Annotated in this window: 66 protein-coding genes and 1 pseudogene; 35 read left to right on the top strand and 32 right to left on the bottom strand. The window is 61.1% G+C overall.

Annotation, left to right across the window (positions count from 1 at the left end):
• The first annotated feature begins 71 nt into the window (after positions 1-71).
• The 16 genes from D8670_RS20500 (at position 72) to D8670_RS20420 (ending at position 15,116) form a co-directional block, all read left to right on the top strand.
• Positions 72-1,556 (top strand): hypothetical protein, encoded by a 1,485-nt coding sequence (locus D8670_RS20500; RefSeq protein WP_121819982.1) that lies wholly within the window; start codon positions 72-74, stop codon positions 1,554-1,556.
• Between the two features lie 210 nt (positions 1,557-1,766).
• Complete coding sequence (locus D8670_RS20495) at positions 1,767-2,822, top strand: hypothetical protein (protein WP_162994408.1); 1,056 nt, start codon at positions 1,767-1,769, stop codon at positions 2,820-2,822.
• A gap of 4 nt (positions 2,823-2,826) precedes the next feature.
• Positions 2,827-3,159 carry a hypothetical protein gene (locus tag D8670_RS20490; RefSeq protein ID WP_121819980.1) on the top strand — a complete coding sequence of 111 codons (333 nt, stop codon included), beginning with the start codon at positions 2,827-2,829 and terminating at the stop codon, positions 3,157-3,159.
• A 132-nt stretch (positions 3,160-3,291) separates the two neighbouring features.
• Positions 3,292-4,053: a hypothetical protein gene (locus D8670_RS20485; protein WP_162994407.1), complete on the top strand. Its 762-nt coding sequence runs from the start codon at positions 3,292-3,294 to the stop codon at positions 4,051-4,053.
• The gene (locus D8670_RS20480) at positions 4,037-4,219 is read left to right on the top strand and encodes a hypothetical protein (RefSeq protein WP_121819978.1); all 183 of its coding nucleotides are present in this window, start codon (positions 4,037-4,039) and stop codon (positions 4,217-4,219) included. The genes D8670_RS20485 and D8670_RS20480 overlap by 17 nt, the downstream gene beginning before the upstream one ends.
• A gap of 2 nt (positions 4,220-4,221) precedes the next feature.
• On the top strand, positions 4,222-4,686 hold the full coding sequence (locus D8670_RS20475; RefSeq protein WP_162994406.1) for a hypothetical protein: 465 nt from the start codon (positions 4,222-4,224) through the stop codon (positions 4,684-4,686).
• Positions 4,683-5,984 carry a hypothetical protein gene (locus tag D8670_RS20470; protein ID WP_121819976.1) on the top strand — a complete coding sequence of 434 codons (1,302 nt, stop codon included), beginning with the start codon at positions 4,683-4,685 and terminating at the stop codon, positions 5,982-5,984. The genes D8670_RS20475 and D8670_RS20470 overlap by 4 nt, the downstream gene beginning before the upstream one ends.
• Positions 5,984-6,202: a hypothetical protein gene (locus D8670_RS20465; protein WP_121819975.1), complete on the top strand. Its 219-nt coding sequence runs from the start codon at positions 5,984-5,986 to the stop codon at positions 6,200-6,202. Before D8670_RS20470 ends, D8670_RS20465 begins: the two co-directional genes overlap by 1 nt.
• Positions 6,202-6,516, top strand: coding sequence for a hypothetical protein (locus D8670_RS20460; RefSeq protein WP_162994405.1), 315 nt, complete (start codon positions 6,202-6,204; stop codon positions 6,514-6,516). Before D8670_RS20465 ends, D8670_RS20460 begins: the two co-directional genes overlap by 1 nt.
• A gap of 119 nt (positions 6,517-6,635) precedes the next feature.
• Entirely contained in the window at positions 6,636-6,908 is a 273-nt protein-coding gene (locus D8670_RS20455) for a hypothetical protein (RefSeq protein ID WP_121819973.1), read from the top strand.
• A complete protein-coding gene (locus D8670_RS20450) occupies positions 6,905-7,645 on the top strand; it encodes a hypothetical protein (protein WP_121819972.1) in 741 nt (246 codons plus the stop codon). The genes D8670_RS20455 and D8670_RS20450 overlap by 4 nt, the downstream gene beginning before the upstream one ends.
• Positions 7,645-8,778 (top strand): hypothetical protein, encoded by a 1,134-nt coding sequence (locus tag D8670_RS20445; RefSeq protein WP_121819971.1) that lies wholly within the window; start codon positions 7,645-7,647, stop codon positions 8,776-8,778. Before D8670_RS20450 ends, D8670_RS20445 begins: the two co-directional genes overlap by 1 nt.
• Before the next feature lie 198 nt (positions 8,779-8,976).
• On the top strand, positions 8,977-10,209 hold the full coding sequence (locus tag D8670_RS20435; RefSeq protein WP_162994404.1) for a hypothetical protein: 1,233 nt from the start codon (positions 8,977-8,979) through the stop codon (positions 10,207-10,209).
• Between the two features lie 2 nt (positions 10,210-10,211).
• Positions 10,212-11,930 (top strand): hypothetical protein, encoded by a 1,719-nt coding sequence (locus D8670_RS20430; protein ID WP_121819968.1) that lies wholly within the window; start codon positions 10,212-10,214, stop codon positions 11,928-11,930.
• Positions 11,931-12,236: 306 nt separating this feature from the next.
• Positions 12,237-14,423 carry a hypothetical protein gene (locus tag D8670_RS20425; protein ID WP_162994403.1) on the top strand — a complete coding sequence of 729 codons (2,187 nt, stop codon included), beginning with the start codon at positions 12,237-12,239 and terminating at the stop codon, positions 14,421-14,423.
• A 255-nt stretch (positions 14,424-14,678) separates the two neighbouring features.
• Entirely contained in the window at positions 14,679-15,116 is a 438-nt protein-coding gene (locus D8670_RS20420; RefSeq protein ID WP_121819966.1) for a hypothetical protein, read from the top strand.
• 169 nt (positions 15,117-15,285) lie between these two features.
• Here D8670_RS20420 and D8670_RS20415 read toward each other — a convergent pair whose 3' ends face one another.
• Positions 15,286-16,362, bottom strand: coding sequence for a tyrosine-type recombinase/integrase (locus D8670_RS20415; protein ID WP_162994402.1), 1,077 nt, complete (start codon positions 16,360-16,362; stop codon positions 15,286-15,288).
• Positions 16,363-16,563: 201 nt separating this feature from the next.
• Here D8670_RS20415 and D8670_RS20410 point away from each other — a divergent pair, with 201 nt between their 5' ends.
• The 4 genes from D8670_RS20410 to D8670_RS20395 all read left to right on the top strand — a co-directional run bounded on the left by D8670_RS20410 (position 16,564) and on the right by D8670_RS20395 (position 18,652).
• On the top strand, positions 16,564-16,881 hold the full coding sequence (locus tag D8670_RS20410; RefSeq protein WP_121819964.1) for a hypothetical protein: 318 nt from the start codon (positions 16,564-16,566) through the stop codon (positions 16,879-16,881).
• Positions 16,882-16,995: 114 nt separating this feature from the next.
• Complete coding sequence (locus tag D8670_RS20405) at positions 16,996-17,394, top strand: sigma factor-like helix-turn-helix DNA-binding protein (protein ID WP_121819963.1); 399 nt, start codon at positions 16,996-16,998, stop codon at positions 17,392-17,394.
• A 62-nt stretch (positions 17,395-17,456) separates the two neighbouring features.
• Positions 17,457-18,266, top strand: coding sequence for a ParA family protein (locus tag D8670_RS20400; protein WP_121819962.1), 810 nt, complete (start codon positions 17,457-17,459; stop codon positions 18,264-18,266).
• Entirely contained in the window at positions 18,263-18,652 is a 390-nt protein-coding gene (locus D8670_RS20395) for a DUF8160 family protein (RefSeq protein WP_121819961.1), read from the top strand. The genes D8670_RS20400 and D8670_RS20395 overlap by 4 nt, the downstream gene beginning before the upstream one ends.
• Positions 18,653-18,814: 162 nt before the next feature.
• Here the strand turns inward: D8670_RS20395 and D8670_RS20390 are convergent, their stop codons facing one another.
• From D8670_RS20390 to D8670_RS20380, 3 genes are all read right to left on the bottom strand, one after another.
• Positions 18,815-19,120 (bottom strand): hypothetical protein, encoded by a 306-nt coding sequence (locus D8670_RS20390; protein ID WP_162994401.1) that lies wholly within the window; start codon positions 19,118-19,120, stop codon positions 18,815-18,817.
• A 4-nt stretch (positions 19,121-19,124) separates the two neighbouring features.
• Positions 19,125-19,619 carry a hypothetical protein gene (locus tag D8670_RS20385; RefSeq protein ID WP_121819959.1) on the bottom strand — a complete coding sequence of 165 codons (495 nt, stop codon included), beginning with the start codon at positions 19,617-19,619 and terminating at the stop codon, positions 19,125-19,127.
• A 97-nt stretch (positions 19,620-19,716) separates the two neighbouring features.
• On the bottom strand, positions 19,717-19,959 hold the full coding sequence (locus D8670_RS20380) for a hypothetical protein (RefSeq protein ID WP_121819958.1): 243 nt from the start codon (positions 19,957-19,959) through the stop codon (positions 19,717-19,719).
• A 119-nt stretch (positions 19,960-20,078) separates the two neighbouring features.
• On the opposite strand from D8670_RS20380, the gene D8670_RS20375 reads away from it, so the two are divergent.
• The gene (locus D8670_RS20375) at positions 20,079-20,255 is read left to right on the top strand and encodes a hypothetical protein (protein ID WP_162994400.1); all 177 of its coding nucleotides are present in this window, start codon (positions 20,079-20,081) and stop codon (positions 20,253-20,255) included.
• Between the two features lie 8 nt (positions 20,256-20,263).
• On the opposite strand, the gene D8670_RS20370 is transcribed toward D8670_RS20375, so the two are convergent.
• The 22 genes from D8670_RS20370 to D8670_RS20280 all read right to left on the bottom strand — a co-directional run bounded on the left by D8670_RS20370 (position 20,264) and on the right by D8670_RS20280 (position 28,187).
• A complete protein-coding gene (locus tag D8670_RS20370; protein WP_121819956.1) occupies positions 20,264-20,590 on the bottom strand; it encodes a DUF8108 domain-containing protein in 327 nt (108 codons plus the stop codon).
• Positions 20,591-20,799: 209 nt separating this feature from the next.
• Positions 20,800-21,183, bottom strand: a complete 384-nt coding sequence (locus tag D8670_RS20365; protein WP_162994399.1) for a hypothetical protein — start codon at positions 21,181-21,183, stop codon at positions 20,800-20,802.
• Positions 21,180-21,338: a hypothetical protein gene (locus D8670_RS21245; protein WP_162994398.1), complete on the bottom strand. Its 159-nt coding sequence runs from the start codon at positions 21,336-21,338 to the stop codon at positions 21,180-21,182. Before D8670_RS21245 ends, D8670_RS20365 begins: the two co-directional genes overlap by 4 nt.
• Before the next feature lie 10 nt (positions 21,339-21,348).
• Positions 21,349-21,579 (bottom strand): hypothetical protein, encoded by a 231-nt coding sequence (locus D8670_RS20360; RefSeq protein ID WP_121819954.1) that lies wholly within the window; start codon positions 21,577-21,579, stop codon positions 21,349-21,351.
• Between the two features lies 1 nt (position 21,580).
• Positions 21,581-21,877, bottom strand: coding sequence for a hypothetical protein (locus D8670_RS21240; RefSeq protein WP_162994397.1), 297 nt, complete (start codon positions 21,875-21,877; stop codon positions 21,581-21,583).
• 16 nt (positions 21,878-21,893) lie between these two features.
• Positions 21,894-22,424, bottom strand: coding sequence for a GNAT family N-acetyltransferase (locus D8670_RS20350; RefSeq protein WP_162994396.1), 531 nt, complete (start codon positions 22,422-22,424; stop codon positions 21,894-21,896).
• Between the two features lie 255 nt (positions 22,425-22,679).
• On the bottom strand, positions 22,680-23,402 hold the full coding sequence (locus D8670_RS20345) for a hypothetical protein (protein WP_121819951.1): 723 nt from the start codon (positions 23,400-23,402) through the stop codon (positions 22,680-22,682).
• Positions 23,403-23,427: 25 nt separating this feature from the next.
• Positions 23,428-23,922 (bottom strand): hypothetical protein, encoded by a 495-nt coding sequence (locus D8670_RS20340; RefSeq protein WP_121819950.1) that lies wholly within the window; start codon positions 23,920-23,922, stop codon positions 23,428-23,430.
• Positions 23,919-24,209 carry a hypothetical protein gene (locus D8670_RS20335; protein ID WP_121819949.1) on the bottom strand — a complete coding sequence of 97 codons (291 nt, stop codon included), beginning with the start codon at positions 24,207-24,209 and terminating at the stop codon, positions 23,919-23,921. The genes D8670_RS20340 and D8670_RS20335 overlap by 4 nt, the downstream gene beginning before the upstream one ends.
• Positions 24,206-24,502 carry a hypothetical protein gene (locus D8670_RS20330; protein ID WP_121819948.1) on the bottom strand — a complete coding sequence of 99 codons (297 nt, stop codon included), beginning with the start codon at positions 24,500-24,502 and terminating at the stop codon, positions 24,206-24,208. The genes D8670_RS20335 and D8670_RS20330 overlap by 4 nt, the downstream gene beginning before the upstream one ends.
• A complete protein-coding gene (locus D8670_RS20325; protein ID WP_121819947.1) occupies positions 24,499-24,693 on the bottom strand; it encodes a hypothetical protein in 195 nt (64 codons plus the stop codon). The genes D8670_RS20330 and D8670_RS20325 overlap by 4 nt, the downstream gene beginning before the upstream one ends.
• Positions 24,690-24,875: a hypothetical protein gene (locus D8670_RS20320; protein ID WP_121819946.1), complete on the bottom strand. Its 186-nt coding sequence runs from the start codon at positions 24,873-24,875 to the stop codon at positions 24,690-24,692. The genes D8670_RS20325 and D8670_RS20320 overlap by 4 nt, the downstream gene beginning before the upstream one ends.
• Complete coding sequence (locus D8670_RS20315; RefSeq protein ID WP_121819945.1) at positions 24,872-25,291, bottom strand: hypothetical protein; 420 nt, start codon at positions 25,289-25,291, stop codon at positions 24,872-24,874. Before D8670_RS20315 ends, D8670_RS20320 begins: the two co-directional genes overlap by 4 nt.
• A complete protein-coding gene (locus D8670_RS20310) occupies positions 25,288-25,473 on the bottom strand; it encodes a hypothetical protein (RefSeq protein ID WP_121819944.1) in 186 nt (61 codons plus the stop codon). The genes D8670_RS20315 and D8670_RS20310 overlap by 4 nt, the downstream gene beginning before the upstream one ends.
• Entirely contained in the window at positions 25,470-25,610 is a 141-nt protein-coding gene (locus D8670_RS21235) for a hypothetical protein (protein ID WP_162994395.1), read from the bottom strand. The genes D8670_RS20310 and D8670_RS21235 overlap by 4 nt, the downstream gene beginning before the upstream one ends.
• On the bottom strand, positions 25,607-26,020 hold the full coding sequence (locus D8670_RS20305; protein WP_121819943.1) for a hypothetical protein: 414 nt from the start codon (positions 26,018-26,020) through the stop codon (positions 25,607-25,609). Before D8670_RS20305 ends, D8670_RS21235 begins: the two co-directional genes overlap by 4 nt.
• 217 nt (positions 26,021-26,237) lie before the next feature.
• The gene (locus D8670_RS21595; protein ID WP_233752294.1) at positions 26,238-26,543 is read right to left on the bottom strand and encodes a ribbon-helix-helix domain-containing protein; all 306 of its coding nucleotides are present in this window, start codon (positions 26,541-26,543) and stop codon (positions 26,238-26,240) included.
• The gene (locus tag D8670_RS20295) at positions 26,540-26,755 is read right to left on the bottom strand and encodes a hypothetical protein (protein WP_121819942.1); all 216 of its coding nucleotides are present in this window, start codon (positions 26,753-26,755) and stop codon (positions 26,540-26,542) included. Before D8670_RS20295 ends, D8670_RS21595 begins: the two co-directional genes overlap by 4 nt.
• Positions 26,756-26,852: 97 nt before the next feature.
• Positions 26,853-27,038 carry a hypothetical protein gene (locus D8670_RS20290; protein ID WP_121819941.1) on the bottom strand — a complete coding sequence of 62 codons (186 nt, stop codon included), beginning with the start codon at positions 27,036-27,038 and terminating at the stop codon, positions 26,853-26,855.
• On the bottom strand, positions 27,035-27,448 hold the full coding sequence (locus tag D8670_RS20285; RefSeq protein WP_121819940.1) for a hypothetical protein: 414 nt from the start codon (positions 27,446-27,448) through the stop codon (positions 27,035-27,037). Before D8670_RS20285 ends, D8670_RS20290 begins: the two co-directional genes overlap by 4 nt.
• Positions 27,448-27,621, bottom strand: coding sequence for a DUF7563 family protein (locus D8670_RS21225; RefSeq protein ID WP_162994393.1), 174 nt, complete (start codon positions 27,619-27,621; stop codon positions 27,448-27,450). The genes D8670_RS20285 and D8670_RS21225 overlap by 1 nt, the downstream gene beginning before the upstream one ends.
• On the bottom strand, positions 27,621-28,187 hold the full coding sequence (locus D8670_RS20280) for a hypothetical protein (RefSeq protein WP_121819939.1): 567 nt from the start codon (positions 28,185-28,187) through the stop codon (positions 27,621-27,623). Before D8670_RS20280 ends, D8670_RS21225 begins: the two co-directional genes overlap by 1 nt.
• Before the next feature lie 223 nt (positions 28,188-28,410).
• Here D8670_RS20280 and D8670_RS20275 point away from each other — a divergent pair, with 223 nt between their 5' ends.
• Positions 28,411-28,647: a helix-turn-helix domain-containing protein gene (locus D8670_RS20275; RefSeq protein WP_121819938.1), complete on the top strand. Its 237-nt coding sequence runs from the start codon at positions 28,411-28,413 to the stop codon at positions 28,645-28,647.
• Here the strand turns inward: D8670_RS20275 and D8670_RS20270 are convergent.
• Positions 28,644-30,764, bottom strand: coding sequence for a minichromosome maintenance protein MCM (locus tag D8670_RS20270; RefSeq protein ID WP_121819937.1), 2,121 nt, complete (start codon positions 30,762-30,764; stop codon positions 28,644-28,646). The two genes, D8670_RS20275 and D8670_RS20270, sit on opposite strands and share 4 nt — an antisense overlap.
• 153 nt (positions 30,765-30,917) lie before the next feature.
• Positions 30,918-31,508: a 26S proteasome regulatory subunit family protein gene (locus tag D8670_RS20265; protein WP_121819936.1), complete on the bottom strand. Its 591-nt coding sequence runs from the start codon at positions 31,506-31,508 to the stop codon at positions 30,918-30,920.
• A gap of 957 nt (positions 31,509-32,465) precedes the next feature.
• Here D8670_RS20265 and D8670_RS20260 point away from each other — a divergent pair.
• The 3 genes from D8670_RS20260 to D8670_RS20250 are packed head-to-tail and all read left to right on the top strand — an operon-like array spanning position 32,466 to position 33,442.
• Positions 32,466-32,735, top strand: a complete 270-nt coding sequence (locus D8670_RS20260; protein ID WP_121819984.1) for a helix-turn-helix transcriptional regulator — start codon at positions 32,466-32,468, stop codon at positions 32,733-32,735.
• Between the two features lie 37 nt (positions 32,736-32,772).
• Positions 32,773-33,123, top strand: coding sequence for an HNH endonuclease (locus tag D8670_RS21895; RefSeq protein ID WP_121819935.1), 351 nt, complete (start codon positions 32,773-32,775; stop codon positions 33,121-33,123).
• A 34-nt stretch (positions 33,124-33,157) separates the two neighbouring features.
• A complete protein-coding gene (locus tag D8670_RS20250; protein ID WP_121819934.1) occupies positions 33,158-33,442 on the top strand; it encodes a hypothetical protein in 285 nt (94 codons plus the stop codon).
• Positions 33,443-33,538: 96 nt separating this feature from the next.
• Here the strand turns inward: D8670_RS20250 and D8670_RS20245 are convergent, their stop codons facing one another.
• Positions 33,539-33,916 carry an HVO_A0114 family putative DNA-binding protein gene (locus tag D8670_RS20245; protein ID WP_233752293.1) on the bottom strand — a complete coding sequence of 126 codons (378 nt, stop codon included), beginning with the start codon at positions 33,914-33,916 and terminating at the stop codon, positions 33,539-33,541.
• An 85-nt stretch (positions 33,917-34,001) separates the two neighbouring features.
• On the opposite strand from D8670_RS20245, the gene D8670_RS21945 reads away from it, so the two are divergent.
• Positions 34,002-34,361: a DUF7718 family protein gene (locus D8670_RS21945; RefSeq protein WP_449272256.1), complete on the top strand. Its 360-nt coding sequence runs from the start codon at positions 34,002-34,004 to the stop codon at positions 34,359-34,361.
• A gap of 4 nt (positions 34,362-34,365) precedes the next feature.
• Here the strand turns inward: D8670_RS21945 and D8670_RS20235 are convergent, their stop codons facing one another.
• Together D8670_RS20235 and D8670_RS20230 are read right to left on the bottom strand one after the other, a co-directional pair.
• The gene (locus tag D8670_RS20235; protein WP_121819932.1) at positions 34,366-34,593 is read right to left on the bottom strand and encodes a hypothetical protein; all 228 of its coding nucleotides are present in this window, start codon (positions 34,591-34,593) and stop codon (positions 34,366-34,368) included.
• Complete coding sequence (locus D8670_RS20230; protein ID WP_121819931.1) at positions 34,583-34,825, bottom strand: winged helix-turn-helix transcriptional regulator; 243 nt, start codon at positions 34,823-34,825, stop codon at positions 34,583-34,585. Before D8670_RS20230 ends, D8670_RS20235 begins: the two co-directional genes overlap by 11 nt.
• A gap of 183 nt (positions 34,826-35,008) precedes the next feature.
• On the opposite strand from D8670_RS20230, the gene D8670_RS20225 reads away from it, so the two are divergent.
• Positions 35,009-35,284, top strand: a complete 276-nt coding sequence (locus D8670_RS20225) for a hypothetical protein (RefSeq protein ID WP_121819930.1) — start codon at positions 35,009-35,011, stop codon at positions 35,282-35,284.
• A gap of 20 nt (positions 35,285-35,304) precedes the next feature.
• A complete protein-coding gene (locus D8670_RS20220) occupies positions 35,305-35,604 on the top strand; it encodes a DUF8112 family protein (RefSeq protein WP_162994390.1) in 300 nt (99 codons plus the stop codon).
• Positions 35,605-35,688: 84 nt separating this feature from the next.
• Here D8670_RS20220 and D8670_RS20215 read toward each other — a convergent pair whose 3' ends face one another.
• Entirely contained in the window at positions 35,689-35,877 is a 189-nt protein-coding gene (locus tag D8670_RS20215) for a hypothetical protein (protein WP_121819928.1), read from the bottom strand.
• A 289-nt stretch (positions 35,878-36,166) separates the two neighbouring features.
• On the opposite strand from D8670_RS20215, the gene D8670_RS20210 reads away from it, so the two are divergent.
• The 7 genes and pseudogenes from D8670_RS20210 to D8670_RS20190 all read left to right on the top strand — a co-directional run bounded on the left by D8670_RS20210 (position 36,167) and on the right by D8670_RS20190 (position 44,555).
• The gene (locus D8670_RS20210; RefSeq protein WP_121819927.1) at positions 36,167-36,919 is read left to right on the top strand and encodes a hypothetical protein; all 753 of its coding nucleotides are present in this window, start codon (positions 36,167-36,169) and stop codon (positions 36,917-36,919) included.
• A gap of 19 nt (positions 36,920-36,938) precedes the next feature.
• Positions 36,939-37,433 carry a S24/S26 family peptidase gene (locus tag D8670_RS21220; RefSeq protein ID WP_162994392.1) on the top strand — a complete coding sequence of 165 codons (495 nt, stop codon included), beginning with the start codon at positions 36,939-36,941 and terminating at the stop codon, positions 37,431-37,433.
• Positions 37,434-37,447: 14 nt separating this feature from the next.
• Positions 37,448-38,104, top strand: a pseudogene (locus D8670_RS21890) (outer membrane protein assembly factor BamB family protein); the annotation flags it as partial.
• 105 nt (positions 38,105-38,209) lie between these two features.
• A complete protein-coding gene (locus D8670_RS20205) occupies positions 38,210-41,191 on the top strand; it encodes an outer membrane protein assembly factor BamB family protein (protein WP_375137289.1) in 2,982 nt (993 codons plus the stop codon).
• A complete protein-coding gene (locus D8670_RS20200; protein ID WP_121819925.1) occupies positions 41,188-42,735 on the top strand; it encodes a S8/S53 family peptidase in 1,548 nt (515 codons plus the stop codon). The genes D8670_RS20205 and D8670_RS20200 overlap by 4 nt, the downstream gene beginning before the upstream one ends.
• 4 nt (positions 42,736-42,739) lie before the next feature.
• The gene (locus D8670_RS20195; RefSeq protein ID WP_121819924.1) at positions 42,740-43,498 is read left to right on the top strand and encodes a hypothetical protein; all 759 of its coding nucleotides are present in this window, start codon (positions 42,740-42,742) and stop codon (positions 43,496-43,498) included.
• A gap of 79 nt (positions 43,499-43,577) precedes the next feature.
• On the top strand, positions 43,578-44,555 hold the full coding sequence (locus tag D8670_RS20190) for a twin-arginine translocation signal domain-containing protein (protein ID WP_121819923.1): 978 nt from the start codon (positions 43,578-43,580) through the stop codon (positions 44,553-44,555).
• The last annotated feature ends 72 nt before the right edge of the window (positions 44,556-44,627 follow it).

Genomic DNA, 44,627 nt, shown 5'->3' with positions numbered 1-44,627 from the left:
CGTCGGGCGGGCGGCAGAGGCGATCGACGACACGCAGCGGACGACCCAGATTTAACGGAGGTTTTCAGTACATGTCCAACCGAGACCTTTCGAGAGCGGAAAAGAACGACGACGGTGAGCTCGCTGAATCAGACGAGCGGTATCAGCTCCCACCGTCCGAAACCGAATCGTTACATACAGAGCAAGCACGCACCACGCGAAGCGCACGGGCGGACCTCTCGCAAAACAACCCCCACGACGTGATGAGTGGGGAGTTCGGTGGCTCGCCAGCGTGGAAGGAACACCCGCAACTCTCGAATCCTGTTGTGTCTGCGTCGGACGTAACCGACCTCAACAACGTCAGATTCATTGCAGACCCGTTCTGGCGGGCAGTCGACGGGACGATCCATCTCCTGGCCGAAATCAAGCATGACGACGACGGCGACGGGAGCTACTCTCAGAATATCGGCTACTGGAAAGGCCCCTCTCCCGATTCCCTGTCCTATCAATCTGGGACGGTCCTCGACGGGCAAGCCGATGGGGTCAATTACTCCTACTCACTGTTTCGAAAAATCGACGACCAGTGGTATCTACTCCCGTCACACTCGGGCAATGGCGTCCAGATATACACGTTCGACGGGTTCGATTCAACGCCGTCTCCGACGCTACAAGAGACGATTCTCACAGGGGCGGCCAACAGCGACCCGACGCCTATCTGGTGGGAAGGCCGTTGGTATCTAATCACGACGACGAACGGCCAAGCAACCCTGTGGTACGCTGATGAAGGACGTAGTATCACGGGACGATCGTGGACAGAACACGCCAACAGCCCTATTGGGGCAGATTCGACGGAGGAAGGTGGCGCTGGCCGTGCTCACGTCTACCCTCACCATATCGAATTGCCAATCGAGGACCAGACGAATACGCAAGTCCGTTGGTTCCGCATTACTGACCTCTCTACGTCGTCGTTTAGTTGGTCCGAGGTGGACACGTCCCCAATTCTTCGAGGTGACAACTCACTCATTGAGAGTACGTGGCGTCGGACGGGGATGCACCATATGGACATTCTTGCGGGCGACTGGGGCGGCGAGCCGATGGCGATTGTTGACGGAAAGGACGAGAATCATGATTGGTCACTGGGGGTCGCGGTTCCAACGGCTACGAAGTCAGCATACGCTCGGATATTCAAGAGCAGTTCACTTGGAGCGCAAACGATGGACGGGAGTGAGCAGACGGTGACGTTCGACACGGTTGCTCCTGACTTCGAGCGGGCTTTCTCAGAGCCAGATAATGGCTACGTTGCCCCCACAACGGGCTGGTACGATGTCGACGCCACACTGCAATTCACAGGGCAAACATCAGACCATCAGATATACGCCACTCTCCACCGCGACGGATCCGAAGTTCGGTTCTCGGAGAATGATCTCAGTGGGAGCCAAAATCACCGACAGTCACTTACCATCAATCAATCAGTGTATCTCCTCGAAGGGCAGGTGCTTACTGTCGTTGCGAAGGCAAACAACGGCGAAGTGAACGAGGGGAGAACCGTGTTTGAGGTTCAACGAGCAAACGAGTAGGAGTGGGCAGTTCTGTGTGTAGACGTATCGGCTGATTCACTCGCGTAGAGACTGAAAGATTCTCATTACCAGACATCGAGCTCGAGGAGACCCATCCATGACCTACCAACAATCAGACCTACGGTGGAGCGGAGGAGGAGTGCCTCCGCCTCCCCTTCCCGACCCCGCGCACGTACAGCCCACTAACCAACCGCATCCTTCAACAACTCAATGAACTCTCGAAAAGCGATTAGCAGCGTGCTCGCAGTCGCACTGGCGCTGTCGGTCATCAGCGGTGGCGCGATGGCCGCCGCGCCGACCATCGACACGAGCGCGACGGACGACACAACCACGACGACCGAGCTCCAGACGGGTAGCACCATCACCAACTTCACCGCGAACGCCTCGCAGGCGACAGTCGTGCAGTACCAGGCGGACTCCAACGAGTCGAAAGTAGAGATCGCCCACAACGGCACGGGCGACCTCGTCTACGCGAACTCGACGCCCGAGACGGTGATGTGGAACAGCACCGACAACGACGGGCACTTCAACGTCTCCGTCAACCACGGTGAACTCGCCGACCTCGAACGCGGCATCAACGACAACGTCACGATCGAGGTCACGGCGTACAACAACACCAACGTCTCCAGCCCCGACAACACCTCATTCACGGCCTACGTCGAGACTGACGACTCCTACGCCGTCGAGTACGTCAGCGCCTCGGACGTCGACGCTGGCAACATCGTCGACCTGAGCGAGGGCGAGTCCTTCGGCGCATTCGGTGTCAACGTCTCGCTGCCGTACGCCCACGCTGAGGACTACACCGACCTCTCGACGACGAAGAACGTCACCGAGAACACGACGGTCGTGATGGCGCTGGGTAACGGTAGTGTCGCACAGGACTTCTCGGACTCTGTCGACGATACGAACCCGCTCCCGGTTGCTGGCTCCAGCGCCGAAGCGGGTGACCGCATCTGGACCGCGACCGCGATGGTCGACGGCGAGGCCGTCCCGGTCTACTACGAGGAAGCCCCGGACTCGGCGAACACCAGCGACACGTACGCTGTCTACACCGAGGACCTCGGTGGCTCTTCCGCGGTGCAGATCATGAACCACGGCGCGACTGACTCCGTCGACGTGGACCTCACCGGTGGCGCCAGCTTCAGCCAGGCCTTCGACGTCTACGGCATCTCGCTCATCAGCCCGATGAGCCTGATGCCCGTCGACGGCCTCTTCGACGCACTGAGCATCAACAACTTCGAGGCCACCCGCGCGGCGGGGGTGTAACGCGATGACGCTCTTCAGGCGTCTCGCGGACCTCCGGCGCGGGACCGGCGTTCCGGACCCCGACGGGCAGTGGTACAGAACCAACCGCTCCCTCCGGCTCGAACGCTGGAAGGGACGCGGCGACGGCTACGGTGGCGACGAGGTGAAACTCTGGCCGGTCGACCTTGGCTGCCGACGCTGGGCAGTCACGACGACCACGATCGACGGCGACGAGGAGTTCGTCGAGCGACCAACCTCGTACTCCGAAGCAGTTGCGGCCGCCGAGGAGTACATGACGACCGTCGCCCGGTCCACGCCAGCGGGCGATGGGGAGATCTCCCCCGCGCTGGCAGACTAACGCCACCCGACGACTTCTTTCGACGTACTCACGCAGGCATACAGCGGTTCGACTCCGCTGGTGAGCATCCGACGCCGGGATAACATCGGCGTCTGCGAAGAGCGACTGACCAACTCCGACCCCGCAGTACACATGAAACTCAAGCAATTCATCACCGTCCTGACCGCCGTCTTACTCGTCGGCGCACTCCTACCGAGCGGCGTCGGCGTCGCGGCGGCTCAGGATAGCACGAACGATTCGGACCCCATCGACGGGTTCCTGTCGAGTAGCGACTCCAACGAGACGGACAGCGGGATCATCCCGTCGTCGGTGAGCGAAAGCATCGACATCATCTACTCCAGCGTCAGAGGCCAAATCGCCCGGATACAGTCGCAGGTCGGCAACGTGCTGGGCAACGACGACACTACCAACGCGGACCGGGCGGTCGCCTTCAAGCAGGCGGTCAACGGGAACGCGTCGACTTACGAGCAGGAGATAAACGCTCGCGACTCGGTGGAAGTCACGACCGGCTACGACGTCCACGAGGTCATCATCGCGCACGATGACTCTGAACCGCAGACGGTCTACGTCGTCGGCGAGCTCAACGAGTCGACGGATCCGAACACGCTCACCTCTCTCCAGGCGCTGAACGAGAGCGAGTGGAACGAAACCAACCGCAGCATCGACCACACCTGGGTAGTCGAGGGCGAGGGGGCGAAGAATGCCGACGACCTCGTCGGAGACATCGCTGACCGCATGGCGAACGACGAGTCTCTCGACCAGTCGTATCAGGCTGAACTCATCGGGCAGTACTGCGGTGCGGAAAGCCTCGCGAACGCTGAACGGTGTGACATCCGCTCGACCATCTGGCTCGACCAAACTCAGGAGGAACTCCGCAATGACGCACAAGGATAGACGGCGCAAACGGGACCGGAACGGCCGCCTGTACGATCCACGAAAGAAACGCGACGCGGGGAAGCAGGCCCACGAGAACCGCTTCCAGACGATGCTCCGGCGCCGGAAGTGGCACGTTCAGGGATGGATGGGGCGGCTGAAAGACATGCTGATGTTCTGGAGGTAACCATGGGAGGACGCTCACCCGGCGAGAAAATCCGCCGAATGCCACGCGATATAGCAGTCTTCCCCAAGTTCATCATGGCGGCCACCAAGGCGGCTCTGAAGGATATCAAGCAGATTGCCTCTGGCGCGAAGGACTACGCCCGGGAGGGCACCCTCACGGCGGAGATCGGGAACTGGTTCTACAGTGTGACCGTCGAGGCCGCCAATAACGCCCTGTCAGCAGAGGACCCAGACGACCAGGTCACTGGCGCCATCATCATGATCCTCTGGTCGATCGGGACCTCCCTATTCACAGGGTTGGTGACTGTCGGGTTTGTCCTGTTCTGGTCGATCTTCCTGTTCATTGGGGTCTCCCGATGGTCCGACGACGGCGACCGAGCGTGGAAGTGGCTCACCCCGGACATTTCGATGCCGTCGTTCGGGATGCCGTCCGGGAAGTTCGACGTTCGGCGGAGGGATGACGAATGACCCAACGAGATAGGTTCGGACGGAAGCGAGCTGGCGCGGCGCGCCGGCGCATCTCGAACCTGAACCCGCGGGAACTGTGGCACCAGGGCGAGTACCTGCTGTTCTTCGTCCTCACGTCGGCCATATTCCTGCTGGTTGCCCTCTTCCTCATTTCCCTTGCGGCGTCGGGAGGGACGTACATCGCGCCGCTCGCTGGTGTCGTCCTGTTCGTCTGGGTCGTGTCGGTCGTCGACGTCGAGCGACTCAAACACGTCGGCCAAGCCCTTTGGGGCTCCGACAGCGCGAAGTGGCTCAAGTCGCTCTGGGACAGTTGCCTCCCGCACCGTGACCGGCGCGGATCGACTTCAATCGGGACGCTACTCGTCCTCACGCTTGTGGTGACTTCGCTCGTCGTCGGGACGATGGGCGTCGGCAACGCCGCGGCCGGTAGTTCACCCGCAGCGGCGGACTGCTCGACGGAAGTCGTCCACGACGCGTTCCGGGACAACTCGACGATCGCGGAGTTCAACGACACCGGCGAGGCCACCTCAACGGAGTCGAACACCCGCGTCATCGTCTCCGAGAGTGACGCGTTCTACCGGATCGAAGCGGAGAACCCGAACGGCTACTGCGTCAACGTGACGGTCCGCATCTCCGACGAGATGATGCCCGCGACTGAACGCGGCGACGTGGAGAGCATGAACGGCACGACGACAGCAGCGTGGCACGACGTGACCAACTTCGACACGCAGGAGACATACACGGAGATCACGTTCACGCTCCCGGCGAACTCTGAGGCCACGTTCGCCCCGAGCAAGCCGACGGTCATCGTCCCGTCGTGGCGAGACGAACAAAAGCGACAGGCCGAGGGCATCGTTGACCGTCTTAGTAGCCTCAATCCCCTCAGTGGCGACGAGGAACTCGAACAACGAGAGTACCAGTTCGCCGCGCCCGAAACTAACGGCAGCTACGTGACGATTCCGTTAGAGAACGAGTCGATGAATCGCTCTATCGACGAGTGGCGCGCGGTCTACCGAACGTCAGAGGACGGTCCCTGGCGCCCCGTTAATCAGGAAGCGGACGACGCCGTGTTCGTCCGGGAACTTGACGGGAAGGTCCAGTTCGTCTTCAACGACCGCGACGCGGAGGTCAAGTTCACGGCCAACCCCAGCCCGGTAGACAAGTTCAAGTACGACGTTCAGTCGCTCCGGAGCTCGCTGGCCGACCTGAAGAACCTCAACATCTTCGGGCAGATCGAACCCATGGGACAGCTCGCAGCACTACCAGCAACTGGCGCAGTACTCGGGAGGGATCGATAATGGCAAGCATACTACAGTGGTTCGCGTACGGTCTCGCGGGGTTCATCGTCCTCGTGAGCCTACTCAACCCTGGCGGGTTCTTCCTCGCCGCGTTCCTCGCCACCATCATCGTGTTTGTTGCACTCGCCGGCCCGTTCGTCCGCGATTACGTACTGAACGCCAGCCACGGCCGGTGGTCAGACCGAAAGCGCCGTGAGGAACAGGAGGGTAGCCGATGATGGCCTCTGATTGGGTCCTCTTCCCGGCTGCTGTTCTCCTCTCGATGGTCGGCGGTTACTGGCTGTTCACACGTCGCTCCGCCGAAGTGGGCTTCCTCGACGGCATCTGGCGGGCACTCATGGCGTTCCTCTGGTTCATCGGGGCGCTCATCACGATCGCGCAGGGCTTCTACGCGATCGGGATGGTGATGGGTGCGATATTCTTCAGCTTCGTCCTGAAGAACTCCTCGCACGCCCGCGAGAATTACGAAGGGCAAGGGTCGTCCGTCCGCCGCCGAGTCGGAGGTTGGGATCCGTGGTGGGTCCGCGACTAATCCGGCTCGTTCGTTTCTCAAACTGCGTTTAAACGGTTGAAACAGTTTCAACGAAACCAGTCACATGACCAAGCAATGTACGTTCACACCAGACAGGTACCGCACCCGGAGGGGCCACGATGGACTCCTTCGGTGAGGGCCGTGCAAACCCGGTCAGGAACACGACGCAGGTCTACTTCCCCAGCGACCTCGCCGACGATCTCCCGTTCGACCCGGGCGATACAGTCCGCCAGCGCGTCCTCGAAGACTACCCAGTAGTCGTTCTCTGGCCAGAGGGAGAACTGCCAGCGGAGACGATGGTTATCGACCCACCGGACCCGCACGACCTCCCGTGGCCGCTTGCCAGCATCGACTCGCGAACCGACCTTCTCACCAACACCGAAAACCCATGAGTACCCAATCCGACCAAAGCCCCAAACGGACCGAACTCGACGAGCTCCGCTCGGAGTTACGACGTCGACACGACCACGTCGAGGACGACTCCCAACTGTGGTGGGAGATCAGCCTCTTCCTCGAACAGACGGCGACGCACCACGACGGGAGCGTCCGGACGCTGGTCAAGCAGAGCCTCGCCGAACTCCAGAAAGACCCGAAGCACAAGATGTACCCGCACCGCGGCGTGGACACACCAGAGGAAGCGTTCCCCGACGCGTGCGAAGGCTGCCCGAACTACGGCGTTCAGTGCCCCGTACTCACGCGCAAGCCCGTCACGGACACTATCGAGCGCCTGATGGAGCAGTACGAAGGCGACCAACTCGTCTCGGAGCTGTACGACGTTGCGAACCAGCACGAGTGCCACATTCTCCGCCAGACGCTCACGGAGTACGACGAAGGTGAGCGGCAGTTCCTCGCCAAGGGGCAAGAACTCTACCGGCGTGCGGTCGCGAACACCTCGACCAGTGAAGCGACTCAACTCGACCTCGACCCCGAGACGATGGAGGAACTCGATATCGACCTCTCCGAGTTCGGGCTTACCGAGGAAGACCTCGAAGGCGACGGCATCACGACGACAGCAAGTAGCGGTGTGAGTACGACACCGCCGCCCGAACAGGCCAAGATGGTTCAGGCGGCCACTGAAGCCGTCACCAGCGACGACGAGGACGAAGACGACTCTGGAGGGAGATACTGATGAACTACACGCCACTCGCCCTCTTCTCAGGCGGCATCACACAGACACTCCTCTTCGCCGTCGCGATCATCCTCGGCGTGGTCGCCTGCATCTGGCTGGGCGGCAAGATCTTCGCATGGCGCCGCGGCGACGCGTCGAGCCAGAACGACACTGAACAACGGCTTCGGGAGGACGCCGAACCCGACATCAGGAACGAGTCTATCGGGCTTCGGAAGTGGCCGAAGCGGTGGACGCCGACCGCGAAGTTGTTCTTCCTCGCGGCGACCCTTTCGGTTGGTCTGTTCACTTACGCCGCGTGGACGTACGCGAAGACGGGGAGTCCCGGGGATACGGCGTTCCTCGAAGAACTCTCGGTCATCATGTTCGGACTCGTCCTCATGTGGGGCGGGGCGTTCGTCTACCGCCGCCAGGAGAGCAAGGCGACCGAACTCAGTGTGATCCATGAGTCCAAGAACGGGACCGAAGAGGAGACGATGTACTGCGAGAAGGCGCTGATGCGTCCGATCTACGACGACGACAAGAACGAGACGGTCGCGCTCGAAGCGCCGCTGTTCCACAAGAAGCGCGTACTCGGTATCTTCTGGCGGCGGAAGTTCAACGCTGACGAGGCGGAACTCCGCGGCCGTGACTACCGCCTCGCCACGGACCGGGCGATCGTCCGTATCCCCATCAGCGACGAGTCGACGACCGTCGAGGGCGACCGTGACAAGATCACCGTCCACACCAAACAGCGCAAGACCGTCGACGACCCGAACCAGAACTACGACTACCGGTTCGTCCCGTCCGACCGGAAGTCGACGTCGGAGATTGACCAGCTCCACAAGGACAAGGAGGAGCTGGAGTCGGACCTGAAGCACGAGCGGCGCCTGAACGCAGTCCTCAGTAATCAGGTTCGGGAGTACGAGGAGATGCTGGAGAACCAGGAGTACTTCCAGAGCCAGCGCCAGCGCTCGTGGATGGCGATGTTCCTCCCGCTCATGACCGGCATGTCGTCCCAACAGGCCGACCAGTTGATGGACATGGATCCCGAGGAAGTTGCCGAACGGAACGGCAAAGCGTCGGGTACGGGGATGCAGCCGTGGCCGAATCAGTCGCCCGACAGCAACGGGACCAGCGCGACCACCTCTGACTAACAGGAGACCACACTGATGCTACAGCAACTACGCACCGACAGCACCGCGTCCGGCAGCCGCCGGAGACTGACCTTCGCCACTATCGCGATTGTGCTCGTCCTCGCGAGCGCGCTCGTCCCTGCGTCCGCGGCCGCGGCAACGGCGCCTACACCCGAGTCCACCACTCCCAGCAGCGGAGGGTGGGCACCGGCACCGGCGGTGCAGGAAAACGAGACCGAGTCCGGGGGTGAGAGCAACCAGACCGGGCCTACAGACGCCTCGCAGGTCCGGATCACACCGGACATGCCCGACGAGGACTACGTCGACGTCCAGATAGACCAACCCGACGAGTCGTTCAACACCAGCGGCGGCTTCGCAACCTTCAGCCTGTCACACCCGGTCGAGGCAGCACGCATCCCGCAAGAGAAAGCCTCGGCTGACGTGGTGGGCGACGGGAGCGTGGTCCGGGTTTCGTACGCGGACGACGCGGCCCCGCGTAACACGACGAGCTTCTACGAGCTCGAGCTCTTCTTCCCGGACGACTCCCAGAAGACGGTCGACCTGTACGCCACCGACACGGCGGTCTCGGCGTCGACCGACATCAACCCCGCGTGGAAGCCGATTATCGACTACACGTCGTCGGCCGCGTCGGCCGCAGGATACGGCGATACCCCGGAAGACACGAAGGAGTGGATACAGGACACCGAAGAGAAAGCGCAACTGTTCGAGAACTTCTGGAGTAACCGCATCTCCCAGTACGTCGGACTGAAGATCGCGCAGGTGATGAACCCACTCCAGTGGGTGGAAGTCATCGGGATCATCGCGATCATCAGCATCTACTGGAGCCGCAAGTACGGGTGGATCCTCACGCTCCAGCAACTCTCGATGCCGATATCCAAACTCCAGCGGGAGGCAGCCCGGCAGGACTACGAGCGGTCTCGGAAGGCGGCCGCCCAGCACAAGATTTCGGATATCGCGGAGATCGGGACGAACGCCGCCCGCTACTGGCGATCGGAGATGGGCATCGAGACGGTCGACGACATGGTAGAGATAGCGTGCAAGGGCATCGTCGCGAAGGACGAAGACGGCGACATCCTGTATGACGAGGACGGCAACATCGTGTACGCACACCACGGCGTTGAGCAGCTAATGCAGGTCGACCCGGTCACGCACCGGACGCTCCGCGACGAAACGTGGCTCCGCCCACTGCTCGTCGACCCGCGGCTCAACGCCGCGACGGCACTGTCGAACATCGAACGAGCGCTCCGTGTGGCCGAGAAGGAGTACAAGCGGGGCAATGAGGTCCGCAAGACCCGGATGCGCGTCGAAGAACTGATTGAAGAACTCAACCGCACCCGAACTGGCGAAGAGGCCGCTATCCCGACGACGAGCCGGTCTGAACGCCCGTCGCCGTCGGGAACCGGTCGCGGAACGCCGACTGGAGGTGACTAACCATGTCGCTCGATAACTACGACGATACCGAGGCCGACGATCACGTGGCCGACCAGGTCGGCCGGTCGTCGAAGGTGGAGTACGTCCTCCGAAAGGTGTTCGGCGACCCGCGTTCGGCGCCGTCACGTATCGCGAAGGTGGTCCTGTTCGTCTTCATCACGGTTGTGACCTATGGAGTATGGACGGTTGCGACACAGAACGTCAGTAGCAGCGGTTCCTCGTACTGGTTCTTCAAGACGCTCGTCGGCATCCTGAAGAGTTGGTGGCTCCCGCCGGTCGTGTCGGTCGTCCTCTACCACCGGTACATCGGCCTTCGCCGGAGCTGGGCGGCCCGGCAAGCGGCGAACATGACGGGATGGCTGACCACGTCGGTGAAGCAACTCTCCGACGAGATGCGGTCGAGCGACCACATGCACCCCGTCATCGTGACGAGCGAGATGGCACAGTCGGAGATCGCGGACTATCTCGACAAAGCACTTGACGGGCAGTCACACGACGCAGAGGGTATCGACTACCGGTCGGTCTCCGAGGCTGGCGACGGTGAAGCGGACCCTGCAGCGCTTCCTGACTCCGACTTCAGCGAAGGGGCGTTCACTGCCGCCGCGACCGGCGCCGAGCGCCTTGCGGATCGGCTCGAAGATGCAGAACCGTCGTTCCAAGGCACCGAGCACTCGCCGGAAACGGCAGAGGCAGACGACGACAGCAGTGAAGAGGCTACGGAGAACGTCCCGTGGAAGGTCGCTCTCGCTGAAGAACTGAAGCAGTTCACGCTCCACCTCTCCGCCGCCTTCGAGAGTGGCGCCCTCATGTGGCGGCTGGGGCTTCCTTACGCTATCGCCGTCGGACTCCAGTTCGTGTACACCGGCATCTGGATAGGGCCTGCGACCGCCGCGGTCATCCTCTTCGGCACTGGCCCGCTTCTTGCACTGGGGACGTTCTACACCCTCTCACGGCTCCGTTCGCGCCGTATCAAGCGACACCGCGAGCCGTCGGCAGCGGAGTACTGGGACGCACAGATGGCGCTGGTGAAGACTGTCGAGACGCCGGACGTGACCTGCTACATGGGTCGCGCGGCCGGGCGCTCGTACGCGTCGTACGACCGCGAGGAGTTCATCGACGAGTTCTCCCAGCGACTCTGGGAGATGACCACGCAGGGCGAGGAAGTCAGCCCGTCCGTGATGGAGCAGTACGCCCGGAACCTCAAGCAGATGAAGCCCAACCTCCCGGGACACCTGGAGAACATTGAGATCCCCTCGATCAACCGGGAGATCTCGAAGACGGTGAAAGGCTCACCGGACGAGATAGTCACGAAGAGCAAGTTGGCGTACGAGGTCATCACGAACGCGTCCGACACGAAGTTCGGCAGGAACCTCGGCCACGACCCGGCGCTGGTCCGGGAGCGGTACCGGGCGATGGTCGAGGACGAACACTCGCTCGCCGAGACGACGCTCATGACCGAGACGGCGTCCGGAGAGGAAGTGGAACTGACACTCGTCTACCCCGCGTCGAAGCGCCGGCTCCCCGAGATGAGTCAGATGCAGTCCCGGTTCTCGGAACGGTTCATGGGCGCGCACGGCGAACCGATCTTCCAGCTCCCCGAGGTTGACCCCACGGAGGACCTCCGCGGCGTCAACGTCCCGCGGGACGCCTACGAGATGATGCCGGACCGGCCGGAGTTGCCGAGCGCGCCCGGTTCGACGCCGTCGACGACCGCAGACTAACCACTGCCCGTTTTTCATACTATGAGCACTCCAGAGACGAATCCATACCACGACATCCAGCCGACGGACGAGGAAGAGGTACAGGCCGCACTGCGGAGTATTACGAACGCGGGGATCCAACAGCAGGCAGACGAACAACGGACCGAACACGAGGCAACGGTCCGGGCGCTTATCTCCGCGGCCCGGAACTCACTCGCCGGGGACTCGCCGCTCCCGATCGACTACCTCCTCACCGCAATCCACTGGCACCTGCGCGACCACCCCGACATTTCCGACGTTCTCTCCCCGTCGACGGACGGCCTCGACGTGGTCGACAGAGAGACGAAACTCGCGTTTCAGAAGCAGATGGACATCCGCGATCGGGGAGAGACACCGCCAGACGCAGGCAACGAGTTCGAGACGCAGGTTCGTCTCGCTATCGAGCTGGGCTACCTCAGCTCGATCCGTGACACCACGCCATACGCACCCGTGACGCTCCAGCAGTTGGACCTCCCGGGCGGTGCGTCCTCGAAGCAGGGCGACATCACGCCCATCGGCCGCAAGCGGATGCGCGCCGACCAGGCGCAGTCCCCCGACGACGTCGCGCCCGTCATCAGCCACGAGGACTGCGAGCATATCCTCGTCGTGGCGTTGCCCCGTCAGGGGAAGGACTCCACGATCGCCAGCATCTGTGGGAACCTCAAGGATGAGCACCCGTACAAGTGGTTCTCCTGCTACGACGACGGCCGGAACGAGACGCCGATGATCGCGACGCCGTCGGACGACGAGGGGATCAAGGAGAATCTGGAGGAGTTCGGCCAGGGGCCGAAAGGCTACGAGACCGTCGTGTACGTCCCGGCAACCAGCGGCGTTCCCGAGGTACTCCCGTCCAACTACGAGCGGTTTACCATCGGCATCGACGACCTGACGCCGAAGCTAATCCTCCACCTCGCCGGCGTCACGACGAACGACCAGAACACGATGCGCCGCGTCGGGAAGGCGCTCAACGAGGTTCAACAAACGACTGGTGAAGTCGAGGACCTCGTCTCGAAGCTCAAGACGTACGCGGAAGAGGTCGAAGCCACCATCACCGTCGAGGAGATCGCCGACGACGAGTTCCGGGAGGACGAGGACGGGAACAAGATCCTCGCCGACGCTGAAGAGGTCGAGGCATCAGAGGGGGAGATCCGGGAGATACACTACCAGATGGACGAAGACGCGTTGCTGGAGGACTGCGCGGACGCGTTGATGATGCTCGCCGGCGAGGGGCTTATCGAGGACACTGGTGCGGAGACCAACTTGGACCTCGTTGAGGAGTTCAAGAAGGACCGCGTGGCTGTCCTCAACTGTAACTTCCTGAAGGACCGGAACGAGGGACTCAAGTACCTTGTTCAGACGCTCTGGTACCGGTTCATCTTCCGTATCCGGGACGAGCACCCGCGGCTTCCGCGGGCGGCACTGGAGAGTAGGGAGATCGACAACCTCGCACCGTCGAAGCTCGGTCAGACCGACTACCGGAAGCAGATTAAGGCGCTACGGAACACGCTCTACGACATCGCCCAGCAGGGCGGATCGAGGCGAGTGATGCTCATCGGATCGACACAGAAGCTGAACGAGGTGTCCAAGGCAGTCCGGACGAACATGCCCATCAAGATCCTGCTGAAGTTGGGCGCAGAGGAGATAAAGACGCTCGACGACTCGTTTAACTTCAGCCACGACCAGAAGGAGCAACTCCAGAGCTTCAGTACCGGGTGGGGAATGCTGCTGAACGACGGTCGGAAGGACTACCCGATACAGTGGCGCGGGGCACGATGCGGTCTCGGTTCCGGCGACGAACACTGGCGGGACCGCTACGGCAAGTCATGGGGCGCTCGTGTCCGGCAGTACCACGGAGATGGGTGGCTCAAGAAACACGGCGACCGCGACCTTTGGATAGACGTTCTCTCGGGGACCGTGTACGAGCTGGATACTGAAAGCGAGGTCACGCCAGAGTTGGGGCAGTGGCACCTCTTCCCCAGCGATCTTCCCGGCGACGCGCGCCCGGTCAACGCGGGCGACACTGTCGACGACGAGGTGATAGACGCAGCGCTGGAGCGTCGTCGCGAACACGATATCCCGAGCGACCTGTCGCTACGCCGCGTCGAGGACAACGCCGAACGGCGGCTTTCGTTCCTCGCATCGTCTGAAGCCGACGAGAAGAAACGGAAGCGCGTCATGCAGGAGTTCGGGATACCGAAGGCGGTCAGTCACTGGATCAACGAGGATACCGAGCGCCGCGATAACTACATCTGGATTCTCGAAGAGATTCATCGCGATGAATCCGGGACGCTCACCAGCGGTGGTGATATTGCAGAGGCGACCGACGTCGTCGCGGAGCGGACGGTGTACAAGTACATCAACGATCCTCGGAAGCTTGGCCACTGTGTCGAGAAGGAAAATGGAGTGTTCAAGCTCACCTCCATCGGGGAGAAGGCTATCAAGGCCGACTGGGACGGTGTTGAGGAGGTGCTCTGAATTGCACGGGGGCTGAAGAAAGGCGTTCAGAACACCATCACTGCGCCGTGTGGCGGTTTCGTGTTGATTTTGCACGCTGCCTGCTGCGCGCCGCGTAGGCGCATAGTAACTAGAAGAACGCGCGCGTGAAGATAGTCAGAGTTGGAACAGAGAGGTCAGATTTTCTCTGTGAGCGGGGCGAGCTGCGGGCAGAGGAGCTCGAGGACGACGATCGTCGCGTGCGTGCGTGACTAATCACAGATTCCATCCGCAACCATGTTCACCAACGATTCATCCGACGAAGACGCATCACTCACCGAACTGTACGCCGAAGTTCTCGGCCCGGAGAAAACCGACGACGCGCTCACAGAGTTCGATACCGGGGAGTTCACGTTCAGCGTCGAGTTCGTTGACTTCGATCACGGCCGATTTTTCAACGTCGCCTCGCTCCCCCTGAGCTCGGACTGGCCAGACCTACTATCCGAGGAGGTGGCCCTCGACGTCGCGGACCAGGGAGACATCTACATCGTTTTCGAGACCAACGCCGAATCCCCAGAACAGGCGATCGACGAACTCTCAGAGATCGCGTCACTGGCAGGCGCCTCGACTGACGACATCACGACGAAGAAACGGCGGAGAATTGAGACCGGACCAATCAACCGGGCGGCCGGGTGGATAATGGATAAGCTCGGTATGAGTCCGCCAGAGGCGTGACTGATAGCTTAAGAGCAGCAGTCACCAGTAGGAGCTCAGGATCTCAAACGCGTCCGTAGCCGTTCCTAAGAGTATCCCACCGGCTAAGAAGAGGAACACCACGAACAGAATGATGGCCCCGATGTCTTCATCCATATATTCCGTATATGTATCCAATATATGTAAAACTCTAGTCTAACCCGAGCACGTCCTCGACGTCCTCCCGGATCTGCGCGGTCCGCTCGTCGGAGTAGGCCTTGTGCGTCGTCTCGACGCTCTTGTGTCGGAGGACTTCCTGCGCGAGTTCGGCCTTTTCCCGATACAGCTCGTCGCCGAGACCGCGGCGTGCGCCGTGGAGTTTTAGATACTCGTCGTCTCCGGGCGGAAGACCGGCCGCTTCGGAGTGTTTTCGTACTGCTTTCCGGCCAGCCTGGATGGACATCGCGGGGAGTGACAGCCCTCGCTCCCGGGCCTCGTCGACGCGATCGTCCTCGCCGGGCACGTCCAACTGCTGGGCGAGCGTGCTGGGGTGGAGCGTCGGGAACACCGGCCAGTCATCCTCCGGCTCGAGCTGGTCGCGGTACCGTTCGAGGCGTTCGGCCGCGGGCGTCGGGAGTTGGGCCGTCTCTCGCTCCCGGCTCTTTCCAAGGACCTCCAGTATCCCGCGGTCAAGGTCGACATCAGACCACCGCAGGCCCTCGCGTCGCTCGTCGTCTGGATCGCGGAGGATCTCCGCACCGCGGACTCCGGAGAGTCCGATGACGTACGCGAGGGCGCGGTCCCGCATTATCTGGAGTCGATCGTGGTCGGTCTTATCGTCGAGCGTCCGGTCGACCTGCCCGTCCATGTACCGCAGGAACCGTTGGCGAACCAGTGGATCCCAGAACTGGCGGTCAACGTCGTCCTCGGTCTTGGGGAGTGGGTCCGTCGCCCGGTTCCGCTCGGCCGGGTTCGCGTCGATGATGCCGTCGCGTACGCACCAGGAGAGGAACGCCCGGAAGTTCGCGTAGTAGGTGCGGGTCGTCGACGCGGCGAGCTCGTCCTCACGGACGGCCTCGTGGAGCGCGTGCGCGTACTCGCGACATTGATCCTCGTCAACATCATACATCGGAAACCCGGTGTGCCCGACGACGCGATCGCGGAAGTCTGCGACGGCCGTCGCGAGGCTATTCGCGTAGGTGCCGCTCTCGATGGTAGTGAGGCGTCGTTGGAGTGCGTCTTCGAGGGTGTAACCCCCGGGATTAGCCCCGTCAGGTTCTGGTTCCATCTTCCGTGCTTCCCCTACAGCGTCGACCCCCATAAGTCTGGTTTCGGCTATTGGATTAAACGAAAGTAGAGCCAATAGAGCTAATTCACACGTTTCAGGCGCTCTATAGAGGGTAGACGGCTAATATAGCCCTCTATAAAGTATATCCCGCTATATGGAAATTTGCGAGAACTTTTTACGTATTCATCCTATAGTTGGGGTATGGAGATCAACGGCTTAGACGAACTCCAAGACGATCTAGAAGAATTACAGGACGCCGCTGAAGATTTAGACGGCGAGCACGAGTTGACTCTGGAGGAACTCTTCACGCCTGATTTCATGCAGCGGCATACTGACTTCGGCACGATCGAGGAGTTCTTTGAGTCGAGTCCGTGGACCATCGACTCTGAAGAAGACTTAGAAGCCATCCCCGACGATGAGTTCAACGACTACGTCGACGAGCACACGGACTTCAACAACGGAGAAGAGATGCAGTCACAGGCTGGCGAGGAGTGGGCCGCCGACAAGCTCGGCTTCTGATTCGTTATTCAACTTGGATCACACGCCAGAACAATCTTCTTCTCGGAGGCGACGAGGATTAGTTTCACCGCGCTCTCCGAAGGTTTTACTCGCTGCCGTGGCACCCATCTGCATATGGATGAAGACCGATTCACAACACGTCGGACCAGTTACCTCGCCCGTATAACCGAACTTCGCCGGTCGGAAGCGGAGGCCGTCGCGTGGAGCGAGTTGGGCTACAGTTACGGCGGGATCGCGAAGAAGATGAACTCCTCGAAAGGCACGGTGAAGCAGTATATGCACCGTGCGATGGCGTACTACGGACTCGGGATTTCGGAGCCCGTGATGCCCGACGAGGAGCCGCCCGACTACGAACCGGTTGGTCCCGAGTACCTCAACGAGCTCGGCGATGAGGTGAAGAAGCGGTGGCTACGCATCCTCGACGACCAGCGCGACGGCCTCCCGCAGGAGTGGGTCGCGGAGATCGAAGACGCCGCGGAGGAAGAACACGGTATCGCTCTGCACCGCCTGTAAGAGACGAGATATCCTAACTATCCAGTAGAGTTTTTACGGTTGGTATAGTCAAACCAGTTTGTATGGCAGAACCTGCAAAACTGGCTGTGACGAACCAGAAGGGCGGCGTCGGAAAAACGACTGTTGCCGTCAACGTCGCCGGTGCTATTGCCGATCGCGGTCATGATGTCCTCTTCGTTGACCTCGACCCGCAGGGCAACGCAACGGAGAATCTGGGGATGATGGATGCGTACGACGAACAGCCGCCGTCGCTGTTCGACGTCCTGACGAAACCCGAGAAGCGCGACGAGATCACGAACATCATGCGCACGCACCCAGAGATGGGGATCGACGTTGTGCCGTCGAACATCGACATGACCCAAGCCGAGCGCGAACTCACGCTCTCCCGCCGTGGCGCCGAGCAACTATCGCTGGCACTCGACGGCGTCGAGGACGAGTACGATTACGTCCTGGTCGACTGTCCGCCGAACCTTGGCGACCTCGTCGACAATGCACTGTACGCGACGCGGAACGTGCTCATTCCCGCACTCGCCGAGACGACAAGCAAGCGCGCGTTCGAACTCCTCCACGATCACATAGCCATGCTCGAAGGCGACTACAAGGACGAGGAATTGAGCATCCGCGAGGTCGGCGTCGTCACGAACCGCATCGACGTGCGGAAGAAGCAGGCCAAAGAGATGGTGGAGTGGATCAACGAAGCCTATCCTGACGTTCCGGTGTGGGAGATTCGGGAGCGGGCCGCGATTCAGCGCTCGCTCGACGAAGGGGCGTCGCTGTTCGAGGTCGAACCGGAGTGCGACCAGCTCACCACCTTCGAGGAGATCGCCGCGTCGCTTGATGAGCAATTCGGGCTTGCCGAGGTGACTGCATGACCGACGATCGCGCCCAGCGGATGCGCCGGCGCCGGCAGGAATCAGAACAATCCGAACCAGATAGGGAAGACCAACAGTCCGAACCATCACAAACGTCACAACCATCCGAACAAGCAGAACAGTCAGAACAGTCCGAACCAGACGAGACGGACGAACAGTCTGTGAAGGACGAACACGAAGGAGTGTACGTCTACCTCCCGCCAGGGCAGAAGAAAGAACTCGGTCTCGTCTTCAACTCCGTCAAGGCGACTTACGAGCGGGCGTTCGAGGACGGGTTCGAGAAGAACCGGCACTACTACCCGCTGGTCATAGAGTACGGACTGGAGCGCGTTGACGAAGCCGACGCCGACGAGCTGGCGGAGATGCTCGAAGAACTCGATTACTGAAGCGTCCGATTTTCCCTGATTCTCCGCTAGCCGCGAAGGACGCGGCGGTCGCAAGTAGAACAGTGGAAGACAGAGGCGTGGTGGCCGTTCCGGGCTGGTTCGGATTTTCCGAGGTGCTTCATCGAACTCCCGCACCGAGTACACGTATCCCGCTGCACGCGTTCAGTCGTACTCATCGAAGCGTTCCTTCGCTTTCGGTCCGGGGTACCACCACTTCGAATTGTCCTCGTGCACCAGCCAGCCGGCGTCGGCCATCACGGAGAGGGTCCGCCGGATCGTCCGGTCGTTCTCGTCGTCGAGCTTCGCCCGCTTTCGAATACGCCACGCCTGGAAGGGGAGCGGCCGCCGGCTCACGAGGTCGAGCGTCGCGTCCCACACGCGATCGCGGACAGTACCGTCATCCTCGACGGACGGACCAGCCCCCACGTCGGTAGATTGTGGCGCGGCCGTAGGCGCGGTGTCGGACATGCTGCTACTCCTCGTTTTCGCGAGCGGCGGCGAGTTTGTTCTCCAGGTCCTCTTGGAACTCTTTGAACCCCTCCGTGTCCTCAATGAGCTTCTCGATGAAGCGGTTCACCTCGCGGATGGGCTGGAAGTTCTCGGACAGAACCAGCGTCGCCTGCTGGAGCTCGTAGTCCTCCGTGTCCGCTGACTCGACGAACCCATGCTCCGGGATGGGCTTGCACTTCACGTCGATCTCCCGCGCGTACGTCTCGCCGTACTCTGGCGGGACGTCAACGACTGCGCGCCACTTCGTCGGTTCGATGTGGGTGAGTCGGGCCTCGAACCCTTCTTTCTCCCAGATTAGCGTGTCGTCCTCGATTCTGGTGTTCTCTCCGGGCCGCTCCTCGGGATGGTCGTCCCACTCGGGGAGCCACTCGACACCTTCCTGCGGTTCGACCGTTTCGTACTTGAGTACATCTTCGGTCGTCAGGCCCTCTTCCTCGATTCTGTCCTCGCTAACCATGATATTAGTTACGTGAGTGTTATGTATAATGTTCACGGGTGTTTCACGTATATGTCCGAGAGAAGGTCTGAAGCGCGGTGTCCGAAACTTCCCGCAACTACTCCTCTGCATACTCGCCCAAGCCCTCTGCGGCCCGAAACGCTTCGAGCTCGTGATCGTCCAAGCGGGAGTGAAGAAACCACACCCAGAACGAGTCGAGACAGTCGTCGCAGAGGTCGAAGGCATCGAAGCTTCGATTGAACGTCTCCAGGGAATCCTCTGGGGTCAGCCGAACCCAGTCGCCGCTCTCGTCAATAGTCGCGGCGCCGCATCGAGAACAAAGCGTCTTCGTCTGGCGCATACAGGCGACGTGTCGCGCGGTTACTTAGTTGTAGAGGTATACCTAAACTAATTGGAGACAGCGTTTTACCGTCAAGACCCCATATCAGAATATACATGGTTGACTTACGAGGTATCGCGATGGAAGAGACCCAGAGAGACACGGTATCGGGAGTTATCAATCAAATCAACTGCCGCGGTAATGTCGAGAACCCTATTGTAGCGATGGTTTTCGGGGCGTTCGGAGAAGAATACCTGCCAGATTCATGGCCGGGCGCAGCTATCGGGATCGAGTTCAGCGAAGAGTATCTGTCGTAGAAGTCAGTTTAGAAGAACTTCCGCAGCGTACGCATCGTCTCTCGGGTATTCTTCGCTGCTTCCTTCTGCTGTTCCCGCTTGGCCTTCATAGCCTCCTTTTTCATCTCTTCCTGTGGCGCACCATGCAGGACCATCTTTTTCGGTCGGATCAGTCGGTAAAGAGCGTACAAGATATTTCCAATTCCCAAAGTGAACACCAAGAAGACGAAATGCCACTTGAGCGATCCCAGAGACCGCTTCTTCACTACGGCAGTGTGTTCCTTTTTCTCAGCCACCTTCCAGCCGTCTAATTCGGCCGTTTCGATTTTCGCCTTGAGTGTCTTATCGTCCGTCATGGACTCTGTATCGTGTTGAGACTGCTTAATTTTGGGTGCATGTTATCACACCACAAGAGAAGTCGAGGCAGAACTCCGGATGGGGTTTCATCCGTCAGTCTGAATTGACGAGTGACGAGAGAACATCATGCATCGCGCAATAGGCCAACAGGCCGAACCAGAAGGCGCCCACAATTAGGACTGCTTGGCTCATTTGTCAGTCAAAGCGGTCAGAAGTATCCCAGTGCGGTTATCGCGTTCCCGAGCGTCATGGCGATACCAGCGATAAGGAATAGCTCGACGAGGACGGGCGTCCACTCGTTGCTCCAGAGGTCGTGTCTCCACCGCCAGAACAGACCACCGAGAAGAGCCACGGCGAAGACGATGAACAGCGCGTACACCTCCGGACCGTGGTTGTAGACCGCGACAGTCAGAGGGTTGCCCTCGACGGCGGTCCCTCGCGTGTCCATCATCCAGTAGGCGGTGACGAGGTCCGCGATCGCGTGGAAGAACACGACGACCGGGATCGCCCGCTTGGGAGTCCGGCTAATCTCGGGGATGGCGAGCAGGTTGTTTGGATTCATATCCCGCACCACCGCGGCTAATCCGCTCATTCGCTGTCCTCCGTGACGAAAAACTCCTTCACACGACAACTCTCGAAAGGACAGTTGTAGACCAACACAGGAAGTCGTTTGTCGGTCATGTCCACCATACGGCCGTCGATGCTACCATGTTCCCCGCATCCGGGGCAGTTCTCTTTCTTGCTCATGACTGGTTCCTCACTCTTGTTGGTCGCGGCAGTTCCCCTCGATCTGGCACTCACCTGCCGGCGTGAGTGACACGGTGAAAGTCGTTTCCTCGCGGTAGCGCTCGACTTCGCGCTCGTCGAAGACGATCGCACGTAACGACAGGCCGTCGTACACGTAGGCGAGTTCTGTTCGGTCGTCGGGGTAGTGTTCTCCGCGCGGAGAATCGTCGTGGACTCGTTCTCGGTGTTTGTTGCAGCTCATTTTACTCGGCCGAGTTCCACTCGGTCAGGAGTTCCGCCTCGGTCATGGTCGTCCGCTCAAAGTCCTCGCTCACGAGCTCGTATTCGCGGTGATCCTCTGGCCCGGGTGTTCCGTCCCGGTCGGGGAGGTAGTCGACGGTGTAGACGTACCGCCGTTTCGTGACCGCCCACTCGGTCGGGTTGGGGTCGTCCACCGGATCACGGTAGTGCGGATGCCGAACGAACTTGTCTCCCGGCTCGAAGCGGAACTCGTCAAGGCTGTCTCCGTCTGAATACGTGGATTCTCGATAGTTGCTCATGTCTATCTCACTCTAATCAGAGTTCCCGCGCGTACACGCTCGCCGTACACTCGCACTCGCCGGTACAGGCCGGACAGTTCGGCCGCCCGTGCGTACGGGAGTAGTAGTTCTTGAACGTCGCGAGTTGGTCGAAACCGAACTTCTCGAACAGCGCCCGACTGTCGGGAGCATCGTCCCGGTGCCACGCGATCCCCATGACGCCGCCGCAGTCCTGTATCTGGAGATACTGAAGTCGGCTGTCCATCAGGTCCGTCCCGATCCCTTCACCGGTCCGCGACTTCTCGACAGCGGACATGTGGAGGATACCGGTCGGGTCCCACGGGTCGAACTCCGGCACGTCGAGGCCGATGTAGTCCTCGGCGTAGTCGGGGTAACACACCGTCGCGAGGCCGAAGCCGACTACGTTGCCGCCGTCCGCGGCGACGTAGCACATTTCGGGACGATCGTCGTCGAGCGCGTCGTTAATCCACCCCTCGGTGAACTCGTCTTCGCCGCCGAAGCGTGCGTGCCAGAGCTGGCGAACGCGCTCCCGGTGCATCTCCTCCATCGGGTAGGTGAACGGTCCCGGTGAGGGTCGAACTCCGCTTAGGTCGTGTTGTCGTGTGTTCTGGTTCATGTCTATCTCACTGCCGTTCGCGGCTACTCCAAGAGTTAGGGAAGGCCGATGCTGGCGAGCGCGCAGTACAGTTGCACTCGAAACGTCTCGGTTGTACGTCGTCTGTCTCGTGAGTCAATGCTACCAGCTCCTCACAGTCGTTGCACCAAACGGGGTTGTATCGAAATTCACGTGTCATGCCTTTCTTTAGTCGCCTTCTGCGTAGTTCGGTAGTCGATCCTGCTGTTGGTGGGTCCGTGCCCGTTCGAGTGCGTCGACGTCGACGTCGCAACCCCAATAGTCGAGGTTGCGCTCGGCGGCGACGGCCGCGCCGGGAGCCGACCCACAAAACGGTTCAAGAAGTCGCTCGCCGTCCTCGATCACGGGCGGGGCGAGAACTCGTCGGTACAGGTCTGCGGGTTTCCCCGTCGGGTAATCAACGTCACGGCCGTTCGGAACGCAGAATAACGTTCCACGGTCCTGTACGTAGCGGTCCGTCTCACCGAGAGTCGCAACTGGCATCGGGTAGTGGTTGACACGGCCGTAGCAACCCATTCCCATATTCTCGGGTGTCCACGCCCAGTTGCGCCGAAAGACCCAGTCGTCGGAGTCCTTCATAGCATCTCGCACCACACCCTGAAAGCGGTCGTCGGCCATGCAAATCAACCACGCCCCGTCGACCAGTACACGGGCAAGTTCGGCGAGTAGTTCGGGGAACCGCTCGTCGGTCGCCATGTCGAACATTCGGTTATCGTGGTCCGGTTCTCGACACCCTGACTTGAGGCCGCGACCTTCCCGGTTGCGAATCTCCGACTTTCCTTCTCCGGTCTGAATCTCAAACTCCCACGGGTAGTCAACGACGGCCGCGTGCGCATGGTCGTCGGGGAGATCGGCGAGCTGCTCGAAAGCGTCGCCGTGAACTATGTTCATAGGTCCGATTCCTTGGTGGGGCCAGTCATGTCGAAGTCGCCTCCCCAGTTTCCTCGAGATCATCCCGGATCTGTTCTATCTCGTCGGCGACGAACTCGAACGCCTCGTCGGCATCGTCGACGCGGTCTACTCGAGTATAGATCCGCTCGGCCAGCTCCCCGATCTGCTCGCGGACCGTGTTCTTTTCCTCGAGTATATCCTGCGGCGGTCCGCCGAGATAATACGCATCGGCTTTGGACCGCGGCTTACCACGTAGATCGACGCCGGAGAGCCCTACCCACTCGTTACACGTGAAGCAGAACATATCCGGCACCTCCGCGGTTGCTACCGCCTCCACGCCCTGCATTACGTCGGGTTCCATCGACAGTTGAGAGGTCGTCTTTCGGACGAGGTGGTGCCGGTGTTCCTCGAGTAACTCCTTCTTCTTCTCATCCGAGGGCTCCTTGTCCTTGAGGTCATTACGAACACTGTCGGTTAGGTCTTCCTCGAGTTCGTCGGGGTCTTCCTGACTCGGACTCATGCGAAACCAGCTATTGTCTGCTGTCCGCAGGGGTGTTCGTTCATCCAGTCCGTGATCGCCTCCTTCGCTTCGTCGGCGGTCTCCGCGACGACGACGCGAATGTCGTCGGACACCTCGTCCCTGCACCCGACTCGAAAGCCCGACTCGCCGCGGCGGGCTCTGACGGCGATCGCGCGCCGGGGCGTGTTGGACTCCTCGACCGTCATCGGGTCGGTGTAGGTAACGCCGGGGATGTGGTTGTCCGTCTTTTCGTAGCCGTGCATGGCATCGGGCCAGTCGGCGTTCATTCTTCGTCCCCGTCGTTCCCGGACACGGCTTCGGCGATACGCTCGAAGTCGAGCGCCTCTTTGCTGCCGTCGTCGAGCATCTTCTGAACGTCGTAGGGTGCGATCGTGTAGTTGACTTCGACGACAGTGTGCCCCGTGCGGTCGTAGTGCTGATACGCGGGCGTCTTCTCGGGGTCGGTGGGGATCTCCGAGCTCACTTCCTCCGCGGTCCGCCATTGATCGTCGGTTACCCCGCACTCCTTACAGGCGGTGACAAAGCGGTACTCGTCGTGTTGAGGTTCGTTCGCGTTCATTCTTCTAACCCAGCGTTCTTAGGAGCCTCTTCCTCCCGATACCGCTCGACTTCGACAACGAGTTCCTCGTTGCCAGGGTCGCCGACGATTTTCGCATCGGTTACCCGGTGGGATGCCCGGTTTTCCGGCGTCAGCCACCGTTCCGGGGCCAGGTCCCACAGTTGAAGCTCGAAACGTTCTGTATCGGTCATGCGTCGCTCCCTCCATCGATAACAGACACGCCCTGGTTCTCCGGCGGCTCCTCGAGCTCGTGCTCACACCAGATGCAGTAGTAGCACTGAATCGCGGGGTCCCAGTGGTACGTGTGCTCGCAACTGGGGCCTTCGAGGTCGAAAATCTCGGGCCAGTTGCTGGGAAGCGTATCCGCGCTCATGGTTCACCCCCGTCGTTGACATCGAACTGTTCTCGAAGCCAGAATTCAAGCGGCAGTGTACGACCGTCCCAGTAGTGGTAGTGCGAGTCTTTGATGAACTCTGAGTCTTCGTACTTCTCTATCTCGTCCGTCACCTCGAAGTCGCGCATGGCCTTCTTGTATCCAGCAGTGTACGCTTGGAGCAGCCCTTCCCAGAGTTCGTCCATCTTCTCCTCGTAGGCCTCCACACCGCTCTGCTCAGTACTGGTGATCTCTGTTCCACCATCGGCAACGAGGTCGTTCGAGTAGATGCAGTCGTGCTCTAACAACGAGAGGTTCGGAGCCTCGTTGCCGCAGACGGTGCAGCGGACCCATCGACACTCATCGTCCTTGTCGATGGGCTCCGCGTACGGAGGTAGACGCTCAGTACCACTCATGCGTCGCTCCCTCCGTCGGTAACAGACACGCCCTGGTTCTCCGGCGGCTCCTCAAGCTCGTGCTCGCACCAGATGCAGTAGTAGCACTGGACCGCGGGGTCCCAGTGGTACGTGTGCTCGCAACTGGGGCCGTCGAGGTCGAACATCTCCGGCCAGTCGCTGGGGAGGCTTTGAACGCTCATGCACGGACCACCTCGGCGCTGGAGACGTCTTCTGAACTCTCCAGTTGTGCTTTTAGCGCGTCTGCCTCCGGCCGGGAGTTGGCCGTGACACTGTAGCAGTCGATCCCTTTCAGCGTGACGCGGACCTGCCAACTCATTCGTCTTCCTCCGTGCTGTTCTCGGTCACATCAGAGTCCTCGTTCGTCCGTTCGATTTCAGCGGTGTGGAAGTCGCCAAGCTCGCGCGTCTCCCAGTCGGGGTCGCCGTTCTCCATTACGTCGATCTTGTCGATGATGTGGTTGCGCGAACCGAACGTCGAGGAGTGAACCCAGAGGATCAGCTGGTGGAACCGCGTGTGGTTCGCGTTGAGGCTGATCTTTATCTCGCGGGTCTGTTCGTCTTCGTCGGTCGATTCGTCGACGTTCTCGACAGTCGCCTCGACGCCGTAAATGCCGTCTTCGTCGGGGAAGTCGAACTCAACGTAGAGTTCGTCATTTTCTTCAGCCTGTTCGAGTACGTCAACGTGGTCGAATCCGCTCGGTCCGTGTGGTGCGATTTTCGTTGTCATATTGTTGATCCGGTGGTTCTCGGACAGTCGTCGCAGGCGACCTCGCGCGGACTTGAACCGCGCCGAGGACACAGACGCGGAGGCGGGAGTTCTTCGGCAGAGGGCGTTTTCGCCGTGCCGGTGTACCGAACGCCGACCTCGCGTCAACGACCCGTCCGGGGGTTCGAACCCCGCGAAGCACCGTGCGACGGGCCAGACCGCACCTCTATCGACTTGTTTACGCTCGTGACAGCGACCGGACAAACACGAGCACGCCCAGCAGCGCGAAGATCGCGCCGATGCCGATGGCGAGGACCAGCAGCACCCCGAGCGCGGCCGGGCCGTTGAGCATCGCCAGCACGCCGAACGCGACGACCTCAAGCATCGTCGACCACCTCGGCGACGCCGGCGCGGACGCCTCGCTCCGGTTCGGGTAGACGCCCGCCTCGACCAGCTCGTCGAGCGCGTCGAGACGCTCCTTGGAGATGCGGACCGTGACGCGTTCGCGGGTTTCCGAGTTGACAGAGCGGGAGTGCGAGCTCATGCGTCGTAGCCCTCCCAGGTCCATCCGGGGCAGTCGCCGAGGTGGCTCCCGAGTCGCGACGGCGGCACGTCGTAGCCGCACTTGCCGCAAGGGTTCTCCGGGTCCGCGTAGTTCGCGGCCCACTCGGCGACCGCGTCCGGGATGTCGATGAGTTCGGCCGCGTCGTCGGTCTCCGGGCCGAACGTCGCGAGTGTCTGCTGCGTAGTGCTCATCGGACACTCACCTCGGTGCCGCACTGCGGGCAGGTCGTCGTGACCGTGACGTTGACGATCCGGTTGCACTGCGGGCAGCGCTCCAGGTTCTCCTCGGTCACGCCTGAGTCACCTCGTCGGCGGCGCTCGCGACGACGAACTGCACGATCATCGCGGCGACCGTCACCACTGACAGCGTCATCGTCGCGCCGATCGTCCGCGTACTCCAGATGGTCACGCCCGCGAAGGCGATAGAACCAACCGCCAGCGCCGACGCGAAGGCGATTTGGCCCGGCGTCGTCATCGGAGGACCTCCCGGACGAGGTTGGTGATGGTCTCCCGGACTCGCCAGCCGTCGTTTTCGTGCGCGGTCGCGACGATGCCGTGGTAGCGTCGCGTCGTCTGCGCGTCGAGCACGGTGCCCTCGCCGACGGGCACGGCGATCGCGTGCGGGAGCGGGTCCTCGGGCGCGACGTGTTCGCGGACGGCGCGGCCGCCGTCGGCGCTGGCGTAGATCGCGACGTACTCGGTCTCCCAGTCGGCGTGGCGCTGCTGAACGTCCGTCTCGTGGAGTTCGACGAGGTAGAAGCGCTCCTCGTCGCTGGCGGTGTTCTCGTACTCGCCGACGTCGATCGCGTCGCGATGGACGCGGCGGGCGTTCCGGAACGTCCGGTCGCCGCGGACGACGAGGTCGGTCGTCTGGGTGGTCGCCATCAGTCCGCACCCCCGAGGTGCGTGCGGGCGTCGCGGAACGGCAGTGCCGCGCCGTTCTTCACGGCCGTCGCGCCGATGCAGTCGAGACAGCCGAACACGCGGCCCTCGTTGTCGCCGAAGACGCGGACGAACCGCTCCGTGACGTAGCCGTCGCAGTTCTCGCACTGGGGCATCAGGCACGCACCCCCTGGGAGAGTGCGGCGTCGGGGCGGTCGAAGGAGACCGTCGACGTGGCCCGAATCGTCAGCGTGTGGCCGAGTGAGTGAACGCGGCGTTCGACCTCGTCGAGCGACAGCGGAATCGGCCCCCAGTCGGTCTGGCGATCGTGGTGGACGGTGTGAGCGACCCAGCCGACTTCAGTCGGCCAGACGTACTCCGTCTTTCCGGGGTACTCGACGGTGATGCAGAGGTCGCCCATCGCGAGTTCGACCGGGCGCGTCACGTCTCGCGTGGTCAGTTCGTCGCGGACGAGCTCGCCCGCGGCGAAGCGCTGGAGCGTGTCGGAGCGGCCCCCCGTGTCGCGGATGTGTTCGAGGATGGAGACCGACTGCGGAACGCCGCCGTCCGCGACGATCTGCTTGTCGGCGGTCGTGTCGATGACGCCGCAGTTGGGGCACTCGACGTCGATCCGGCCGTTGCGGCCGAACCTGCGGGCGTCGGCGCCGCAGGTATCGCAGCTACTTGAAAGGTTTGCGGTACTACCGTCGGATTTTTTACTGGGTGTCGTGTAGGCTTTCATGGCGCTTGGGGCTTCGCTGGGTTGCGAGCTTTTTCGAGCGCCACTCGCATCGGTGCCTATACACCGATGCCTTCTGACGCAGACTGCCTATACAGCCGTCCGTCGGGCGCTCTTACTCACTACGTTATGTGTCCGGGTACTTAGTACTTCCCGTTGGTAAAGAAACCAACGGGGGTTGAACAATCCCGTTGGTATTATTACCAGCGGGCGCATTAGTCAGCATGTGTCTTCACCGGATCGTCAACCACGGGCCGACAACAACCGGTTTGCCCAGAAGTACTCTGACGAGGAGTTCCTCGACGCGATTCGCGAGCTCGACGTGCCCGCGACGAAGGCCATCTGGGAACGCGTCGGGTGTTCCCAGAGCCTCGCCGATCGTCGTCTGAAGGAACTCGAAGAGGCCGACGTGGTTGAGAAAGTCGATATGGGGAATATGAACGTCTGGAAGCTCGTCGACTAAGTTAGTCGCAGATATCCATCACGGGGGTGGTAATATTCTCCCTCCTGCTTGCGGTTTTCGATCGTCTTTTTGACCCGGTGTTCCGTGAATCCCTTCTCAACGCAGATTTTAATGACTTCGTCGACAGGGGCGCCCTTATCGTTCTCTTCCTCTAGCATGTCTATGACCTTATCGACAGTTTTGACGCGGTCGCTCTGGGATTTCGAGGATCCAGTTTCGACCACGTCGGCGTCGAACTCGCCGGTTTCGGGGTCGACGCCCACGTCCTTGAGCGAGTCACGGACGACGCCGATAACGCGCTCGGCGTCGTCGACGGTGACCGTATCGGAGAGACGCATCTTCGCGCTGGCCTCGGCAAGACGGACGATCGCGAAGAGCTTCCGCGCCGTCACGGGGATAGGCTTGTCCTCGTCCATGCCCTTCTCGCGAAGCGGCACGTAGAACTCCTTGATTCGCTCCTTGGCGGCATCGCTGATGCGCGGTTCGATCTCCTGACGCGCGTACGCGATGTACTTGCGCATCAGTTCGGGCGGGACTTCCGGATCGATGTCGGTGTCCCCCGCCGGCTTGTCATCTCGTTTGATGTCGATGGAGTCCTGGTTAAGACTGAGAACGCTCTCGGCCAGCTCCTCGTCCTCGTCCCGGTCGGGCTTGTCCTGCATCGTCAGGATGAGGTCGAATCGAGAGATGAGCGTCGGGTCGAGGTCGATCTGCTCGCCGATTGACTCGTACGGGTCGAAGCGACCGTAGTCGGGGTTCGCCGCTGCGAGGACAGTCGTCTTCGCCGGAAGTTGGACGTTCGAGATGTCCGCCTTCGAAGGCGAAATTTGGCCGTTCGACATGGCCTCGTTCATCCCCGTACGGTCCGATTCATCCATCTTGTCGAACTCGTCGATCGCGCAGAGGCCGCCGTTGGCCTTCACGAGCGCGCCGCCTTCGAGCGTCCAGCCGCCATCGCCGAAGTCGTCCTGCACGGCCGCGCACGTGAGGCCCGCGCCCGTCGAACTGTTCCCGACAGTGTAGACGGAGCGGGGAACGATCTTCGTCGCGTACTGAAGGAGGTCGGACTTCCCCATCGCAGGGTCACCGACGACGAGGATGTGCGGTTCCGAACGGATGCGGGCGCCGTCCGGTGTGTGCTTCTCGACACCGCCGAACAACTGGAGCACGAGCGCTTCCTTCACCGACTCGTCGCCGTGGTGAGACGGTTTGAACGAGTTGACGAGCGTCTGGTGCGGGTTGTTGTTCGCGATCTCCCTGATGCGTTCGAGGTCTTCGTCGGTGATGTCGAGATCTTCAAGGTCGGTTTCCTGCTTCTGGATGTTGTTCGCCTTCGCGCGGACGTCGTACGTACCGTCATCGGCGTCGTCGGGAACGTACTTCTCCAGGTGACACATCGCCGAGACGCGGTCGCCAGGAGTGATCCGGTACTGGTCCTCGGTGTAGCGGTTCACGAGGTCGCCCTTCAGCCAGATCTCTATCTCTGAAGAGGTCTGGCCGCCGGCCGTCTTCTCCGGCGGGAGCTGGAGACGGGCGCGCTGGGCGTGAGTCGTGTGGGACTGGTCCCAGTTGAGTTGGAACGGACCCTCTCGTTCGCAGCCCTTGCACTCGTACGGTTCCTGAAAGTCGCCGAGAGACTGCGGGATGCGCGTCATCGTCCCGCAGCGCTGGCACTCGAACGCCGCTTCCTCGATGAAGCCGACCTTGGAACCGACACGGTTCACTTGGCCCTCGATCGCGGCGAACTTCCCTTCACGGTGGATCTGGTCCCCCACGTCGCACTGAACGCTGTCGGGGACGCGGTCGAGACCATCTATACGCACGTCCGCGTTGAGTTCGATGTCGACCGGAAGGTCGTAGTTGCGGAGCGCGATCTCCGCGTAGTCGAGGGTCTCGGGGTCGTCGAGGACATCTATCGCCATCTCGCTGTCGTAGCGGTAGAGGTCCATCCACTCGATGTGGAGCGACGACTTCTCGCTGGGGTACTTCTCGACGAGCTCGCCGAGACGGTTCTCCCCGGACCCATCGCGGTTGTCGTAGTAGTCGCGGATGAACGCGGTAAACTCGTCCACGTAGTCCTGCTCCTGGTAGTCGAGGTCCTCCAGAGAGGCCGCCATCACTCGCCACCTCCCGAGACGCCAGTAGACTTTCTACTACTACCCAACCGCCGGGTAGAGCCGCTACACAGCACGCTGAGCACGCTTTCTAAATCTGTACTTGCGAGTAGTGGAGTGTTGCTTACAGTGGGGGGCATGGTGTGATATTGTGGGTTAGTTGGTTTCGGGTTCAGTCACGGCGGAAGTTTGGGGGTTCTGGAGGTTCGCCTCCTCTCCGTCAGTAGTAGAATCTCTACCGCGTTCGTGGGCCGGTAACTCGTCGAGTTTCACGCCGACCGCCTTGATCTTCCGACCGTCACACGACTTCTGTCCAAGGAAGAACCCCTCGGCTTCTGCGGCGTCCTCCATGGCGTCGTAGACGTCGGGTTTGTTGAGGTCCGTGTGGCCCGCTTCGGCCAGTGACTCCCAGGCGTCACGGTAGTGCTTCTTCGCACCGGCCTTGTTCACGGACGCGTTGCTCGCCTCTTCCGCAGCGCGGATGAGTGCGTGCTTCAGGTCGGCCGCCCGTTTCTCCGGGGGCGACCGGCCGCCGCTGGGGCCAGTGAACGCCTCGATCTCCTGCTTCGTCTCCTCGAGCTCGGCGCGCAGATGCTCAAGCTCTTTCCGAAGCATCTGGTTCTCGTCTTCGAGCGTGTCGACGCGGGACTTGAGGTACTCCTTCGAGTAGTCCTCGACTTTCCTGACACGCGCACGGAGCGTCTGGATCTCTTCCTCGTCTCGGGTGTTGCTGTCTTCCTGACTCATGCGTGGATTGACGACTGTTTGGACTCGCGAAGTCGCCGCTGCGCGAGGACAGCGTCCGGCCCGGCGTTTCCGTGCGCAGAGATGCCGCTCTGCGGGGAAACGCTTAATTCGCTCCGGAGAGAAACCGAGAGTGTCCTACCATCCTCGGTTTCTCGCGTGGTTAGTGACTTCTCCTTACACCGCTGGTAATCGAACCAACGGGTAATAAAGGTTCTAGCAAGCGGATGAACATTCGTCAGACGGGCGTCTTGCGACGCCCGCGTCCATTCAATCGCTGATGTTCTCATTCATGGGACTTCGCTGGGTTGCGTTGATCGAGCTTGTTCCGCGCTGCCTATACAGCGCGACGTCAATCCTCGGGAACCGCTCGCGAGCGTTTCCGTACTTGACGTGACGATACGGTGCTACTTTAATCGAATGGGGGTCTTTCCGGAGTTTCCGGAGTTCGGAGCATTCGTCGGTTTCGTGGAGTAAGGACTGCTTACCACCCGGAATTTGCGATTCCGAAGAGTTTCCGAAAACGCCACGCATCCACACCTGTCGGTCAGCGACACCCCTAGTCATCTGGGGAGTAGCTTTATTCCGATGGGTGTGGGAGTACATCATGGCGTTAACGGTGCTTTTTGGTGCATAGACGCCACACGCCGCGACCGCGCTGGACCCGCGGTCCGGCATTCGTTTTCCGGACGGGATTCACGACGAGTGGCATCTATGTAACCCATGTATCAACGCACCTACTTAACTCTAATCCATAGTACTAATGATTGGCAACCGCTAGAAAACGGAAGTTAATCAATTCATTCGGGGACTACAATCAATGCTACTCACGAACGTACTCCAATCAATGGTACTGTGGGTGGCGTACCGCGACCCTAAGGATTGATAAAATCACACCACGACAGTTAACACACCAATGTCCGAACTACGGACGAAATGCGACGACAGAGGGTGGCCGGCATGAGCGGCTCCGCCGACCATATTCTTGAGTTCTTGAATAACGGGTCGGAGGAACCGTTAGTGTCGACGCCCAAAGTCATCGCTGCCAACATCGATTACAAGGCCGATACCGTCCGCAAGCGGATTCGGAAGCTCCACGACGCGGGTCTCGTCGAGTATGCGGATGAGCAAGCAAGCCTCTACCAGATCACGGAGAAGGGCGATCGCCGCCTCCAGGGCGAACTCACTAATGACGAAATTGACGAGATAGAAGACATTCTTAGTTCGTAATCAGTATTATATCGGAGCAGTGCGCTAGCGCCGTGATATGACGCATACTTTGACCAAGCTTTTGGTAGCATCAGTCTACAAGTCCGTCGGCCTGGATTCACCCTACTCTGCGAAAGGCTATGGACCGAACTGGTCACGACAACGGCGAAAGTGCCTCGAACGCGATTCTAGAACCTGCCGAATTTGTGGTTCACATGAGACGGAACTCGGCCGGGAACCATCGGTCCATCACATCACTCCGCGTTCTCGCTTCGACGATTCGGAATGGCGTGACATGAACGATCTCTCAAATCTCATCACACTCTGCCCGAGCTGCCACGGGCAGTACGAAGGCAAATACACCGACTGTTCTCCTGAGGAGTTCGTTCAAAAAGCGTCAGAAGCCTAGTATAATAAGGATGGCATGAGACGGTCGGACCTGTATGGATCTCACCGATTACGACGTGAAATGCGAATCATGCAATGAAGTAGTGAGCCCGGACGGTCCGGAAAATAGCCTAATCTTTGCATTAGCCCTCGCCGCGCTAGCCTCGCTATTCTTCGGGTTCATTGTCGGAGGAATGGTGGGCCTCGCGACAATGGGTGCCGGGATCGCGGCCACCCTACCGCTCGGAGTCCTCGGCGCGTACTTCGGGTTCAAGGGCGGCCGCTGGATCGCTCACTTCCGCGACGGCGTGTCCTGTCCGTCCTGCGGCGCGTACTTCTAACCAGCACCGCGGTTTTTCTCGGTGTCCGATTTTCGGACCGACAGAGTCGGCACTCCCGTCTCTTGGAAGCAGCCCCGAAAGTAAATCTGAAAGTCGTTACGGAGCGACGGCTTCTTCCGTAGGTTCGGATTCGCCACTCCCCGCGACTTCGCCCTCGAATACGACAGGCTCAACGAGGACGTTCGCGTGCTTTAGCACCGGCCGCTGCCGGCCACCGCCCTCCTCGTATTCGATGACGGAAGCCTCGAACAGGACGTCGAGGTCCCGACTGACGATACTGATGTCACGATCGACCGTCCGCGCGAGGTCCCGCTTCGACTCGATTGAACTGGTGGCGATAGCCTCCAGTAGTTCCATACGCTTCTCCGTCAGCACTCTCTCTGCGGTCTCACGCCGGAGGATGAGGGCATTGTCGATGCCGCCCTCTTCAAGCCGGCGCGAGAACTGCATCCGTCGCTGTATTTCGGGATCCATAGTTGTGGTCTCACGGCCCAGAGGGAATTTGGTGAGGGTAGGTTCCCTCCGCGCGTGTTGACTTACGGGGTCAACATTTAAAAAGATGCAGGGTCTATGCGTGGTAAGCGCAATACCAGGCGCTCACCGAGGACACGATCGAACTATGTCAAATGGGAATTCATTTGCGTTGGCGTCGTATCGAGGCCGAGAATACTACTTATTCCACTTCGATAAGCCCGATCCTGGCGAGTTCTGCGTGAACGTCTACTACGAGGATCCCGACACGGAGGAGAACGTCGAGATTGCTCGTGTGGATACCGATCACGACTCGCCCCATTTCGACCAGCTCCACCGCCGGGATCAACCCAAGAAGGATGTCGACTGGAGCTATGGGGAAGCGATCGAGCGGCTAACCGAGAACTGGAGGGCGTACGCGGAGACGTACGAGGAGAACCACGGATAAGCGCCTATCGAGGGCGTTCCGGACTGGTATTGCGCTTCTGCGAAACCTCGTTCGTCAGCGCACGCTCCAGGCTGCCGAGGTCCTCCGCGGCCGACCGGAGCATCGCGTGTTTCTCCTCGTCGAGCGCGGCGGCCGGGACATCTTGGACCGACGCGATCGCGTCGCGGATGCTCGCGAGGGCGTCTTCCCGACACTCGACGTCTGGCGAGCGCTCCCGACGCTCACTCTGCATCGTCTTCCTCCGGGTCGTCGACGAGCTCGTACAGCCCGGGCGCTATCTTCTCGACGGCTTCGTGTTCCATGAACCGGGTCAACCGCTCGCTCGCGTACGGTCGCGAGATATCCAGCTCCCCCGCGACGTACTGCGGCGTCACTCGGCCTTCGCGAAGGAGTTCCAGAAGCCGACGGTCTGTCTTGTTGAGTTGGTCTGGTTCGAGCGTCACTGCCGGTTGATGAACGGCCATGTCCTAACAGTATTTCGACTGGGATATATAGCTTACGAGAGTATGCAACGTACTATAGCTTACAATACGTTAGCTATAAGGGGCTGGCGATACATGGATCTGGTAGGAAGCGCGGGGATGCTCGGGAAAATCTCTCGGGCCGGTGCTTCAGACACCGACCCGCTGCTTCCCACGGAAGCAACAATGAGTACGACCCACGACTCACAAAACGGTACCGGCTCTCGGATCCTCAGCGGACCGAAGCACAACTTCCTCGGCGTCGACGCCGACGGCGATTCCCACCACTACGACCGCGCCGCCCGCACTGTCACGGTCATCACGCCCGCGGGCACGCGTGAGTACAAGCACCACGTCGAGGACCTCACGACGTGGGCGCGCTACGTCGCCGAGCGTCGTGGTTGGGTCGACCTCCGGCTTATCGACCTGACCGACTTCGCGGCCGAGGAGGCGCTCCGATGACTCCTCGGTTTCGCGTTGACGTGGCGACAGCTTTGACCGGCACCCGCGTCGACGTCGGCGAGTCCGTTCACTGCGTCGGGTGCGACGGTCGCTTCCACGAGGGCGCGCCGGTCACCGTGATCGCGCGGACGCGCACCGGCGGCTGGGACATCGAGCGGGTGTTCGGCCCGCACTGCGCGCCGGCGGAGCTCGAGGTCGACCGTCGCGACGGCGAAGGCGTCGCGCTCGCCGAAGCGGAGCTGGCCGTCGTGCTGTCGGGCCAGCAGGCCTGGATGATGGTCACCAAAGTCGACGTGCTGGAGTGGAAGGCGCCGCGGTAGCACCACCGGCGGCTTTATAGTCTCGAAAATCGTCGGTCAGATTGTTGTCCCGGGGTTCCGATGGGCACCGGCCTCCGGGGGCTCCTATTCGTCGCGGCGAGTAATCTGGAACGACTTAGCAGTCTGTAGATCGATTGAGTCCGCGATCGCCCGGCGGATACGTTCGGAGTCGTCAAGCGCGTGGGGATGTGCTTCTCGAAGTTGCTCTATCGTCTCCATCTCAAGCGTGATACTCTTCTGGTCTTTTTCTCCTTCTGACTGGTCCGTCGACATGCGCGAGTATCATCTAACGCAGTGTCCATCAATGTGGGTCTTTCCCCCGAGACAGAGTCAAATCTACTACAAACTTGCTTCAAACTGATTCAACTGGTTTCCAGTATTAGAGAGTACTTAGCACCCGAAACCTTTACTTAACTGGCTCTAGTGTGTTTACATATCCCTGGCCGGAGTTGGCCCAGCGCTGCGTTTATGCTGGATACGCCCGCGACGGGCGCAACGCCTCACGGTGGCCAACTGCCTCACGGCTGTATGGGCAGTAGCTGTTTCTCTCCCCAACGAAACCATGAGTCAGAGCCATCAAGCCCTCGGTGCCCGCGATAACTGGTGGGGTGAGTCTACCGTCGATGACCTCCGTGACAAGGAGGTCTCGGAGCTCACTACCGACGAGTGCGAGCGCCTAATCGAAGCGGATACGACGTGGAACGTTCCCACCGACGCAATGAGCGAGCGGGAGATCCGCGAGTTCGTTCGTGGAATGCGAGACGAATCGCAGTCGGTTCAGCCCTGTACGAGCGCGTACGAGATCGCCCGGTGGAAGGCTCACCAGATCCTTAGGCAGGTCACAACGAAACACTCGAAGACGGCAAAACGAGCTCCACCAGACCGTGGCGATGCACCGCTTTGGGCATGGCTCTTCCGCGACGAAGAGGAAACCGAACTTATCGTCGACCATGATCCCACGGCGATGCACCACGAACGCTGCGAAGTCGAACTAACTGACCCTGAACTTCACCTCGGCAAACTCTACGAGGACGGGGATTTCGGGCTCTTTGAGTACGGTCAATACCGCTACCGAAAACGATACGACGACGAGCACGGCTACATTGGCGGGGTCGCGTTCGATGACATGGAGCCTGAGAAGTTCTTTGAGGTTGTCGGGATCGTCCTCGACAACGCGAAGGAAGAGAAGTCGTTCCGGAGTGAGCGAATCGACGAGTGGTTCGACGTGGCGAAGCGATTGAAGAGCAAGCAAGACCAGTCCGACCAGGACGTGCTCACGGAGATCCTGAGACGGGTCTACCTGAGCGCGGAGTAACAACGGAGATTTTCAACCGATGTTTGAGGACGCATCCCGCGCCCAGCAACTGCTGGTGGCAGTCATACTCCTGTTCGCTGCCGTCGGAGGAGTCCTAATCGCCGCGCTCTCTCCGAGCACGGCGTTGCCGATGGGCGTGACGACTCAGACCGGTCCGAGCATGGGACACGATGAACCTCAAGCGTCGGTATATGTGGATATTCAGCCGGATGTCGGTGATGTAGTCATTTTCAAAACAGAGAGTAAATACATTCAACACCGAATTTTCGCAGACACGGCTGATGGATACGTCACGAAAGGTGACGCAGAAGTTGTCCCTGATCAGGCGGCTGGCGCACCCCATGCAACCGAAGAGAACCTGGCTGGAGTAGTTGTATTTACTGCCCCAGTAGACACTGTTTTGCAAACACTTCTTGCGGGCTCTGTGATTACTGGGCTTCTTTCAGCTGTTCTTCTATCGAGGCGCGATGCCGACACACTCCGCCGATACGCAACGACCTCTGATAACCAATAATCAAAAGATCATTTATGATGACCAAACAAAACCAGAATCAAATCCGTTCCGCAGTGTTGGCAGTATTGCTCGTGGGGAGCATCATCGGTCCATTTGTTAGCCTTCCCGCGACAGCAAGTACAGATACGACAGCAGTAGTAGCTGCTGGGGACGAAGAATGGACACATAATGCATCCCAATCCTCAGGTGACTCAGCATCAATACGGTCCGCTCCGACGATCGTGGATGGGGTTGCCTATTTCACCTCAGTGAATGACAATAGTTTCTCTGATGGAACTGTCCACGCCGTATACACTGAAAATGGGTCGACGAAGTGGACTTACTCTATTGGTAATATGTCGTTTTCAACCCCTCATGTAGCTGGGGGAACTGTCTATGTTGGAACTCATAATGATTCGTTGCTCGCCCTGAATGCAGATACGGGTGTTGAAGAATGGGAGTTCACGTCTCCGTCAGATGTAATCGGTGGCTCGGCGGTTTACCATAACGGAACAGTGTATGCTGGTAGCTCTGATCAGACCCTATATGCAGTAAACGCTACTAGTGGAGACCAAGAATGGGCATTCACGACGCCTGGGGGGACGGTCTATAACCCGACTGTTCAAAACGGCACTATCTACGTAGGGACTGGCGACGGCAATGTGTATGGTATTGATGCGGCGACTGGCAGTGAAGAATGGTCAACTAGCATCGGGCCAATAGCCCGGGAATTGACTGTCGTTAATGGAACTGTCTTTGCTGGCTCTTACAGCACGTCAGACTCAACGAGTGAGGGAGTGACGTCACTCAATGCCAGCGATGGTTCCGTGGTGTGGTCAAATACAGCAGACCTCGGCGAAGTCAGAACAGCTCCCACCGTGCATAACGGCGCCGTTTACGTAACGACGTATAATGGCTCATCATCCCGATTAGCTGCGCTCGACGAGGATACTGGCTCCGTCAATTGGGAGTTTACAAACCCAACTGACAACATTTTCACTAGCCCGACGGTGGCTGGTGATAATATCTATTTCGCAGCAAATGATGGGGATGTCTACGCAGTCGATTCGAGCGGGTCTCAAGCGTGGACGTACTCGACAACATCGACACTGATGAGGAGTGACCCAACGGTTGTTGATGGGTCCGTGATGGTGGGTGATGGTGAAGGATATTTCCACTCTATTGATACTGGGGGCGAGGCGAGTAGTGAGGGTTCCAGAATTGAGGATGCTACGTTTGGACATATCGGTGATGCCGGCCCAACTAGTGTCGCTATTGGGGGTCAAGTAATCGACCAGAACGGCGACCCCGTTCCGGCGAACACGACCGTCGAAGTGTGGGGCGTCGCAGAACCGGCGCTCAACACGAGCGACGCCGAATCGCTCGAACAACAGGCCGACGATCTCCTCGACGACCTCGAAAATCCACTGCCGAACTCGTGGAACGAGTCGTACGACCTTGAGGAACACCAGTCGGGTACCTACCTACTCGTCCACGAAGCTGACGACTGGGGGCGAGAGTACGACCTCCAGAACGCACTCACCACCGACCAGATAGATGACCCGAAACTCCAAACGTCGTCCGAACAGCCGGTAATCATCTCGGTCTGGGACGCGACTGACAGAGAGCTCGTGGGGAACCCGGTCATTAACTCGTTCCCGGGCACGCCTGAGCAACAGTCGATTGTCGTTGAGCAACTGAGCCCGTCTGGCGAAGTGACGAACAGACAGACCTACGAATCAGAGGTTGTCGCAAGAACTGGCAACCAAGTAAACCAACAGGAACACCACGGCGTCCGCACGCAACTCCCGTCGGGCGTCTACCGAGTATATCCTGAGGGCGCCCCGGAACAGGGCTACACGTTCGTCCACGGCGACGCTGACGAGCTCGCAAACCGCATCGAGCAGGACCTCCGCGACGAACACGAGCAACTGACCGACCGCGCCGACCGCGTTCGGACGATGGTCAACAACGACGAGGTCGTGCGGCGTACCACGACAACCGACGAAAATGGGTCGTTCTCGGTTGATGTCCCGGACAACGTCGTCACGGTCCAGATGCAGGCATACCGCGTCGACGGCGAAGTCCTTCAGAACACGGAGAACGTGTCGATGGATACGCTTCGCGACGCGGCCGAGGGCGACTACAACGGGTCGTTTATCTTGCCCAGCCCCGAACCGGACCGCGCGAACCCGCCCGCGCAGAACGTGACTGTGAAGACGATCAAGTCGCCGGAAGTGCCGAACCTGAACATGAGTAGTTACGCCGACCTACTGGAGTGGGCGCAAAACCTCCGACTCAACGAGACGATCGCGGACCTGGAGGCCCAGTACGAGCAGCGCCTCGAAAACGTCACGCGCGCGCAGTTGGTGAGCCTCTACAACAACTCTCGCTCACTCGTCGAGGGCTACCCGCCAGCACTGGAGTACTACCTCAACGAGACCGGCTACGAGGAAGTCCCGGAGCCGAGCGAACTCTCCAATGAGGAACTCCGCACGCAGATCGACAAGATGCAGTCGGCGTCGTTCCAGGCCAACCGCATCGATATGGGCGACGCCGAGACGAGCGTCGAAGAGGTCAACGAGTCGCTCTCGACGATCTCCGGGTCGTTCCCGGTCCCCGACGGCGTCGACGAGGAGAACGTCGCCGTCGAAATCGTGTGGAGTAACGGGACGGTCCAACAGATGCCCGACGAGTACTGGGAACTCTCAGACGGCGGCCTCGTCGGCTCCCAGTCCGTCGAGATAAACGAGTTCCCCATCGAAACCACTGACGCCGCGGTCGCGAACGTTCGTGTTCGCGCCGCCAGCGAGGACGGTGTCGGCGAGGAGACGGCACGCATCGTCAACCCGCAGTTTAGCGGCGACGTGCCCAACCTCAACGCTATCGACGTGAACACGCTCCGGCCCGGCGTCGACGAGCGCGTCACGTTCCAGCTCCGCGCCGAATCGGGCACTGGCTACGGGCAGATAGAGGCGGTCGACGTCTACGCACCCGACGGCACGGTAGTCAACGCGACCATCCGCGACAACGGCCGCGTGAGCTTCACCCCTGAGAGTCAGGGCTCGCACTTCGTGCGCGCACAGTATAGCAATCAGGGCGGTGACCCGTTCGTCGAAACCTTCAGCCTCCGTGCCGAGGAGTCCTCGACGAGCCAGCCGCCGACCATCCGCGCCCGGCGCGGACCGAGCGGCACCCACGCACTCGCCGGTGAAGGTCTCCGTTCCGCACGTGTTGAGGAGAACGGCGATCGTCTCACGGTGTCCGGCGTCATCCCCGGCGGCGAAAACGCACCCGGGAAGGTCGTTGTTGAACCACAGAGCGTGATGCAGAGCGGTACCGACGAGATAGAGGTCCGCGTCCTCCGCGGTGAGGACCGCGAGACCGTCCGGTCGCACATGGCCGTCGAGATCCACACGGAGACATTCGAGGACTCGGCCTTGCTCTGGGTCAACGACAACGCGTTCACCCACGACGGAACGACCCAGTATGGTGCCGTCGACGAACGTGGCGACAACAAACACGTCATCCAGACGCGCACGAACGCGCAAGGCGTCGCGGTCGTGGAGATCACGCGCGACCCCGGCTACTACGACCGCGCCCGTCACTGGATGGACCGCACGCTCCCGGACATCAACCCGTTCATGATCGTCGACTTCATCTTCGACCTCTTCGGTGGCCTGCCGACCGAGGTCGTCACGACCGGCCTCACGGCACCGGCCGCCGAACCGCAGAACACCGTCGCCACAACCTCGCCGACGACGGGGGTGGCAGCATGACGGACCCGACGCGCCGGGACTTCCTCCAGGCTGTCCCGGCCGCCGCGGCCGTGCCGTTCCTTGGGGGCAACCTCTTCGGGAGCAGCGCCCTCACGACGCTCGCGACGACCTCGCCGGACGAACTCAAGATGTTCGACGACGGGATCCCGTCGTGGGTCGTCAAACACGACGCGGACAGCGCCGACTCGGTCCGAACGTGGGTCGACGACAACGAGGACCGACGCATCCTGAGCGAGCACTCCCAGCTCGACATGATGACGGTCGTCGCCCCGCGCCCGCACGTGACAGGTGGTCGGTTTGGCTCCGGCCTCGCGCACAAGAGCTACGTGTCGATGGTCGATCTCAACATCGTCGCGTCACTGCCGGACCCGCTCGGCGCCCTCGACGACTCGTCGGCGTGGGACTTCGGCCTCTCCCGCACCCAGCGCACAGTGACGAAGGCCAGCGGGCAACTCGATGCCGGCGTGCCGTCCTCGTCGGGCGTCGCATTCAACGAGGACGCGACAGTCTCCCCGATGCAGCAGGTCCGCGAGGCGTCGTACGCCACCGGCCACGGTGTCGACACGAGCACGCTGACTATCGGCGTCATCGACTCCGGCCTGAACGCTGGCGCCGTGTTCGAAGACGGGAGCGGCAACACCCGCATCCTCGACCAGAGCAAGGACCACATCAGCAACACGACGGTCGCAGAGGGCGGCCTCTCAGTGCTCTCGGACGGCGCAGGACACGGGACGTTCGTCACGTCGCAGATGGCGGCGAATGCGTCGGACTCGACGTACGACGGGTTCCTCCCCGCGGCCGACATTCTCGCTCTCCGAGCGCTCGACGATGACGGAAGCGGAAGCACCGACGACATTGTCGGCGCGCTGGAGTACCTGCTGACGCTCAACGTGACGCCCGACGCGGTCTGCATGAGCCTCGGGAGTCCGCTGTTCTCCCAGGCGATCGCGGACGCCGTCGCGGCCGTCGTCGAGGCCGGTATCCCGGTGTTCGTCGCGGTGGGCAACGACCGCTTCGGCACTATTTGGACCGCCTCACCGAGCGACGCCGACGACGCGCTGGGCGTGACGGCGACGACGGCGACGGTCGACGAGACCAAGCGGAAGGTCGCCTACTTTGCGAACACTGGCCCCGACCCCGGAACGCTTGACGACTCGGGTGGGAACACGAGCGGTACCCGGCCTGACATCGGCGCGCCCGGGATGGAAGTAGAGGCGATGACGCCCGACGGCAAGAAGGTCAAATCGGGGACGTCGATGGCCGCACCGGACGTGGCCGCCGCGGCCGCGCTCCTCCAGGGCGCGACGGGTGGCCTCGCGCCGGCCGACATCTACGACCGTTTACGCACGTACGCGCGCCCGGCGCCGAAGATCGCCGAAGCTGAAATGAAACACGGGCTCCTCGACGTCGACGCCGCGATCAACGAGACCGAACCGGACCAGACGCAGGCCGAGGCGATGAACGCCGATGCCCAGGCCCGTGACGCGGAGTTTCGAGCGCTGTCGAACGCACAGGGTGGCCTCGCCACACGGTACCTCTTCTAGAACCATGACAACGAGTACGCGTCGCCAGTTCCTCCGAGCGACAGGTGCGGGTATCGCCGCCGTCGTCGGCCTCTCGTCGACGGCCGCGGCGGCCGAACCGCCGGAGCGACCCAGCCACATTCACACCGTCTCGGACGACCCGGCGGAACTGGCAGAGTGGCAGCCGGCGCTCCACGCGTCCTACTCGACGCGGCAGGAGATGCAGGACATCTACGGCTGGCGGGCCGAGAGTGACGAGTACGAGACCGACGCGTACTATTACTGGATGAAGTACCCGGCCCAATCCTCAGCGTGGCAGGAGTGGCTGGGACTCGACGGGGCGTGGTTCGGCGCCGCGGACGCGCACCTCAAGGACCATGAACCGTTCATCGCGTTCGTCAAAGACGGCACACTCGACTCGGTGGTCTTCTCGTCCGGACACCACTACGCGGACGAGTTGGCCGCCGCCGACGCGAACCTTACGGACGGCCAGCACGCGAATCTGGCGGTCGACCCGACGCACCACCATTTCAACCCAGAGAGCGAGGGCGACGGCGCGCTCCCGAGTGAGTTCCTCGACGGCGTCGAGTCGTGGCTGGATGCGCGGAAAGCGTGGTACGAGAACGACGTGTATGCGAAGAGTTCTGAGGACGCCGTCGAAGACCCGTGGGCGGCACGCGAACGCGGAATGTGGTGGGCGGAGGATACGACCGACGCGCAACTGAAAGGCGTCTACCAGACGCTCAACCTCGGCGGTGCCGGGGACGTAGCGAGGGATCTATGAGGCCACCACCGGACCCGCCGCCCGATCTTCGACCGCGACCGCATCGACTCGATGACCGATTTCCCCGTTCTACCGCACAATGACCCGTAGCTACCAGACCGTCCGCAACACCCTCTTCCACCTGGAGGGCGACCGCGACATCGGCGTCGCGGGCGAGGACGTGCAACTCGACGTCGTCGGCCCGGTCCGCCAGACCGACCGGCGACTCTACCTCGGCCCGCTCGCGCTCGAACCCGCGCCGGGCGGCACCATCGGCCTCGAACGGCTGGCGTTCCCGCTGACGGGCGACGGCTGGTTCGACTTCGACAACCTCTGGCCGTTTGCACTCGGCGCGGGCGTCGTCGGCAGCGCCCGGCATCTCGACAGCGAGGATCTGGAGCACGCCGACGAACCCATCTCCCGGCGCGACGTGCTCCGGATGGGCGCCGCGCTCGGTGGCGCTGCCGCACTCGGCGGCGCGGCACGGGCCGAGAACACGCCCGTTCTCGACGTGGCCGAGTTCGACCTGTTTCAGAACGACGGCGGGGTCAAGGTGGAGATCGCCGACGTGGTGACGGACGTACTCCCCATCACACAGGAGATGTTCATCACCGTCGACGGCGCCCGTCTCGACGAGTTCCACGCCGACAGTGGGTCGGTGGTCATCCCGCCGGACACCGTCGGCACGGTCTCGCTGCATAGCGAGGACCATGCGTCCCGGACGGCGTGGGCGAAAGCGCTGTTCGCGGACTTCGAGCACGAACACGAGTTCGAGCTCGAGCAGCCCGCCAGCGAGTACGCGGTCGGCGAGACGGTCGAACTGTCGCGCTCGGCCGTCGTGGTAGACCCGCTACGGGACCACGGCGGCAACGACGCGATCATGGAGATCGGCGGGACGAGCATCCCGCACCGCGACGAGGCCGAAGACGCAGTCGGCCAGTACTTCGTGAACGCGGACGGCGCGCTCGTCTACGCGCCGGGCGAGGACGCGCCCGCGACGCAGATCGTGACGGTGCGAGTCAACGTCGGGCGGGCGGCAGAGGCGATCGACGACACGCAGCGGACGACCCAGATTTAACGGAGGTTTTCAGTACATGTCCAACCGAGACCTTTCGAGAGCGGAAAAGAACGACGACGGTGAGCTCGCTGA

This window comes from Halostella limicola, assembly GCF_003675875.1.
Taxonomy (GTDB): Archaea; Halobacteriota; Halobacteria; order Halobacteriales; family Natronoarchaeaceae; genus Halostella; species Halostella limicola.
The sequence above is the reverse complement of the archived record's forward strand: the minus strand, read 5'-3'. Positions and strand labels throughout refer to the sequence as shown.

Excerpts from the sequence above, each read along its gene's own strand:
- D8670_RS20500 (WP_121819982.1), top strand. The coding sequence starts at position 72 with ATGTCCAACCGAGACCTTTCGAGAGCGGAAAAGAACGACGACGGTGAG.
- D8670_RS20495 (WP_162994408.1), top strand. The coding sequence starts at position 1,767 with ATGAACTCTCGAAAAGCGATTAGCAGCGTGCTCGCAGTCGCACTGGCG.
- D8670_RS20490 (WP_121819980.1), top strand. The coding sequence starts at position 2,827 with ATGACGCTCTTCAGGCGTCTCGCGGACCTCCGGCGCGGGACCGGCGTT.
- D8670_RS20485 (WP_162994407.1), top strand. The coding sequence starts at position 3,292 with ATGAAACTCAAGCAATTCATCACCGTCCTGACCGCCGTCTTACTCGTC.
- D8670_RS20480 (WP_121819978.1), top strand. The coding sequence starts at position 4,037 with ATGACGCACAAGGATAGACGGCGCAAACGGGACCGGAACGGCCGCCTG.
- D8670_RS20475 (WP_162994406.1), top strand. The coding sequence starts at position 4,222 with ATGGGAGGACGCTCACCCGGCGAGAAAATCCGCCGAATGCCACGCGAT.
- D8670_RS20470 (WP_121819976.1), top strand. The coding sequence starts at position 4,683 with ATGACCCAACGAGATAGGTTCGGACGGAAGCGAGCTGGCGCGGCGCGC.
- D8670_RS20465 (WP_121819975.1), top strand. The coding sequence starts at position 5,984 with ATGGCAAGCATACTACAGTGGTTCGCGTACGGTCTCGCGGGGTTCATC.
- D8670_RS20460 (WP_162994405.1), top strand. The coding sequence starts at position 6,202 with ATGGCCTCTGATTGGGTCCTCTTCCCGGCTGCTGTTCTCCTCTCGATG.
- D8670_RS20455 (WP_121819973.1), top strand. The coding sequence starts at position 6,636 with ATGGACTCCTTCGGTGAGGGCCGTGCAAACCCGGTCAGGAACACGACG.
- D8670_RS20450 (WP_121819972.1), top strand. The coding sequence starts at position 6,905 with ATGAGTACCCAATCCGACCAAAGCCCCAAACGGACCGAACTCGACGAG.
- D8670_RS20445 (WP_121819971.1), top strand. The coding sequence starts at position 7,645 with ATGAACTACACGCCACTCGCCCTCTTCTCAGGCGGCATCACACAGACA.
- D8670_RS20430 (WP_121819968.1), top strand. The coding sequence starts at position 10,212 with ATGTCGCTCGATAACTACGACGATACCGAGGCCGACGATCACGTGGCC.
- D8670_RS20420 (WP_121819966.1), top strand. The coding sequence starts at position 14,679 with ATGTTCACCAACGATTCATCCGACGAAGACGCATCACTCACCGAACTG.
- D8670_RS20415 (WP_162994402.1), bottom strand. The coding sequence starts at position 16,362 with ATGGAACCAGAACCTGACGGGGCTAATCCCGGGGGTTACACCCTCGAA.
- D8670_RS20410 (WP_121819964.1), top strand. The coding sequence starts at position 16,564 with ATGGAGATCAACGGCTTAGACGAACTCCAAGACGATCTAGAAGAATTA.
- D8670_RS20405 (WP_121819963.1), top strand. The coding sequence starts at position 16,996 with ATGGATGAAGACCGATTCACAACACGTCGGACCAGTTACCTCGCCCGT.
- D8670_RS20400 (WP_121819962.1), top strand. The coding sequence starts at position 17,457 with ATGGCAGAACCTGCAAAACTGGCTGTGACGAACCAGAAGGGCGGCGTC.
- D8670_RS20395 (WP_121819961.1), top strand. The coding sequence starts at position 18,263 with ATGACCGACGATCGCGCCCAGCGGATGCGCCGGCGCCGGCAGGAATCA.
- D8670_RS20390 (WP_162994401.1), bottom strand. The coding sequence starts at position 19,120 with ATGTCCGACACCGCGCCTACGGCCGCGCCACAATCTACCGACGTGGGG.
- D8670_RS20385 (WP_121819959.1), bottom strand. The coding sequence starts at position 19,619 with ATGGTTAGCGAGGACAGAATCGAGGAAGAGGGCCTGACGACCGAAGAT.
- D8670_RS20380 (WP_121819958.1), bottom strand. The coding sequence starts at position 19,959 with ATGCGCCAGACGAAGACGCTTTGTTCTCGATGCGGCGCCGCGACTATT.
- D8670_RS20375 (WP_162994400.1), top strand. The coding sequence starts at position 20,079 with ATGGAAGAGACCCAGAGAGACACGGTATCGGGAGTTATCAATCAAATC.
- D8670_RS20370 (WP_121819956.1), bottom strand. The coding sequence starts at position 20,590 with ATGACGGACGATAAGACACTCAAGGCGAAAATCGAAACGGCCGAATTA.
- D8670_RS20365 (WP_162994399.1), bottom strand. The coding sequence starts at position 21,183 with ATGAGCGGATTAGCCGCGGTGGTGCGGGATATGAATCCAAACAACCTG.
- D8670_RS21245 (WP_162994398.1), bottom strand. The coding sequence starts at position 21,338 with ATGAGCAAGAAAGAGAACTGCCCCGGATGCGGGGAACATGGTAGCATC.
- D8670_RS20360 (WP_121819954.1), bottom strand. The coding sequence starts at position 21,579 with ATGAGCTGCAACAAACACCGAGAACGAGTCCACGACGATTCTCCGCGC.
- D8670_RS21240 (WP_162994397.1), bottom strand. The coding sequence starts at position 21,877 with ATGAGCAACTATCGAGAATCCACGTATTCAGACGGAGACAGCCTTGAC.
- D8670_RS20350 (WP_162994396.1), bottom strand. The coding sequence starts at position 22,424 with ATGGAGGAGATGCACCGGGAGCGCGTTCGCCAGCTCTGGCACGCACGC.
- D8670_RS20345 (WP_121819951.1), bottom strand. The coding sequence starts at position 23,402 with ATGAACATAGTTCACGGCGACGCTTTCGAGCAGCTCGCCGATCTCCCC.
- D8670_RS20340 (WP_121819950.1), bottom strand. The coding sequence starts at position 23,922 with ATGAGTCCGAGTCAGGAAGACCCCGACGAACTCGAGGAAGACCTAACC.
- D8670_RS20335 (WP_121819949.1), bottom strand. The coding sequence starts at position 24,209 with ATGAACGCCGACTGGCCCGATGCCATGCACGGCTACGAAAAGACGGAC.
- D8670_RS20330 (WP_121819948.1), bottom strand. The coding sequence starts at position 24,502 with ATGAACGCGAACGAACCTCAACACGACGAGTACCGCTTTGTCACCGCC.
- D8670_RS20325 (WP_121819947.1), bottom strand. The coding sequence starts at position 24,693 with ATGACCGATACAGAACGTTTCGAGCTTCAACTGTGGGACCTGGCCCCG.
- D8670_RS20320 (WP_121819946.1), bottom strand. The coding sequence starts at position 24,875 with ATGAGCGCGGATACGCTTCCCAGCAACTGGCCCGAGATTTTCGACCTC.
- D8670_RS20315 (WP_121819945.1), bottom strand. The coding sequence starts at position 25,291 with ATGAGTGGTACTGAGCGTCTACCTCCGTACGCGGAGCCCATCGACAAG.
- D8670_RS20310 (WP_121819944.1), bottom strand. The coding sequence starts at position 25,473 with ATGAGCGTTCAAAGCCTCCCCAGCGACTGGCCGGAGATGTTCGACCTC.
- D8670_RS21235 (WP_162994395.1), bottom strand. The coding sequence starts at position 25,610 with ATGAGTTGGCAGGTCCGCGTCACGCTGAAAGGGATCGACTGCTACAGT.
- D8670_RS20305 (WP_121819943.1), bottom strand. The coding sequence starts at position 26,020 with ATGACAACGAAAATCGCACCACACGGACCGAGCGGATTCGACCACGTT.
- D8670_RS21595 (WP_233752294.1), bottom strand. The coding sequence starts at position 26,543 with ATGAGCTCGCACTCCCGCTCTGTCAACTCGGAAACCCGCGAACGCGTC.
- D8670_RS20295 (WP_121819942.1), bottom strand. The coding sequence starts at position 26,755 with ATGAGCACTACGCAGCAGACACTCGCGACGTTCGGCCCGGAGACCGAC.
- D8670_RS20290 (WP_121819941.1), bottom strand. The coding sequence starts at position 27,038 with ATGACGACGCCGGGCCAAATCGCCTTCGCGTCGGCGCTGGCGGTTGGT.
- D8670_RS20285 (WP_121819940.1), bottom strand. The coding sequence starts at position 27,448 with ATGGCGACCACCCAGACGACCGACCTCGTCGTCCGCGGCGACCGGACG.
- D8670_RS21225 (WP_162994393.1), bottom strand. The coding sequence starts at position 27,621 with ATGCCCCAGTGCGAGAACTGCGACGGCTACGTCACGGAGCGGTTCGTC.
- D8670_RS20280 (WP_121819939.1), bottom strand. The coding sequence starts at position 28,187 with ATGAAAGCCTACACGACACCCAGTAAAAAATCCGACGGTAGTACCGCA.
- D8670_RS20270 (WP_121819937.1), bottom strand. The coding sequence starts at position 30,764 with ATGGCGGCCTCTCTGGAGGACCTCGACTACCAGGAGCAGGACTACGTG.
- D8670_RS20265 (WP_121819936.1), bottom strand. The coding sequence starts at position 31,508 with ATGAGTCAGGAAGACAGCAACACCCGAGACGAGGAAGAGATCCAGACG.
- D8670_RS20260 (WP_121819984.1), top strand. The coding sequence starts at position 32,466 with ATGAGCGGCTCCGCCGACCATATTCTTGAGTTCTTGAATAACGGGTCG.
- D8670_RS21895 (WP_121819935.1), top strand. The coding sequence starts at position 32,773 with ATGACGCATACTTTGACCAAGCTTTTGGTAGCATCAGTCTACAAGTCC.
- D8670_RS20250 (WP_121819934.1), top strand. The coding sequence starts at position 33,158 with ATGGATCTCACCGATTACGACGTGAAATGCGAATCATGCAATGAAGTA.
- D8670_RS20245 (WP_233752293.1), bottom strand. The coding sequence starts at position 33,916 with ATGGATCCCGAAATACAGCGACGGATGCAGTTCTCGCGCCGGCTTGAA.
- D8670_RS21945 (WP_449272256.1), top strand. The coding sequence starts at position 34,002 with ATGCAGGGTCTATGCGTGGTAAGCGCAATACCAGGCGCTCACCGAGGA.
- D8670_RS20235 (WP_121819932.1), bottom strand. The coding sequence starts at position 34,593 with ATGCAGAGTGAGCGTCGGGAGCGCTCGCCAGACGTCGAGTGTCGGGAA.
- D8670_RS20230 (WP_121819931.1), bottom strand. The coding sequence starts at position 34,825 with ATGGCCGTTCATCAACCGGCAGTGACGCTCGAACCAGACCAACTCAAC.
- D8670_RS20225 (WP_121819930.1), top strand. The coding sequence starts at position 35,009 with ATGAGTACGACCCACGACTCACAAAACGGTACCGGCTCTCGGATCCTC.
- D8670_RS20215 (WP_121819928.1), bottom strand. The coding sequence starts at position 35,877 with ATGTCGACGGACCAGTCAGAAGGAGAAAAAGACCAGAAGAGTATCACG.
- D8670_RS20210 (WP_121819927.1), top strand. The coding sequence starts at position 36,167 with ATGAGTCAGAGCCATCAAGCCCTCGGTGCCCGCGATAACTGGTGGGGT.
- D8670_RS21220 (WP_162994392.1), top strand. The coding sequence starts at position 36,939 with ATGTTTGAGGACGCATCCCGCGCCCAGCAACTGCTGGTGGCAGTCATA.
- D8670_RS20200 (WP_121819925.1), top strand. The coding sequence starts at position 41,188 with ATGACGGACCCGACGCGCCGGGACTTCCTCCAGGCTGTCCCGGCCGCC.
- D8670_RS20195 (WP_121819924.1), top strand. The coding sequence starts at position 42,740 with ATGACAACGAGTACGCGTCGCCAGTTCCTCCGAGCGACAGGTGCGGGT.
- D8670_RS20190 (WP_121819923.1), top strand. The coding sequence starts at position 43,578 with ATGACCCGTAGCTACCAGACCGTCCGCAACACCCTCTTCCACCTGGAG.